The 53806-nt window shown below is 38.9% G+C and carries 49 protein-coding genes, 2 tRNA genes and 1 pseudogene; 21 read left to right on the forward strand and 31 right to left on the reverse strand.

Going from position 1 to position 53806, the window contains the following annotated elements; translation table 11 throughout:
• Nucleotides 1-98 precede the first annotated feature (98 nt).
• Nucleotides 99-827 (forward strand): LPS export ABC transporter ATP-binding protein, encoded by a 729-nt coding sequence (gene lptB, locus AC00Y6_RS07285; RefSeq protein WP_474489957.1) that lies wholly within the window; start codon nt 99-101, stop codon nt 825-827.
• Nucleotides 828-910: 83 nt separating this feature from the next.
• On the opposite strand, the gene AC00Y6_RS07290 is transcribed toward lptB, so the two are convergent.
• Entirely contained in the window at nt 911-2638 is a 1728-nt protein-coding gene (locus AC00Y6_RS07290; RefSeq protein ID WP_474490009.1) for an ABC transporter ATP-binding protein, read from the reverse strand.
• A 305-nt stretch (nt 2639-2943) separates the two neighbouring features.
• Between AC00Y6_RS07290 and AC00Y6_RS07295 the strand changes: the two genes are divergently transcribed.
• The 3 genes from AC00Y6_RS07295 to AC00Y6_RS07305 all read left to right on the forward strand — a co-directional run bounded on the left by AC00Y6_RS07295 (nt 2944) and on the right by AC00Y6_RS07305 (nt 5649).
• A complete protein-coding gene (locus tag AC00Y6_RS07295; protein ID WP_474489958.1) occupies nt 2944-3516 on the forward strand; it encodes a cob(I)yrinic acid a,c-diamide adenosyltransferase in 573 nt (190 codons plus the stop codon).
• A 17-nt stretch (nt 3517-3533) separates the two neighbouring features.
• Nucleotides 3534-4166 carry a thiamine diphosphokinase gene (locus AC00Y6_RS07300; protein WP_474489959.1) on the forward strand — a complete coding sequence of 211 codons (633 nt, stop codon included), beginning with the start codon at nt 3534-3536 and terminating at the stop codon, nt 4164-4166.
• 91 nt (nt 4167-4257) lie between these two features.
• Nucleotides 4258-5649, forward strand: a complete 1392-nt coding sequence (locus AC00Y6_RS07305) for a type III PLP-dependent enzyme domain-containing protein (protein WP_474489960.1) — start codon at nt 4258-4260, stop codon at nt 5647-5649.
• Between the two features lie 132 nt (nt 5650-5781).
• Here AC00Y6_RS07305 and AC00Y6_RS07310 read toward each other — a convergent pair whose 3' ends face one another.
• From AC00Y6_RS07310 to AC00Y6_RS07320, 3 genes are read right to left on the reverse strand one after another with little or no spacing between them, the layout of a single operon-like run.
• Nucleotides 5782-6534 carry a hypothetical protein gene (locus AC00Y6_RS07310; protein ID WP_474489961.1) on the reverse strand — a complete coding sequence of 251 codons (753 nt, stop codon included), beginning with the start codon at nt 6532-6534 and terminating at the stop codon, nt 5782-5784.
• Nucleotides 6535-6546: 12 nt separating this feature from the next.
• A complete protein-coding gene (locus AC00Y6_RS07315) occupies nt 6547-7629 on the reverse strand; it encodes a putative type IX sorting system protein PorV2 (protein ID WP_474489962.1) in 1083 nt (360 codons plus the stop codon).
• A 10-nt stretch (nt 7630-7639) separates the two neighbouring features.
• A complete protein-coding gene (locus AC00Y6_RS07320; RefSeq protein ID WP_474489963.1) occupies nt 7640-8539 on the reverse strand; it encodes a DMT family transporter in 900 nt (299 codons plus the stop codon).
• Between the two features lie 204 nt (nt 8540-8743).
• On the opposite strand from AC00Y6_RS07320, the gene AC00Y6_RS07325 reads away from it, so the two are divergent.
• Nucleotides 8744-10372 carry an acyl-CoA carboxylase subunit beta gene (locus AC00Y6_RS07325; protein ID WP_474489965.1) on the forward strand — a complete coding sequence of 543 codons (1629 nt, stop codon included), beginning with the start codon at nt 8744-8746 and terminating at the stop codon, nt 10370-10372.
• 54 nt (nt 10373-10426) lie between these two features.
• Here the strand turns inward: AC00Y6_RS07325 and AC00Y6_RS07330 are convergent, their stop codons facing one another.
• Entirely contained in the window at nt 10427-10963 is a 537-nt protein-coding gene (locus AC00Y6_RS07330; RefSeq protein WP_474489966.1) for a hypothetical protein, read from the reverse strand.
• Nucleotides 10964-11100: 137 nt separating this feature from the next.
• Here AC00Y6_RS07330 and AC00Y6_RS07335 point away from each other — a divergent pair, with 137 nt between their 5' ends.
• Complete coding sequence (locus tag AC00Y6_RS07335; protein ID WP_474489967.1) at nt 11101-11505, forward strand: PH domain-containing protein; 405 nt, start codon at nt 11101-11103, stop codon at nt 11503-11505.
• 42 nt (nt 11506-11547) lie between these two features.
• Here AC00Y6_RS07335 and AC00Y6_RS07340 read toward each other — a convergent pair whose 3' ends face one another.
• Nucleotides 11548-11880, reverse strand: coding sequence for a winged helix-turn-helix transcriptional regulator (locus AC00Y6_RS07340; RefSeq protein ID WP_474489968.1), 333 nt, complete (start codon nt 11878-11880; stop codon nt 11548-11550).
• A gap of 117 nt (nt 11881-11997) precedes the next feature.
• Between AC00Y6_RS07340 and AC00Y6_RS07345 the strand changes: the two genes are divergently transcribed.
• Nucleotides 11998-12630, forward strand: a complete 633-nt coding sequence (locus AC00Y6_RS07345; RefSeq protein ID WP_474489969.1) for an NAD(P)H-dependent oxidoreductase — start codon at nt 11998-12000, stop codon at nt 12628-12630.
• Between the two features lie 52 nt (nt 12631-12682).
• Here AC00Y6_RS07345 and AC00Y6_RS07350 read toward each other — a convergent pair whose 3' ends face one another.
• The 5 genes from AC00Y6_RS07350 to AC00Y6_RS07370 form a co-directional block, all read right to left on the reverse strand.
• Nucleotides 12683-13090: a type II 3-dehydroquinate dehydratase gene (locus AC00Y6_RS07350; RefSeq protein WP_474489970.1), complete on the reverse strand. Its 408-nt coding sequence runs from the start codon at nt 13088-13090 to the stop codon at nt 12683-12685.
• 65 nt (nt 13091-13155) lie between these two features.
• Nucleotides 13156-13227: transfer RNA gene (locus AC00Y6_RS07355), tRNA-Glu, on the reverse strand.
• A 10-nt stretch (nt 13228-13237) separates the two neighbouring features.
• Nucleotides 13238-13492 carry a 30S ribosomal protein S20 gene (gene rpsT / locus AC00Y6_RS07360; protein WP_474489971.1) on the reverse strand — a complete coding sequence of 85 codons (255 nt, stop codon included), beginning with the start codon at nt 13490-13492 and terminating at the stop codon, nt 13238-13240.
• An 83-nt stretch (nt 13493-13575) separates the two neighbouring features.
• Nucleotides 13576-13647: transfer RNA gene (locus tag AC00Y6_RS07365), tRNA-Glu, on the reverse strand.
• Between the two features lie 60 nt (nt 13648-13707).
• On the reverse strand, nt 13708-14997 hold the full coding sequence (locus AC00Y6_RS07370) for an N-acetylmuramoyl-L-alanine amidase family protein (protein WP_474490010.1): 1290 nt from the start codon (nt 14995-14997) through the stop codon (nt 13708-13710).
• 45 nt (nt 14998-15042) lie between these two features.
• Here AC00Y6_RS07370 and AC00Y6_RS07375 point away from each other — a divergent pair, with 45 nt between their 5' ends.
• Genes AC00Y6_RS07375 through AC00Y6_RS07385 form a run of 3 tightly spaced genes read left to right on the forward strand, consistent with a single transcriptional unit; the run spans nt 15043 to nt 18538 of the window.
• Nucleotides 15043-17655: a putative LPS assembly protein LptD gene (locus AC00Y6_RS07375; RefSeq protein ID WP_474489972.1), complete on the forward strand. Its 2613-nt coding sequence runs from the start codon at nt 15043-15045 to the stop codon at nt 17653-17655.
• 46 nt (nt 17656-17701) lie between these two features.
• Entirely contained in the window at nt 17702-18082 is a 381-nt protein-coding gene (locus AC00Y6_RS07380) for a RidA family protein (RefSeq protein WP_474489973.1), read from the forward strand.
• The gene (locus tag AC00Y6_RS07385; protein ID WP_474489974.1) at nt 18083-18538 is read left to right on the forward strand and encodes a hypothetical protein; all 456 of its coding nucleotides are present in this window, start codon (nt 18083-18085) and stop codon (nt 18536-18538) included.
• 53 nt (nt 18539-18591) lie between these two features.
• On the opposite strand, the gene asnB is transcribed toward AC00Y6_RS07385, so the two are convergent.
• On the reverse strand, nt 18592-20253 hold the full coding sequence (gene asnB, locus AC00Y6_RS07390; RefSeq protein WP_474489975.1) for an asparagine synthase B: 1662 nt from the start codon (nt 20251-20253) through the stop codon (nt 18592-18594).
• A gap of 493 nt (nt 20254-20746) precedes the next feature.
• Between asnB and AC00Y6_RS07395 the strand changes: the two genes are divergently transcribed.
• Nucleotides 20747-22033 carry an adenylosuccinate synthase gene (locus AC00Y6_RS07395; protein ID WP_474489976.1) on the forward strand — a complete coding sequence of 429 codons (1287 nt, stop codon included), beginning with the start codon at nt 20747-20749 and terminating at the stop codon, nt 22031-22033.
• Between the two features lie 69 nt (nt 22034-22102).
• On the opposite strand, the gene AC00Y6_RS07400 is transcribed toward AC00Y6_RS07395, so the two are convergent.
• A complete protein-coding gene (locus AC00Y6_RS07400) occupies nt 22103-22291 on the reverse strand; it encodes a hypothetical protein (RefSeq protein ID WP_474489977.1) in 189 nt (62 codons plus the stop codon).
• A 162-nt stretch (nt 22292-22453) separates the two neighbouring features.
• On the opposite strand from AC00Y6_RS07400, the gene AC00Y6_RS07405 reads away from it, so the two are divergent.
• Both AC00Y6_RS07405 and AC00Y6_RS07410 read left to right on the forward strand, forming a co-directional pair.
• Nucleotides 22454-23797, forward strand: a complete 1344-nt coding sequence (locus AC00Y6_RS07405) for an ammonium transporter (RefSeq protein WP_474489979.1) — start codon at nt 22454-22456, stop codon at nt 23795-23797.
• A gap of 155 nt (nt 23798-23952) precedes the next feature.
• Complete coding sequence (locus tag AC00Y6_RS07410; RefSeq protein ID WP_474489980.1) at nt 23953-25284, forward strand: hydroxymethylglutaryl-CoA synthase family protein; 1332 nt, start codon at nt 23953-23955, stop codon at nt 25282-25284.
• Between the two features lie 87 nt (nt 25285-25371).
• Here the strand turns inward: AC00Y6_RS07410 and AC00Y6_RS07415 are convergent, their stop codons facing one another.
• On the reverse strand, nt 25372-26295 hold the full coding sequence (locus AC00Y6_RS07415) for an AraC family transcriptional regulator (protein ID WP_474489981.1): 924 nt from the start codon (nt 26293-26295) through the stop codon (nt 25372-25374).
• A gap of 210 nt (nt 26296-26505) precedes the next feature.
• Between AC00Y6_RS07415 and AC00Y6_RS07420 the strand changes: the two genes are divergently transcribed.
• On the forward strand, nt 26506-28035 hold the full coding sequence (locus tag AC00Y6_RS07420) for an aldehyde dehydrogenase family protein (RefSeq protein ID WP_474489982.1): 1530 nt from the start codon (nt 26506-26508) through the stop codon (nt 28033-28035).
• On the opposite strand, the gene AC00Y6_RS07425 is transcribed toward AC00Y6_RS07420, so the two are convergent.
• The gene (locus AC00Y6_RS07425) at nt 28032-28271 is read right to left on the reverse strand and encodes a hypothetical protein (protein WP_474489983.1); all 240 of its coding nucleotides are present in this window, start codon (nt 28269-28271) and stop codon (nt 28032-28034) included. The two genes, AC00Y6_RS07420 and AC00Y6_RS07425, sit on opposite strands and share 4 nt — an antisense overlap.
• 71 nt (nt 28272-28342) lie before the next feature.
• Between AC00Y6_RS07425 and adhP the strand changes: the two genes are divergently transcribed.
• Nucleotides 28343-29377, forward strand: a complete 1035-nt coding sequence (gene adhP / locus AC00Y6_RS07430) for an alcohol dehydrogenase AdhP (protein WP_474489984.1) — start codon at nt 28343-28345, stop codon at nt 29375-29377.
• Between the two features lie 235 nt (nt 29378-29612).
• On the forward strand, nt 29613-30002 hold the full coding sequence (locus tag AC00Y6_RS07435; protein WP_474489985.1) for a DUF779 domain-containing protein: 390 nt from the start codon (nt 29613-29615) through the stop codon (nt 30000-30002).
• Nucleotides 30003-30181: 179 nt separating this feature from the next.
• Here AC00Y6_RS07435 and AC00Y6_RS07440 read toward each other — a convergent pair whose 3' ends face one another.
• Nucleotides 30182-31396 carry a dicarboxylate/amino acid:cation symporter gene (locus AC00Y6_RS07440; protein WP_474489986.1) on the reverse strand — a complete coding sequence of 405 codons (1215 nt, stop codon included), beginning with the start codon at nt 31394-31396 and terminating at the stop codon, nt 30182-30184.
• 341 nt (nt 31397-31737) lie between these two features.
• Here AC00Y6_RS07440 and AC00Y6_RS07445 point away from each other — a divergent pair, with 341 nt between their 5' ends.
• Complete coding sequence (locus AC00Y6_RS07445; protein ID WP_474489987.1) at nt 31738-32988, forward strand: CinA family nicotinamide mononucleotide deamidase-related protein; 1251 nt, start codon at nt 31738-31740, stop codon at nt 32986-32988.
• Nucleotides 32989-33029: 41 nt separating this feature from the next.
• Here the strand turns inward: AC00Y6_RS07445 and AC00Y6_RS07450 are convergent, their stop codons facing one another.
• From AC00Y6_RS07450 to AC00Y6_RS07510, 13 genes are all read right to left on the reverse strand, one after another.
• Complete coding sequence (locus AC00Y6_RS07450) at nt 33030-33926, reverse strand: alpha/beta hydrolase family protein (protein WP_476589236.1); 897 nt, start codon at nt 33924-33926, stop codon at nt 33030-33032.
• A 64-nt stretch (nt 33927-33990) separates the two neighbouring features.
• Nucleotides 33991-34698, reverse strand: a complete 708-nt coding sequence (locus AC00Y6_RS07455; RefSeq protein WP_474489990.1) for a LytR/AlgR family response regulator transcription factor — start codon at nt 34696-34698, stop codon at nt 33991-33993.
• Nucleotides 34699-34701: 3 nt separating this feature from the next.
• Nucleotides 34702-35784 (reverse strand): sensor histidine kinase, encoded by a 1083-nt coding sequence (locus AC00Y6_RS07460; protein WP_474489991.1) that lies wholly within the window; start codon nt 35782-35784, stop codon nt 34702-34704.
• A gap of 139 nt (nt 35785-35923) precedes the next feature.
• Nucleotides 35924-36655 (reverse strand): CPBP family glutamic-type intramembrane protease, encoded by a 732-nt coding sequence (locus AC00Y6_RS07465; protein ID WP_474489992.1) that lies wholly within the window; start codon nt 36653-36655, stop codon nt 35924-35926.
• Nucleotides 36656-36793: 138 nt separating this feature from the next.
• Entirely contained in the window at nt 36794-37537 is a 744-nt protein-coding gene (locus AC00Y6_RS07470; protein WP_474489994.1) for a dienelactone hydrolase family protein, read from the reverse strand.
• A gap of 156 nt (nt 37538-37693) precedes the next feature.
• Nucleotides 37694-38215, reverse strand: a complete 522-nt coding sequence (locus AC00Y6_RS07475) for a DUF1440 domain-containing protein (protein WP_474489995.1) — start codon at nt 38213-38215, stop codon at nt 37694-37696.
• Between the two features lie 56 nt (nt 38216-38271).
• Nucleotides 38272-40011 carry a thiamine pyrophosphate-dependent enzyme gene (locus tag AC00Y6_RS07480; protein ID WP_474489996.1) on the reverse strand — a complete coding sequence of 580 codons (1740 nt, stop codon included), beginning with the start codon at nt 40009-40011 and terminating at the stop codon, nt 38272-38274.
• Between the two features lie 248 nt (nt 40012-40259).
• On the reverse strand, nt 40260-41330 hold the full coding sequence (locus tag AC00Y6_RS07485; protein WP_474489997.1) for a serine hydrolase domain-containing protein: 1071 nt from the start codon (nt 41328-41330) through the stop codon (nt 40260-40262).
• A gap of 108 nt (nt 41331-41438) precedes the next feature.
• A complete protein-coding gene (locus AC00Y6_RS07490; RefSeq protein ID WP_474489998.1) occupies nt 41439-42746 on the reverse strand; it encodes a HAMP domain-containing sensor histidine kinase in 1308 nt (435 codons plus the stop codon).
• Nucleotide 42747: 1 nt separating this feature from the next.
• On the reverse strand, nt 42748-43425 hold the full coding sequence (locus AC00Y6_RS07495; protein ID WP_474489999.1) for a response regulator transcription factor: 678 nt from the start codon (nt 43423-43425) through the stop codon (nt 42748-42750).
• Nucleotides 43426-43427: 2 nt separating this feature from the next.
• Nucleotides 43428-44036 carry a hypothetical protein gene (locus AC00Y6_RS07500; protein WP_474490000.1) on the reverse strand — a complete coding sequence of 203 codons (609 nt, stop codon included), beginning with the start codon at nt 44034-44036 and terminating at the stop codon, nt 43428-43430.
• A gap of 122 nt (nt 44037-44158) precedes the next feature.
• Nucleotides 44159-44851 carry a hypothetical protein gene (locus tag AC00Y6_RS07505; RefSeq protein ID WP_474490001.1) on the reverse strand — a complete coding sequence of 231 codons (693 nt, stop codon included), beginning with the start codon at nt 44849-44851 and terminating at the stop codon, nt 44159-44161.
• Nucleotides 44852-45279: 428 nt separating this feature from the next.
• On the reverse strand, nt 45280-46890 hold the full coding sequence (locus tag AC00Y6_RS07510) for a Na+/H+ antiporter (protein WP_474490002.1): 1611 nt from the start codon (nt 46888-46890) through the stop codon (nt 45280-45282).
• A 191-nt stretch (nt 46891-47081) separates the two neighbouring features.
• Between AC00Y6_RS07510 and AC00Y6_RS07515 the strand changes: the two genes are divergently transcribed.
• Nucleotides 47082-49106, forward strand: coding sequence for a M13 family metallopeptidase (locus tag AC00Y6_RS07515; protein WP_474490003.1), 2025 nt, complete (start codon nt 47082-47084; stop codon nt 49104-49106).
• A 272-nt stretch (nt 49107-49378) separates the two neighbouring features.
• Here the strand turns inward: AC00Y6_RS07515 and AC00Y6_RS07520 are convergent, their stop codons facing one another.
• A complete protein-coding gene (locus AC00Y6_RS07520; protein ID WP_474490004.1) occupies nt 49379-49684 on the reverse strand; it encodes a DUF493 family protein in 306 nt (101 codons plus the stop codon).
• Nucleotides 49685-49747: 63 nt separating this feature from the next.
• Complete coding sequence (locus AC00Y6_RS07525) at nt 49748-50302, reverse strand: ferritin (protein WP_474490005.1); 555 nt, start codon at nt 50300-50302, stop codon at nt 49748-49750.
• A gap of 99 nt (nt 50303-50401) precedes the next feature.
• On the opposite strand from AC00Y6_RS07525, the pseudogene AC00Y6_RS07530 reads away from it, so the two are divergent.
• The 3 genes and pseudogenes from AC00Y6_RS07530 to bglX all read left to right on the forward strand — a co-directional run.
• Nucleotides 50402-50611: pseudogene (locus AC00Y6_RS07530) on the forward strand (glucoamylase family protein); the annotation flags it as partial.
• 91 nt (nt 50612-50702) lie between these two features.
• Nucleotides 50703-51419 (forward strand): carboxylesterase family protein, encoded by a 717-nt coding sequence (locus AC00Y6_RS07535; RefSeq protein ID WP_474490006.1) that lies wholly within the window; start codon nt 50703-50705, stop codon nt 51417-51419.
• Complete coding sequence (gene bglX / locus AC00Y6_RS07540) at nt 51419-53746, forward strand: beta-glucosidase BglX (RefSeq protein WP_474490007.1); 2328 nt, start codon at nt 51419-51421, stop codon at nt 53744-53746. The genes AC00Y6_RS07535 and bglX overlap by 1 nt, the downstream gene beginning before the upstream one ends.
• Nucleotides 53747-53806 lie beyond the last annotated feature (60 nt).

Consider the following 53806-nt stretch of genomic DNA (forward strand, 5'->3'; position numbering starts at 1 on the left):
TGCAACGTAAAGCCCGACCCGGGCAATGGCCTGAGCTATGGCGAGGGACACGCCCAAATAATTGCAATAAGACGTTGAAAATTATATATCTTTGTTTTATGATTTTACGTGGAGAAAATTTAATCAAGGAATACGGACCAAAAAAGGTGGTGAAAGGCGTATCTCTGGAAGTTCAGCAGGGTGAAATAGTCGGGCTTTTGGGACCAAATGGAGCTGGGAAAACGACTTCTTTTTATATGATTGTGGGTTTGGTAAAGCCAACTTCGGGCAATGTTTTTCTGGATAATCATAATATTACGCAGGATGCGATGTATAAAAGGGCGCAGAAGGGGATTGGGTATCTGGCGCAGGAAGCGTCAGTTTTCAGGAAACTTTCTGTTGAAGATAATATTTTAGGCGTTTTACAATTGACAAAGCTTTCCAAAAAAGAACAGCAAAAAAAATGTGATGAACTGATTGAGGAATTTCATCTGGAACACGTGCGCAAAAACCGCGGCGATTTGCTTTCCGGAGGGGAAAGGCGTAGAACGGAAATTGCGCGTTGTTTGGCAACGAGTCCTAATTTTATCCTTTTGGATGAGCCTTTTGCCGGTGTAGACCCGATTGCTGTGGAAGATATCCAGAAAATTGTAAGGTCTCTGGTGGAGAAAAATATCGGAATCCTAATTACCGACCACAACGTTCAACAGACCTTGGCGATTACCAACAAAACCTATATTATGTTTGAAGGGAAAATCCTGAAAGAAGGTCTGCCAGAAGATTTGGCCAACGACCCAGAAGTAAGACAGGCTTATCTTGGAGAGAACTTTAGGTTTGAGAAGATATAAATATTTAGCCTAAATCCTAGGAACGTCTAAAGTAACAAAGCTATCTGGGTTCAAAAACCTGACCACGTTCTAAAAAATTGTTTTTATTCATCTTTATAAGTTTTCACCAATCTATCCAAATTCAAACTTCTTGCTGAAGCATCGAAGATTTCTCGATAAGTGCCGTCTTCTTCGTACAATTCTTCGTGCGTTCCGTTTTCTACCACTTCGCCTTTTTTCATCACATAAATCATATCCGAATCCAAAATCTGTGACAACGAATGCGAAATAATAATCACAGTTCGTCCGGCTTTTATGGCGTCCAAAGAATTTTTGATTTGTTCTGTGGCAATGGCGTCCAGACTTGCAGTGGGCTCATCCAGGAAAATAATTGGCGGGTTTTTCAAAAATAACCTTGCAATGGCAATCCGCTGCTGCTGCCCTCCGGAAAGTTGTGTGGCATCGTGATTATAAGCATCCGGCAAATCTAAAATCTGCTCGTGGAGATAAGCTTTTTTAGCGGCGGTCTTGATGTCTTCAAAACTCGCCTCCAGGTTTCCGTAACGGATATTGTCTTCGATACTGCCTTTGAAAATATGGTTTTTCTGAAGAACCAGCCCGAGGTCATCCCGAAGATATTCATTATCAAAATCATTCAGGTTGTTCCCATCCAAGAGGATTTCGCCGGAGTCGGGTTCGTAAAATTTACAGAGCAGGTTGATAACGGTCGATTTTCCTGCGCCACTTAAGCCTACCAAAGCCGTTGTTTTGCCATTCTCAATAGTGAGGGAAACGTTTTTTAGCGCTTTCATCCCATTTGGATAGGTAAAATCGACATTTCGGAGTTCAAATTTGCCTTTGATAGGAATGTTGTCAATGGTGCCGTTAGGTTCTTTTTCATCATCGTCATTCAGGATTTCAAAATAGCCTTCGGCATAAATAAAGGCGTCATTCATATCATCATAAATCCTGTGAAGCTGGCGTATAGGCGCAGAAACGTTGTTGAACAGCATAATGTGCAACATAATGGCACCCACCGTCATCTGCTGGTCCAGTACAAGATAAACAGTAAGCAGGATGATGAGGACGATTACAAACTGCTCTATAAAACTCTTGAGCCCGTCATAGATAAAGCTGGTTCGCCGCGTGTAGAGTTGGCTTTCCATCAGTTGCATCTGGAGATTGTACTGTTTTTTACCTTCAAATTTTTCCCGAACAAAACTTTTGATCACCATTATCGAGTTTATGAGATTCAAAAGGCCGGATGTTTTTTGCTCGCGCTGATTCCTTAGTTTCCGCCGCACGCCACCGAGTTTTTTGGCCTGCCTGGCGGTTACGTAAAAATAAACCGGGATGACAAAAGTGGAAACTAAACCAACATAAAAATTCTGCATATACATCACTATCAATGCGATTATGGCGGTGGAAAATAATGGTAAAATATCGATGAAAAAATTCTGGACGAGTTTTGTTAGGCTTTCAATCCCTCTGTCTATGCGGATCTGTAACTTCCCGGATTCGTGCCGATCGTCATTAAAGTAAGCAATTCTGTAAGTCAGGATTTTGTCAATGGCTGCCTGCGCCAATTCTGAACTGACGTTGATCCTGATTTTTTCGCCATAGAATTTTTGCCCAAACTGAATAAAAATGTTGGCTAGTTCTTTCCCCAAAAGTATAATCGAAATCAATATGAGAACGTGGATTCCTTCTGACATCGGATGAGGCAGTTGGGTTAGTTTCGTCACCTCGTCCACCGTATATTTTAAAACAATCGGGTTGACCTGGGCGAATAGGGCACCAATGAATGTCAAAGTTAAAGTTCCAAAAACCATCCATTTGTAAGGCTTGATGAAGCTTTTTAACTGGCTGAAAATATGGATAAGATTAGTGGTTTTCTGAAAAGGTTTTTTCATAATAGCAAGTTAACGATAATATTGAAAAAATATGTCTTGGAAAGTTTAACACAAAGGCACGAAGTTCTTTCTACCATTAATGCGTTTTTAAGGCACAAAGTAAATCGAAGATTTTTTTATTTTTCACGAACCCAAAACTTTGTGCCTTAATTTTAAATGAATGAATTAATAATTTGTGCCTTTGTGTTTAACTTATTAATTTTAAACTTTCATAAAAAGAAAAGATGAAAATATACACAAAAACGGGAGACAAAGGCGAAACTGGGCTTTATGGCGGAACGCGGATTTCAAAAGCCAGCGCGCGGGTAGAATCTTACGGAAACATTGATGAGCTCAATGCGGCCATTGGCGTAGCCAAATCCCATATCGAGGATCAGGAGGTGATTAATCAACTCAAAAAAATCCAGTTTGATTTGTTTACCGTTGGTTCAGAAGCTTCGACTCCGATTGATAAATTGTTTTTGGCGAATGGGAAAGCCAGGTTGCCATTGGTAATTTCTGATAATGAGATCGAAGAATTGGAAAACTGGATGGACGACATGGAAACCAAAGTGGAACCTTTGCAATATTTTATTTTGCCCGGTGGTGGCAAGGCGGCGACGTTTCTTCACGTGGCCAGGACTGTTTGCAGGCGTGCGGAAAGAAGTTTGGTTTTTCTCAATCAATCCGAAGATGTTCGCCCGGAAATGATAAAATACCTGAATCGTTTGTCTGATTATTTGTTTGTCTTGGCCAGATATATTTCAAAATTAAATAATGAGCCGGAAGAATATTGGATCCCAAGCGATAGAAGTTAGATATTAGATTTGATTCAATGAAAAAAGCCCTTTTATTCATTAATGGAGAACCACCAAAAGAGTTTCCCAATTTTTCAGATTATAATCTGATAGCCTGCACTGATGGTGCATTTCACTATCTTAAAAAAATGAAATTTCCTTTGGATCAATTGGATTTTATTTCCGGCGATTTTGATTCTCACAAAATCGAAGAAGAAATTATTCATCAATCTGGGATTTATAATTTTAAAATCATAGAAACGCCGGATCAGAACAAAACGGATTTTCATAAAGCCTTGGAAATTATTATCGAAAAAGGGTTTGAAAATGTGGATGTTTTTGGTGCAAGTGGAGGAGAGCAGGATCATTTTCTAGGGAACCTGAGTGTTGCTTTTTTCTTTAAAGATAAAATCAACCTCAAATTTTTTGATGAATATTCATCTTACTTTTTTATCCCGAAAGAATTTTCAATATCCGGTGTTAAGGGGAAAATGATCTCGCTAATGCCTTTTCCTATTGCCAAAAATATCATAACAAAAGGGTTGAAGTGGCCTTTGCATAAGGAAGATCTGATTCTTGGGGAAAGAATTGGGACGAGGAATGTGGCGGAAAATCAGCACATTTCCATTCAGTATTCGGAAGGAGATATGCTTGTTTTTGTCGGAAAATAACAGGGTAATTTTTATCAAATTATTAACGCAGAAATTCAGTTTTTTTAATCATTTTTGCATCGTAAAAACAATTAATCTTTTTTAGCCGGAAATGAAAATAAAATATTCTGAACTAATTGACCAAACGCTTTATTTTCCTACAGAAGAATTCAATGTAGAGGAGAATAATCTGAAGTTCCACGACATCAACCTGATGGAAGTTGTGGAAAAATTCGGGACACCTTTGAAGTTCAATTATTTACCCAAGATTTCTCAGAATATAGAACGGGCCAAATTCTGGTTCAAGGAGGCTTTCGAAAAGAACGATTATCAAAAAAGTTACCGCTATTGCTATTGTACCAAGTCCAGCCACTTCGCTTTTGTGGTAGAGGAGGTACTTAAAAATGACATCAGTTTGGAGACATCTTCGGCTTATGATATGGACATTGTAAAGTCGCTTTATGATAAAGGCAAGGTGGAAAAAGACATCGAAGTAATCTGTAATGGCTTCAAAACCGATGATTATCTGGTGAAGATTTCGGATCTGATTAATAACGGATTTGAAAATATTACGCCGATTCTTGATAATTACCGCGAGCTGGATAAGCTGACGGAAAGCATAGACAGAACCTTTAATATCGGGATCAGAATTGCTTCTGAAGAAGAGCCCAAGTTCGAATTTTATACCTCAAGACTCGGCATTGGATACAAGGATATTATTCCTTATTACAGCCAGAAAATTGCGGAACATCCCAATGCAAGGCTTAAGATGCTTCACTTTTTTATCAATACGGGAATTAAGGATACATCCTACTATTGGAATGAGTTGTACAAATGTCTCCGTGTGTATGCAAGGTTGAAAAAGATTGCTCCGGAAGTGGATTCGCTTAATATTGGTGGTGGATTCCCGATCAAAACGTCTTTGAATTTTGATTACGACTATGAGTACATGGTGAACGAAATTGTTTCCCAAATCAAAAAATTCTGTGAAGAAGAAGGAGTTGAAGAACCTAATATCTATACCGAATTTGGAAGCTTTACCGTTGGGGAAAGTGGAGGACACCTGTTTAAAATTATTTCCCAAAAACGTCAAAACGACCGGGAAAAATGGAATATGATAGATTCATCTTTCATGACGACTTTGCCGGATACATGGGCTATATCGCGCCATTTTATCATGTTGCCGCTTAACCGATGGGATGATTCTTATGAGCGTGTTTTTCTGGGAGGACTGACTTGTGATTCTGACGATTACTATAACTCCGAGCAGCATACCAATGCTATTTACCTACCGGTTTATAATGATACGAAACCGCTCTATATTGGGTTTTTCCATACAGGGGCTTACCAGGAAACGATTGGTGGTTACGGAGGTGTTCACCACTGCCTGATGCCGCAGCCTAAGCATATCCTCATCAATAAAGACGAAGATGGCAACTTTACCTACGAATTGTTCCGTGAGGAGCAAAGGCCTGAGGATGTCTTGAAATTGTTGGGATATTAAAATAAAACAAAACCTTGTTTGGATATGCCGGAAGTTCATCTTTCGGCTTTTTTGTGGTGTCAACTGAACGTCAAAAAACGAAAAACGACCGTGCAAAACGGTCGTTTTTAGATTTTATCTCGAAGTTGTATTTTACTTGGCAGAGAATACATCTTTGGCGTAATCGCCATTATTATTAGGTGTTTCAATCACGATGTTTCCGTTTTCGAAGTACCCAATTGTAGAGGCGCCAGAACTCAATTTAACCCGGAAAACATCTTGTTTTGTGGTTGTTTTAAAGGTCGCAAAAGGAACAGAACTTCCGGCATCTGCCAGGATAAACTGATTAGCGTCAATCTGTATTTTTTGCAATGTAAGAGATCCGTTAGAATATCTCTGTGCCGCATTTTGATGATTAGAATCATTCGCTACAACGGTTTTCTGTTCTTTAAGGGCAGGAGGTGTTTCGGTTTTTGCAATAATTTTAACCTGAGGATTGGAAATCGGAACTTTAACTAAAGTTTGTTTGAGCGCATCCTGAAATCCTGGTTCAAATTCTTTGATCATGCTGTTTCCTTTCTCTGTGAAAACAGCTTGGCCTTTACAATCTTTGAACTGCAAAATCAATTTGTTTCGGAAAAGACTCTTGTCATCTACAATGTCCGCAGAAATAATATCACATGGATCAGAAAGTGAATTAGCAGGCCACTGGCTTTTATCATCTCCAAGAATGGTGTATTTCTTACTTTTTAGCGTTTTTTCCAGCAATGGTTTTAGTCCATAGGCTTTTTGAGCTTTAAAATCTTCAAATTCAGCTGGGATCAAAACATATTGATAATTAGAAATTTGTTGAGCCTTTGAGAAGCCAACAAAGAAAAGTAAAAGAATGAATGGTATTTTTTTCATAATAGTAAATATTTAATTTCTAAAACCCTGCATATCCAGTTTCAAAGAAAAGAAATTGGAGTAAAAATTAGACCCTCCAATTCCGGAGTTGGTAATGGCATAATCCAGAGTAAGGCCTTTGTAACGGATGCCAATACCGGCACTTGGTTGGAAAGAAACTTTTCTCTTGAGGTTTTCTATGTCAGAAACCGTTTGGAAACGGTTGACGCCAAGTCTTACAAAAATCATATCCTGAAAAATGAGTTCGCCCCCGGCATACGGTGTGATACTGGCAAAATCAGTTGAAACCAGTGCAGCCGTTTTGGCAAAATCAATGTTAACGCCTGCTTCGGGTAATAATTTTAAATCCCTGTTAAATTCAAAAGTTTTGCTGATACCCAGGTTCAGTTTCGGCATCGTAATTTCCATTTTATCTTTCGGTGCAGGATTGAATTCTTCACCATTTACAACAGCGGATAATTCTTTTTGGTTAATTGTCCAAAAGTTAACCGTTGTCGTAGCATCCCGCAGCATGGCTCCCAGATTCCAGTCTGTATCCGTATGATAAATGGCTCCCAAATCAAATCCGAAACCGTAACCGCTCGCAAACTTGCCCACATTTCTATAAACTAGCTTTGCGGTGGCACCCACATCCAACTTGTGGTTTCCATTGGGATGAAAGGCATATGAGAACAGCGCCGCATAATCCGAAGTAGAAAAAGAACTTATTTTATCATAATCAATATTCCCTTCGGAATCAATCAGCTGTGTGGTGTTCAATATATTATCAACACCCAGCCGAACGAGCGAAACGGCAAAAACGCCGTTGCCATAATCCAGAGGTTTGGCGTAGGCTATGTAATCGTATTTGGCAATGGATTCAAAATATTCTGCGTGCATGGCCGATACCTGCCAGTCCCTGTCGATTTTCATCAGTCCTGCCGGATTCCACATGGGAGAATACACGTCGTCCTGATTAGAAACTACCGCGCCACCCATGGCAAGGCCTCTAGCTCCGGCTCCAATGTTCAGAAACTCATTAGAGTATTTTCTGATGATTTGGGCATCCAGCAATTGGGTGATGGTAATCAGTAAAAAAAATAAAATTCTTTTCATCAAAATTAGTTTACAGAAGCTCTGTATCTGTCATTTTAATTTGTTTTTTCCGCCTTGATTTTATCACGCCATTGACTACAATGGCTATAATCATAACCAGCGAAGCTATATAAAAAATAGGACTCATGTGTTCTGATGCTCCAAAGATAAAAAAAGCAAGTATAATCCCATAAACCGGCTCCAGATTGACCGTGAGGATCAAAGTGAAGGGCGAAATGAACTTCATCAGATTAACACTTTCAAACATCGGGTAGGCGGTAAAAACTGAAGCTAATAAAACTATTAACGCCAAATCACGGTAACTTATTTCACTCACCTGAGAAATTTGGCCTGTAAAAATGAAATAAAGACTAATGACCAAGAAGCCACCCGCAATCTCATAAAAAATAATATTACCGGAACTTGTTTTCCCAAACAGACGGCCGTTGAAAACAGAAAATATGGTTCCGAAAAGCGCGCAGAAAATGCCATAAATGATACCTTCTTTATACTTAAGTTCTGCATTAAAGATCAACGAAATACAGATAACAATGATAACTCCGATAATCACCTCTGTCCAATCCGGTTTTCTGCGGAAGACCAAAGGTTCTATTAATGATGCAAATAGGGTGGACAGGGAAAGGCAGGATAAGGCAATAGAAACATTGGAAACCTTAATCGAATGGAAGAAAAACAGCCAGTGCATTGCCATTACGCTTCCTATTAAAACCAGGCGCAAAAGCAGTGGTTTTGTCACGCGTATACTTTGCTTTTTGAACAGCCTGAGGTATAAAAAAAGGAAAATAGATGCAAACAGCATCCTGTAAAATACCAGAGCCTGCGCATCAGCCACAATCAGTTTTCCCAATATCGCTGTAAAGCCCCATAAAAAAACGATAAAATGCAATCTTAGCAAGTAAGAATTCTTCATTGGAAAGCCCTGAAATTTTAGTTGTAAAAATAGAATAAAAATATGGTTTTTGATGCGCTTTAACCATGATAACATCAATAATACAGTCGATTATTTAAGATATTGTCCAATTTCTGAATGGTCAAAATAAATACGTTCTAAGCTTTACCGAAAAACTAACCCGAAATACATAAAAAATTTTATCTTTAAGCCAAAAGAAAGTTCATGGATCTGGAATTCAATAAAAGGGAAGATGTCAATAAGCTCAAGTATTCTGAAATTAAAAAGATACTGGCAAAAATAAAACTAGGCGGTGGCGAAAAGGCTTTGGCGAAACAGCATGACCAAGGCAAAATGACCGCCAGGGAACGTGTGGATTATCTTTTCGATAAAAACTCAGATTCTATAGAGATCGGTGCATTGGCCGGCTACGAGATGTACGAAAAAGAAGGGGGTTGCCCAGCAGGCGGTGTTGTTGTAAAAATAGGCTATGTTTCTGGAAAACAATGTATTGTAGTTGCTAATGATGCCACCGTAAAAGCAGGTGCTTGGTTCCCAATAACAGGGAAGAAAAACCTGCGTGCCCAAGAGCTAGCCATGGAAAATCGATTGCCCATTATTTACTTGGTAGATTCCGCCGGGGTTTATCTGCCAATGCAGGATGAGATTTTCCCCGATAAAGAAATGTTTGGCCGTATCTTCCGGAACAATGCTAAAATGAGTGCATCCGGGATCATTCAAATTTCAGCTATTATGGGAAGCTGTGTTGCAGGCGGTGCTTATCTGCCGATTATGAGCGACGAGGCAATGATTGTAGATAAAACGGGAAGTATTTTCCTGGCAGGAAGTTACCTTGTAAAAGCCGCCATAGGGGAAAATATTGATAACGAAACATTGGGCGGTGCCAAAACGCATTGTGAGATTTCTGGTGTTACAGATTACAAAGCCAAAGATGACAAAGATGCCCTAGACCGAATCAAAAATATAATGAAATCCATCGGAGATTTTGAGAAGGCCGGTTTTGCCCGAACAGAAAGTTTCCCTCCAAAAGAAAATCCTGAAAATATATTTGGCATAATGCCGGCAGCAAGATCTGAGCAATACGACACATTCGACATTATAAAATGCCTGACCGATAATTCTGAATACGAAGAATACAAACCAGACTACGGAAAAAGCATCATCTGCTGCACCGCAAGGATTGACGGCTGGAGCGTAGGTATTGTGGCCAATCAAAGAAAGCTGGTAAAAAGCGGCAAAGGCGAGATGCAGTTTGGAGGTGTCATCTATTCTGATTCTGCGGACAAAGCGACAAGATTCATTGCTAATTGTAATCAGAGAAAAATTCCGTTGGTCTTTCTGCAAGATGTGACGGGTTTTATGGTGGGTTCGAAATCCGAACATGGCGGGATCATAAAAGATGGCGCAAAAATGGTGAATGCCGTTGCCAATTCGGTAGTTCCAAAATTCACGGTTATTACCGGGAATTCTTATGGAGCGGGTAATTATGCAATGTGTGGCAAAGCTTATGATCCAAGATTGATTGTTGCCTGGCCTTGGGCAGAACTGGCGGTGATGGGTGGTTCACAAGCCGGGAAGGTTCTACTTCAGATCCAGGAATCTGCCCTTAAAAAACAAGGAAAACAAATTTCTGAAGAAGAAAGAAAGGAAATTCTCGACAAAATTCTCCAAGATTATAACAGGCAAACCCAGCCTACTTATGCAGCGGCAAGGCTTTGGACCGATGCTATTATCAGCCCCGTTGATACGCGGAAGTGGATCAGTATGGGAATAGAAGCGGCCAATCATTCGCCCATTACAGAAAAATTTAACCTGGGTGTGATTCAGGTATAAAAAAGGACGCCATTCGGGAAAGAATGGCGTTTGTTTTTTATTAGAGCATCGATACTATCTTGTTTTTTCAAGAACACAGATACTCTTAATTTTATTACCGTTTTCCTGCGCAAAATAGCCTTCCAGCACCAGCTGATCGCCTGTTACATTGATAATGATAAAGTAGCCTGGTCCGTAAGTAATCATATTTTCTTTGGATTTGGTTTCATCATTTTTCTCAAAAGAATATTTGATTTTGAACTTTTGCCCGTCAGAACTGCCACAGTCGTAGTGCCACATTTTCTCTCTATTCATTTTAAATTCGTAGATCTCATCGCCCGAAGTGCAGGAGAACAGATTTTCAGGATTTTGATTGGCGGCAAATTCATCAAAATTACCTTTATAAAAACCTACAACTTTCCATTTTCCATTTAATCGGTCTTCATTAATTTTTCCATTGGCTTTCTGGATGACCCAGCCTGTACCTTTCGCAACAGTTTTAACCGTTCCAATAGCCACTTTTCCGGCAGTTTTTACAACTTTTGCTGCGGTGCTTACGATGCAGGATGACAGGATACTGCACAACAGAACAGACATAATCAATTTTTTCATAGCCAATGATTTTTTTCAAAAATACGTAAAAAACTGAGCTTTTGAAGAAGTTGTGAACCATTATTATTAAATCTTATAAAAAGGTTAGTTATTTTTCTTATTTTTATAGATCAACATAATTTAATTTTACTCGCTGCATGAAGACAATTCCTGTTAAAATCGGATGGGATCTTGTAATTCCCATTATTTTGATTGTATCGTTACCCAATCTGTTGATGATTGGCAGTCTTAGTGGGGGAGATTTTATAATGCCTGTAGCAGTTTTAGGCTTTACGCTGACACTTATCTTTGGGATTCGTTACCAAATAGATTCTGAGAATCTTTACATCAAAAATTCGGTTTTTGGGACCACAACAATTCCAATTAAAGAAATCAAGCGTGTAGAAAAAACACGGAGTATTTTGGCTTCGCCTGCTCCAAGTATATCAGGAAGGATTCAGGTTTTCTATAACAATGATAGCATAATTATTTCGCCTAAAAATATTCAACAATTTAATAACGAATTACTTAGGATTAACCCTGATGTTGTTATAAAAGAATGATTCTTTTATATTGATTGAAGATTAAAATCCTAATAACACGATTTAAGCTAAAATTTTCTTACGATGCGCAATACCCCATTCTGCAAGATGCTCGATGATTTTTTTGAGAGTTAGTCCGTATTCGGTTAGTTCATATTCAACACTTATTGGTTGTGTACTGAGAACGGTTCTTGTTACCAGTTGATTGATTTCAAGGTCTTTTAATTCACTACTCAGCATTTTTGCCGATATACCTTCAATTTCCTTCTGAAGATCGGAAAAACGCATTTTATTATAGCACAGTGCCGCAATGATCTGAACTTTCCACCTGCCTTTCAATATGTCCATCGTGTCTTGCACTGCGATGAGATTGGTTTTGCAACATTTTATTTTCATAACTGGTTGATTTTATTGTTGGTTACTTTTTTGTAATGGTAACTTTTTGTAACTAGATTACAAAAATAAACTTTTAATATCTAAATTTGTTCTTTTAAAACTAAAAATTACCATAATATGAGTTTGTTAGAAGACCTTAACTGGCGTTATGCCACAAAAAAAATGAATGGCAACACCGTTCCTCAGGATAAAGTAGATTATATTGTAGAAGCTGCCCGACTGGCACCATCATCATCCGGTTTGCAGCCGTATAGATTATTTGTCATTACCAATAAAGAATTACTGGAAAAAATTAAACCGATTGCTTTTGACCAAGCTCAGATTACTGACGGCTCCCACCTTTTGGTTTGGGCAGCCTGGGATGGTTATTCCAACAACAGCATTTCTGAAGTTTTCGAAAAAACAACAACGGAAAGAGGAATTCCAAAAGAGACAATGGACGATTATAAAACCAGACTTTGGGGTATATATGAGCCGCTGGGAAAAGAGTGGCACGCGATTCATGCAGCCAAGCAAGCTTACATTTCGTTTGGTTTAGCAATTGCAGCAGCTGCGGAACAGAAAGTGGATGCCACGCCAATGGAAGGATTTGATAATGTTGCTCTCGACGAATTGCTTCACCTAAGCGAAAAAGGCTTAAAAAGCGTAGTAATTCTGCCTTTGGGTTACCGGGAAGAAACTGGTGACTGGTTGGTTAACCTCAAAAAATACAGAACACCAAAAGACGAATTTGTAACTGAGATTAAATAATGAGAAAAGCGGAAAATTAATTCCGCTTTTTTGTTTTTATAAAGAGCTGAGATTATTTCAAACTTAAGATAGCCAATCTGTAACCTTTCATCCCAAATCCAGAGACCACGGCATCGCAACTCTCGGCTGTTACAGATTTTTTTCGGAACTCTTCACGCTTATAGATGTTACTGATGTGGACTTCGGTTTTTGGTTTGTTGATATTCTTTAAGCAGTCTGATATGGCGTAGGAATAGTGGGTGAAAGCCCCTGGATTGATAATGATAGCATCATAATCCTCGTCCTGTAACCGGTTGATTATTTCCCCTTCTATATTGGATTGGTAGTAGAGTATTTCATCTGTAGAAAATTCGGTTTTCAAATCGTTAAGATAGGTCTCCATAGATATAGTTCCGTATATCTCGGGTTCCCGGGTACCTAGAAGATTAAGATTGGGGCCGTTAAGTATTAATATTTTCACAATAATTAGTATAGGAACAAAGATAATTAAAAAACAAAAACCTTCGGATATTTTCCGAAGGTTTGTAGCCCGTAGGGGAATCGAACCCCTCTTACCAGAATGAAAATCTGAGGTCCTAACCGATAGACGAACGGGCCAGGATTTATATTAAGCTAAGCGGTTAACGTGCTTAGTTAATTTGCTTTTTAGATTAGCTGCTTTGTTTTTGTGGATAATGTTTTTCTTAGCCAATTTGTCCAACAAAGAAATTACTTTTGGTAATTGTTCAGCTGCAGCTGTTTTGTCCTCTTCATTTCTTAATACTTTCAAAGCTGTTCTTGCAGTTTTGTGGTAGTATCTGTTACGAAGTCTTCTTACTTCGTTTTGTCTGATTCTCTTAAGTGCTGATTTATGATTTGCCATATCGTTCAAATGTGGGTGCAAAGATAAAAATTAATTTTTAGTTTGCAAATATTTTTTAATAATTTTTTAAAATTTATTTTCTGTAGCCTATAGGGGAATCGAACCCCTGTTGCAAGGATGAAAACCTTGAGTCCTGACCACTAGACGAATAGGCCGTTTCGTGATTTCGGAGTGCAAAAATAGGGGCTTTTTTTTATACTTGCAACTTTTTTTTATTATTTTAATTTTTTCTCGATAATCGTATTTGTAATGCCTTTATTTTCAAGCTCTTTTTGTGCTTTGATGGCGTCTTCCAACGTTCTGAACTGTCCAAATGTATAGTAGAAAATACCATTTTCTTTATCTCTATTCATATTAGGCAATTGTTTCATAACATTAGATTTGGAGTCCAATTTTTCTTTTCCGGTGTATATTTCCAGTGTATAGTAGCCAATTCCAAGTGCCTGATTAGGCATAAAACTAATGGCCATAGCGTTACGGAAACCTGCATCTTTGGCGGTTTTAAGGTTGGTATCTCGTATAGATGCAAAGTTCGTTGTGCCATAATAGTACTTGTAAAAACCATTCTCTTTGATAGGAAGAATGTATTTTAATCCTTTTAGCACGGGATCATTTTCATTATACTTGATAGGGGTGCTCATCAATAGTATTCTGAAATCGTTTTTAAGCGGCTGTTCCACAGGTTTTTCAGGTTCAGGTTCTTTGACGTTCCTGTCTACCATCTTTTTATAACTCATGACCGCATTGAAGATGCTTTCTGCGATAGCTTGTTGTCCTTCTTCGGTTGAGATGTAGTGTGCATCATCATAGTTGTTGACAAAACCGGTTTCTATAAGTATAGAAGGCATGGCATTCATCCTGAGCACGTGCAAGTTCTCTTGTTTTACACCTCTGGAAAGGCGTTTGTCTTTTTTTATGAAGTTATCTTCTACCAATCCACCAATGATCAAGCTGGCTTCCAAATATTTGCTCTGCTGTATTTTGAGTGCAATCAAGGATTCTGGTGAGCTAGGGTTGTAGGAGGCAAAGTTTTCCTTATCTTTTTCATCTAGGAAGATTACATCATTTTCAGCTTTGGCTACATCCAAGTTGGTTTTGTTTTGGTTGGGTCCTTGTACAAATGTTTCTGTACCTTGTGCGGTAGCGCTTCTGCTGGGCGACGAGTTGACGTGTACCGATATAAAGAGGTCTGCTTTGCTTCTGTTAGCAAGATCGGTTCTGTAAGTTAAAGAAGGGTATTCATCTATTTTTCTGGTATAGATGACTTTGTAATCTTTATTTTTCTCCAGCATTCTGCCCAATTTTAGGACAATCCCAAGGGTTACGTTTTTCTCCATAACCGTTCCGATGTCACTGTAATAGCGGTTAGCACCAATGTCACTACCGCCGTGACCGGCATCCAGAACAATGGTGAATTTTTTTTGTGAAAAGAAGCTGTTACAACCAACAATAAATGTTAAAAGAAGAAAAATTTTCTTATAAAATAGAGGGCTAGTCATTTTAATCTTTAAAATTTAATTAATTTTGAACCCAATTTCAGAATAACTGCATTGGCTCGAAGTATTTTCAAAAGTATATTACTAATTTTAAATATCCTAATTTTTAACACTATTTTAGCACAAACCGTGCCTCAAAATAATGGTGAAAAACGTGGTGTTCAGGATACTTTAAAGGTATCTGGCGATACATTGTCTTTAAAAAAGGACAGTACACGTCCCAAGGAACAACTGGATGATGTGGTGAAAACCAAAGCCGAATACAAAAGTAGCTCATCCATCTCAAACAAACAGACATTTCTAAGTAAAAAAGCCCAAATCATCTATCAGGATATGCAGATAGATGCAGACTACATTAGGATAGACTGGGAAACCGGGAAAATCTATGCGCGTGGCGAACAGGATAAAAATGGGAAGATTACTACACCGGCTGTAGCAACACAAGGTGGCAAAAAGTATGAGTACAACGAGGTGATCTACAACTACAAAACGAGACAGGCCATCGCCTTCAATGCAAGAACAGAGGAGAATGAAGGTGTAGTGGTCGCAGAAAAAACCAAAAAGTACAACGATTCGGTTTTCTTTATGCGGAAAGCTATTTTCACCACAGATGAGTATTTTCTTAAAAAGAAAGATTCACTACCGGATTACCATATGTCTGCCCCCAACATCAAATTGATCAAAGGAAAAAATAATTCTCAGTTGATAACGGGACCAATTCAAATGTATATAGAGCAGGTGCCAACGCCACTTATAATGCCATTTGCGATACTTCCTTTTTCTGACAAAAGATCTGCAGGTATATTAATTCCAAGTTTTGGGGAGCGCCAAGATGTAGGTTTTTTCCTTAATGGCCTGGGTTATTATCAGCCCATAGGAGATCACTTTGATCTTCGGGTTTTGTCTGATCTCTATACAAAAGGGAGCTGGAACCTGAAACCCGAGCTTAATTATCTTAAAAAATATAGGTATTCGGGGAATTTTGCTGCAGATTATGGATACACCGTTCGTGGGATAAAAGGTTTGGATGACTATTCCAAAACGAAAACATTTCGGATTGCTTGGCGACACTCTCAGGATTCTAAGGCCAATCCTTACTTTACATTTAATGCTAGTGTGGACATCGTTAGCAGCAAGTTTTACAATAACACGGTTAATAATAATTATATCTTTAATGGCAATGTTCTCAATACCACGCAAACGTCTAGGATTAATGTTACCAAGCGTTTTCTGAATCTGCCTATTACCATTAGTGCCAGTGCGGGATACAACCAGAATTTTAAAACCGGGCTTACGGATATCAGGTTGCCCGATATGACAATAGCGGTTAATCAGTTTTATCTTTTTAAACCTAAAACAGGTGTTAGAACAGGTCTGCTGGAAAATATTAATGTGAATACGGGTTTTGCGCTGAGTAATTATGTAACCACCACCGATGATCAGGTTTTTAAACAGCAGATGTGGAAAGATATGAAAACCGGTGCCAAGAACAATATTTCTATCACTACCAATACGACCTTGGCTAAATATTTTACGTTTTCTTTGAGTGCTAATGCAGATAACGTATTGACCACCAAAATTTTAGATAGATCATATAATCCAATCACCAACTTGGTAGAGGATAATTATACAAATAAGGTTTCTGCCTACTCCACGTTTTCTACCAGTGCCAGCTTGCAGACCGTTTTGTATGGGCAAAAGAATTTTAGCAAAAATTCTCCTATTGTGGCCATTCGACATATGGTAACGCCAAGTGTAAGTTTCAATTATTCACCAGATTTTGGAGCTTCTTCTTGGGGCTATTACCGCAATTATTCCAATGCACGGGGCGAGATGACGGCCTACAGTATTTTTGATAATGGTATCTACGGTTCACCTACCAGAGGGCTGGTGCAAAGTATAGGCTTCAATATCATTAATAATCTGGAGATGAAGGTGCGCTCCAAGTCTGATTCTACAGGTATAAAAAAGGTCAAAATATTCGAATCTCTTAATTTTTCTGGAGGCTACAATTTTGCTGCAGAAAAATATAAATGGTCAGTTTTTAGTGTCAATGCCCAGTCATCTTTTTTTAACAATAAGCTGAATGTCAACTCTAGTATGACAATAGAACCTTACCAGATTGTATTTGATGATAACAGTACAACAGGCATAAGAACAGAGAATTTTGGCCACTTTAGTTTGCAGGGCTTCAATGTTCAGTTGTCTTATCCAATGAGTGAAGCTATTTTTGGTAAGAAAGAGGATTTGGCAAAAATGTATAAAAAGAAGGGTGAAATTAGGAATGAGAATTATTACTTTGATGATGATAATTATTCCCATTACGTGCCAACTTGGACGCTGAATGTGAATGCCAACTATGCTTACACCAAAGGTTTGGCAAAAATCGGCACCAAAGTAGCTACTGTTGGACTGGATGGCAGCATCAAACTAACGCCATTTTGGAACATCAACGGAAGTACCAATTATGATGTGGTGAACAAGACACTGGCCTATACAAGATTGGGTTTTGCGAGGGATCAACGTAGTTTTACGATTACCTTTAACTGGGTTCCTTTTGGCCAATATAAAGTGTATGACTTTTTTATAGGAATCAAAGCCAACATCCTGAAAGATGCGGTAAAATATAAAGAAAGAAGTTTTACCCAACCTAACAGCAGTTTTTAGGATTTAATGAAAATTTGTATAGTTTTGTAAAAATTACTTCTAAATAATGAAAAACATCATCCATACAGAGGAAGCACCGGCTGCTATCGGGCCTTATTCGCAGGCTTGCCTGGTAAACGAAACATTATATATATCCGGTCAAATCCCTGTAGATCCAGCAACAGGTAACCTTGTAGAAGGGATTGATCAGGAAACACATCAGGTTATGAAAAATCTGGCAGCCATCCTGCGCAAAGCCGAAATGGGCTTTTCCAATGCTGTGAAAACTACAATATTTCTTAAAAATATGGATGACTTCTCGGTTGTTAATGAGATTTATGCATCCTATTTTGATGACGACCAGTATCCTGCAAGAGAAACTGTGCAGGTGTCTTGTCTTCCCAAAAATGTAGATGTGGAAATATCAATGATTGCTTTCAAAGACTAGATGAATTTTCTTAGGAATACTTTAGGCGTTTTAGCAGGCTTGACGGTTGCTGCACTCATTATCACATTCGGGGTCAAGATCGACTCGGACTGGGTAACTTATAAAGAGTTTGCGCCATTTGAGCACTGGGGGCTTTTGCTGCAATCTGTTCAGGGGAAAGATTCGTTCTTTATTGCCTTGCTTTTTTTTGGCGGTTTGGGTGTAACTTTTGGTGGCGTGGTAACGGCGATGATTGTAAAATATGCTAAAGTAGCTTATGCTATTTTGATAGGATTTATCATGTTGTTCATCGCCATGCTGGATATTATTATTTATCCTTATCATCCAGTTTTTTACAAAATATCCATCTTTTTGATCTTTTTCCCATTTTCTTGGATAGGTGGTAAAATTACCGAGATTATCTACGAGCGTCGGAAGAAACGGCTTCGTCAGGAACAGCAGAATCATCACAAATAATAGAAAAGCACAACCCGGGAGTTGTGCTTTTCAGTTAGTATAGTTAGAGATTGTTAGTAAGCAGTTTCATGGACTTTTACGGCGCGTCCGCTTGGGTCGTTCATCTTTTTGAAGGCTTCGTCCCATTCCAGCGCAACTGGTGTAGAGCAGGCTACAGAAGGGACTGAAGGTACGCAGCTTGCGGCGGAGTCGCTCGGGAAAAATTCCTCAAATATGCTGCGGTAGCGGTATTCTTCTTTGCTCATTGGTGTATTGATGGGGAAGCGGTATTTGGCATTGGCCATCATTTCGTCAGACACTTCATCTTCGGCAACTTGTTTCAATGTATCAATCCAGCTATAACCTACGCCATCAGAGAATTGTTCTTTTTGTCTCCATGCGATACTTTCTGGCAAGATGTCTTCAAAAGCTTTTCTGAGAACCCATTTTTCCATCCTTTCGGGAGTAATCATTTTATCTTTAGGGTTAATAGTCATCGCAATATCCATAAATTCTTTGTCAAGGAAAGGCACCCTACCTTCTATTCCCCATGCCATGAGGGATTTGTTGGCTCTCAGGCAATCGTAAAGGTGTAATTTCCCTAGCTTTCTAACTGTTTCTTCGTGAAAAGCTTGTGCGGATGGTGCTTTGTGAAAGTAAAGGTAGCCACCAAACAGCTCGTCTGAACCTTCTCCGGAAAGTACCATTTTAATACCCATGGATTTGATGACTCTTGCCAAAAGATACATTGGTGTAGAGGCGCGGACGGTTGTGACATCATAAGTTTCCAAGTGGTAGATGACATCTTTGATCGCATCCAGACCTTCTTGAACGGTATATTTGATCTCATGGTGAACAGATCCTATATAATCTGCGGCTTTTTGTGCTGCGGCCAAATCAGGTGAGCCTTCCAGGCCAACGGCAAAACTGTGCAGCCTTGGGTACCAGGCTTCTTGCGTGTCGCCACTTTCTATCCTTTGACGGGCAAATTTAGCAGTAATGGCCGCAATAATGCTGGAGTCCAAACCTCCAGAAAGAAGGACGCCATAAGGTACATCACTCATCAGTTGCCTGTGTACAGCTTCTTCCAGCCCTTTTCTAATAGCAGAGATATCTGTATTATTGTCTTTTACATTATCAAATTCTTCCCAGTCACGCTTATACCATCTTTGGAGTTGCTGCCCATCTTTGCTGTAAAGAAAATGGCCGGGTAAAAATTCTTCGATCTTGTTGCAGACACCTTCTAGTGCTTTGAGTTCCGAAGCGACATAGAAACTGCCGTTTTTGTCCCAACCCATATAAAGTGGAATAATTCCCATATGATCTCGGCCAATAAGGTAAGCGTCATTTTCCTCATCGTATAGGGCAAAAGCAAAGATGCCGTTAAGTTTTTCTAAGAAGTTTTTCCCATCGCGTCTGTAAAGCGCAAGGATCACTTCGCAGTCAGATTGGGTAAGGAATTCATAATCCGGGAATTCTTTTCTCAAGTCCTGATGGTTATAAATTTCGCCATTTACGGCCAATGCTACTTTTTTATCTTTGGTAAAAAGGGGTTGTTTCCCTGATGTTGGGTCAACAATGGCCAAACGCTCATGGGAAAAGATGACATTGTCATTTTGATAGATACCCGACCAATCTGGCCCGCGATGTCTAATTTTTTTTGACATTTCTAATATCTGAGGTCTGATGCTGTCAGTTTTTTGTTTCGTGTCAAATACACATACAATTCCGCACATGGTAAATCTTTATTTTTTATTATTTGATTAAAATTATAATGCAAATTTATATTGATTGATTTAAAAATGAAACTAAAAGTATTATTAAGTTAAAAAAAAATCAATAAAATTAATTATTGGTTTAAAATATTCTCAATTTGATGTTATTGTTGGTTGTTAAATTGATTTTTTCATTTTGAAGGCGTTATTATAAATGCTATTGAAAATAATTTTATTTTAACAGTATAGCCGTATGTTTTCAGTTAAGCCTTAGTTTATTATTAAAATAATTCATAGATGTTAATATTATTTATTTTTTTGATTGATAATTCTAAAAATTGTACGATTTTTGCACCGAAAATTGTGTTATAAGTGCGCAGCATTTATAATTTTTTTTCATCATTTGTGTTTTTGCCCTCTTATTTCAAAAGTAAGAGGGTTTTTATTTTGTTCTATTTTGCTAAGCCGCATTTATAATATAACTTTGTACATAATCTAAAAAAAAGTAAAAAATATGTCAACTTATGTAGTTGTTGGTCTCCAATACGGCGACGAAGGAAAGGGTAAAATTACTGATGTTTTATCGGCCAAATCAGACTATGTGGTACGTTTCCAAGGCGGCGATAATGCCGGTCACACGGTATATGTGGGAGAGGAGAAGTTTGTGCTTCACCTGCTGCCATCCGGTGTTTTGCAATGCAAAGGCAAATGTATTATTGCTAATGGTGTGGTTGTAAACCCCAAATCATTTATCAGGGAAATAGAGCAGATTGAGAGCAAAGGTCTCAAAACAGATCATGTCTTTATCAGCAGAAGAGCCCATGTCATTATGCCTTATCACATTTTGCTAGATACTTACAGGGAAGAAGAATTTGGTGGGACACAAATTGGAACTACTAAAAAAGGAATTGGGCCATGTTATGAGGACAAAATTGCAAGAGTTGGCATAAGGATGATTGATCTTTTAAATCCTGAAGTGCTGAAAGAAAAAATAGAAAAGAACCTAAAAGTAAAAAATTCACTTTTTGAGAAATATTTTGAAAAGTCGGGTCTGGATGTAGAAGAGATATATCAGGAGTTTTTGGCATTAGGCGAAAAGCTAAAAGATCGTATTGTAGATACAGAACTGGAAATAAACGAAGCTATCCATGAAGGTAAAAATATTCTTTTTGAAGGGGCTCAGGCGCTGATGCTGGATATAGATTTTGGGACTTACCCATATGTGACATCTTCATCGCCATCTACTGGTGGTGTTTGTACAGGTGCCGGCGTTCCGCCAACGGCTTTGCAGAATCTGATTGGCGTTGCAAAAGCTTATACGACTAGAGTAGGTAATGGGCCTTTTCCTACGGAATTGGATGATGAATTAGGGGAAAATATAAGACAGGTTGGTTTTGAGTTCGGTGCTACGACTGGTAGGCCGAGAAGAACGGGCTGGCTTGATTTGGTTTCTCTTAAACACGCTTGTATGATTAACGGAATCAACAATCTTGTAATTACAAAACTCGATGTTCTTACCGGTATTCATCCTTTGAAAATAGCAACCAAATATAAAACCGAAGACGGGAAGATTATCGATTATTTTACATCGTCTACTACCAAGCTTTACAACTACGAACCTATTTATGAAGAATTGGAAGGCTGGGACGAAGATATTACCAATGCCCGTTCTTATGATGAATTACCTCAAAATGCTAAAAAGTATATAGAGTTTATAGAGCATCATTTAGGGATTAATGTATATCTGGTTTCTGTGGGGCCGGAGCGTTCACAAAATATTATCAGAAAAGAACTTTTCTAAATTGTTAAGTTCTCAACCTTATAAAGCCGGATTTTTCCGGCTTTTTTTATGTAATTGAATGTTGTAAATCTATATCGAATCTTTTGGGCTTTGCTCTACAGGTTTTACATGCTCTGTCTGATTCATTTGTTCAACCTGTTTTGGGATAAACATCATGTAGGCAAAATAACCCAACAAAAATAGTACAACGATAATGATGATCGCAATCATTGGTGTTTTGTTGGTTTCGCTGTCTGGTTTTGGAATATCGGATCTCATAATTTTTTTCTTTAGCATGCATCAAAACTGATGCCTTATTGTAAGCGGAATGATGGATGTGGTTTTGTTGTTTTTGATGTTAAAAAATTAAGGGTTGTTTTATTATTTTTATTATTAATTAAAAAATTGCCCCTATATTTGTGGGGTTAATTATTGTAAATAATGAAAATTGAAAAACGCTGGATCGTTTCGTTTATCGTAATCAGTCTTGTTTCTTTAATCGCGCTTTTCTGGCCAGAGCAGATTTCGGTTCCAATTCCAGGAACTTTTTTAAGTGAAGATCATATCGTAGGCGCAGACGTAGCATGGATTCTCTCTTCATCAGGTTTAGTATTATTGATGACGCCTGGTCTTTCGTTTTTTTATGGAGGGATGGTTGGTAAAACCAATGTGATTTCTACCATGCTCCAGAGTTTTATTGCATTGGGTGTAATCAGTATTTTGTGGGTTGTCGTAGGATTTAGTCTGTCTTTTGGAGATTCTTTGGGAATCACGATCAATGGACATCATTATGGCATCATAGGAAACCCGTTTACATATATGTTTTTTAATAATGTAGGTGTTTTCCCGCACAGTCAGTTGGCCTCTACCATACCATTTGTCCTTTTTGCACTGTTCCAGATGAAGTTTGCTGTTATTACCCCGGCGCTGATTACCGGGTCATTTGCAGAGCGTGTGCGGTTTATTTCCTATTTACTTTTTATGGTGCTATTTAGTCTGTTGATATATACACCGCTGTGTCACATGGTATGGCATCCGGATGGTTTGTTGAGTAAATATTTTGGGGTGAAAGACTTTGCCGGAGGTACTGTGGTTCACATGAGTGCGGGCTTTGCAGCGCTAGCCGGTGCTATGATGATTGGAAAGAGGAAAAAAGCTCTGCATGAGCCTGCCAATATTCCATTCGTGATTTTAGGTACTGGGATGCTATGGTTTGGTTGGTTTGGATTTAATGCAGGTTCAGCCTTGGCAGCTAATGCTACGGCGGCTATGGCGTTTGGGACAACTACGGTAGCTTCTGGCACCGCCATGCTTACCTGGATCTTTTTTGACCGCGTAAACGGGCGTAAAGTTTCAGCTATGGGGGCTTGTATTGGGGCGGTAGTTGGCTTGGTAGCCATCACGCCGGCCGCCGGATTTGTGACCGTCCCTCATTCCATTTTTATAGGATTTATTTCATCGATTGTGTCTAACCTAATGTGTCATTGGAAAAGGCTCAAAAAAGTAGATGATACGCTGGATGTGTTTGCATGCCATGGCGTTGGCGGTATCATGGGTATGATTCTGACTGCCATCTTAGCCCAGGGAGAGAATGCCAGTCTGTTGCACGGCGGTTTTGGAGTTTTTGCACACCACATGATGGCATTGGTTCTGGTATCGGCCTTTACATTTTTGGGAAGTATTTTATTGTACAAAGTAACGGATATGATTATTCCACTGCGTGTGGCAGAAGAGTCTGAGAATATAGGGCTGGATCTTTCTCAGCATGATGAAAGCTGCCTTTGATTAAGAATTTGATTTTGTTTTGATATGAAGAAACCTCACTCGCCAATGGCAGTGGGGTTTTTCGTTTTTGGGAGTTATAATGAACCATAATTTTATGCTGTAAATACAATCGTAATCCATCAAAAATTTCTAAATTCGTGTCTTAAAATTTTAAAATGACGAAATTCGGAATTGATGCGGCAAGTTTTTACGTGCCTTCTTTATATTTGGAAATTAAGGATCTTGCAGAAAAAAGAGGGATAGAACCCGCAAAACTGGAGAAAGGTTTAGGGTTGCACAAGATGGCTTTGCCTGATGTGCACGAGGATGCAGCTACCTTTGCAGCAGAAGCTTTACTGAAATTAATAAGGGATTACAGCATCAATCCAAAAGATATTTCAAGGGTTTATCTGGGCACCGAAAGTGCTTTGGACGCGGCAAAACCTACCGCAACCTATGCTGTTCAGATGGTGGAAGAATTGCTAAGTGACGAATTTGGAGAAAGAGGCTTCAAAAACTGCGATGTGGTAGATATGACGTTTGCCTGCGTAGGTGCCGTAGACGCGCTTCATAATTCTTTGGATTTTGTGAGAGCGAATCCAACTAAAAAAGCCATCGTTATTGCCAGTGATTATGCCAAGTATGAGCTAGCTTCTTCTGGGGAATATACCCAAGGCGGGGGCGCTGTGGCATTATTAGTATCGGCCAATCCAAAACTGATTGAGATCGATAACAACTGGGGCGTGGCAACGGAAAGTGTTTTCGATTTTTTCAAGCCGAGAAGAGCATTTCACAAGTCAGATTTAACCTCTGCACCGGAAAATTTCCCGGATAAGATTGAAGTCTTCACAGATGAGCCTGTTTTCGATGGGCAATATTCTAACCAGTGTTATCAGGACAGGATCCGCGAGGCTTATGAGCATTATAAAGAACAGACATTTACTGTTCGGCCCTACGAAAATTGGCGGTATCTTATATTCCATTTGCCTTATGCCTTCCATGGTAAAAGGGTTTTTACCGAAATCTACAGCATAGAGAATTGTCTTGATTTTTCTGATGCCGAGAAACAAAAAGCAGTTGCCAAATCAGAGGGTTACATCAGTTTTATTAATGAAAAAATTGAAAAATCTCAAAGGGCTTCCTCCGAAATTGGGAATATGTACACAGCTTCTATTTTCATGGCCTTGTTATCGGCATTGCAGACATCTTTTGATGAGAACGAAGATCTGTCAGGAAAAGAGATTGGATTTTTAGCCTACGGAAGTGGGTCCAAATCCAAAGTATTTGTAGGCAAAATCTCACCGGAATGGAAATCTGTTGTAGAAAAATGGAATCTCTTCAACAACCTGAAAGATCGATTGTCCATCAACTTTGAAACATATGAGAAACTCCATCGCAAACAATTAGAAAGCTCGGTTAATCCTTCTTATAAAGGGTTTGGATTGACGAGGGTAGAAAAAGAAAGCCCTGTTCTTAAGGGTGCAAGGTATTATTCTTATCAAAAATAATAGATTTTTAGAACTTTAAAAATAAAAAGAAAACGAGCAGAATAATCTGCTCGTTTTCCGTTTGAAAAATCTATAACTAACTAATTCTTAATTGATAAACAATTTTTTGCTCTGGAAGATTTTTGGAGTTACGCCTTCCATCTGCTTAAAAACCCGTATAAAGTAATTGGTATCGGAAAATCCTGTGCTGTAAGCAGCTTCGCTTACCGAGTTTTGTTGGATAAGCAACTCTTTAGCTTTTTTGATTCGTTCCTGAATAATATATTCGTTAGGTGACAAACCAAGTTCCTGTTTGAACATTTTAAAGAAATTGGATTTGCTTACATAAGCCATTTTCGCAATAGCATCTATGGATAATTTCTGATGCAGGTTTTTCTTGATATAATCTGCGACAAAACCAATTCGGGATTTATTTTTGAGCGTGTTTTTCTCTACCAGGTTTCTTGCCTGCGTTTGCATTAGCCTTATCAAAAGCTCTTTAAGAGCAAAATCCGCAATCACATCCTTGAAGGAATGGCTGTCCATAGCCACGCGCATGATGTTGTTGGTGGCAGAAGCCAGCTCCCGGTTGTTCAGTAAGTAAAATTCATTCATAGAGATATTCCAGCTGGAATCATCATCCACTTTGGCATTGTGGTAATTAAGATGATCCAGGGATTCCTGTACAAACTCCGGGCTTAAAGTGAGAGATACACATTGTGTCGCATCCCTGTCAGCATCGGGGAAATCAATAGCCATGGTTTCTCCAGGGGCTACCAACACGCTTTCACCGGGCAGATACTCAAAAAAATCAGTTTTACCTTCCAGCTTCATCCATTTTCTGCCACGCAGCATCCCTGTAAAACCTAGATATTCAAAATGCAATTTCACATTATAAGCACTCTGGTGGGTTTCATAGATGCTGAACTCACAATTATTCAGAGAAAATTTGGTCTGATTTTCAACCAAGCTTTCCAGCTGATGTGCCCTTGTTAGCTGAGGTTTATCAAGTTGAATGGAATTGGCTTTCATGTGCCGTGATTTTATTAATCGTCTTTTCCAAATATAATTAAATTTTTATTAATTATAAATAAAAAGAAATCTTAAGAAAATGATAAAAAATCTTAAAAATAGCATTGTACTATTTTTTTAGACAATTTTGCTACTTCCGCTTTTTGTTTTGGATATATCTTAGCCATATTCAAATGTTAACTAAATATTAATAAAAAAACATACACTATTATGAGCACAACAACAGAACAACAAAATTCGACCACGCTGGCATGGCCACAATTCAAACCAAAATACGACAACTATATTGGGGGCAAATTTGTACCGTCTGCAGGAGGGCAATATTTCGATGTTATTTCACCGGTAAATGGTGAAGTATTCACACAGGCTGCACATTCCAACAAAGAAGATTTGGAAAACGCAGTGAATGCCGCGACAGAAGCTTTCAAAACCTGGAAAGATACCTCACCAACAGAGCGCAGCATTATCTTAAACAAAATTGCTGATAGGATAGAGCAGAACCTGGAATACATCGCTACTGTGGAAACGATTGATAACGGTAAAGCGGTGAGAGAAACTTTGGCTGCAGACATCCCTTTAGCTGTGGATCATTTCAGATATTTTGCATCTGTTATCAGGGCAGAAGAAGGGTCCCACAATGAGCTGGATAAAGATACGGTGTCTTTGATCGTTCACGAGCCACTTGGTGTTATCGCACAAATTATCCCATGGAATTTCCCGATCCTAATGGCCGTTTGGAAACTGGCACCGGCATTGGCAGCAGGGAACTGTGTGGTTCTAAAACCGGCAGAAAGCACACCAATTTCTATTATGGTACTGATGGAACTGATAGGTGATCTTCTTCCTGCAGGTGTTGTCAACATCGTTAATGGTTTTGGGGCAGAATTAGGAAGAGCATTGGTAACCAATCCTAAGGTTAACAAAGCCGCTTTTACAGGTTCTACAGCTACAGGCCGTCTTGTAATGCAGTACGCTACAGAAAATATCATCCCGGTAACATTAGAATTGGGAGGTAAATCGCCTAACGTATTCTTCAATTCTGTGATGGATGCAGATGATGAGTTCCTTGATAAAGCGGTAGAAGGTGCTGTACTTTTCTGCCTTAACCAGGGTGAGATCTGTACTTGTCCTTCCAGGCTATTGGTTCAGGAGGATATTGCAGACCAATTCATTGCCAAAGTGGTAGAAAGAGTGAAGGCTATCAAAACGGGTAACCCATTGGATAAAACTGTGATGATGGGAGCGCAGGCTTCTAAAATCCAAAAAGATAAAATATTGTCTTATATTAAATTAGGTAAAGAAGAAGGTGCCGAAGTTCTTGTAGGTGGTGATGCCAACAACGTTGGCGAAGGTCTTGAGAACGGCTACTACATCCAGCCAACGATCTTCAAAGGGAATAACAAGATGAGAATCTTCCAGGAAGAGATTTTCGGGCCGGTATTGGCATTCACAACTTTCAAAGACGAAGCCGAAGCTTTGGAAATTGCTAACGATACCATCTACGGCCTAGGTGCCGGCGTATGGACAAGGGATGCACACCAGTTGTACCAGATTCCTCGCCATATCGAAGCGGGTAGAGTATGGGTAAACCAATATCACGCTTACCCTGCAGGTGCACCGTTCGGAGGTTACAAACAGTCCGGTATCGGTAGAGAAAACCACAAAATGATGTTGGACCACTACCGTCAGACAAAAAACATGTTGATCTCTTACAACAAAAACAAATTAGGATTTTTCTAAATAGTAGTTGTGTTTTTTTGGGCGTGCCCGTCTGCCCTGGCTTTGGCCGGGGCTACGGTCGGGCTTTTCAGGGCTGCACTTCGTTCCGGTGCTCCATTGCATTGCGCACTTGCTCGTTCCTCGCAACCCTTACAATCCCTCACGCAAAGGTGGTTGGCGTACATTAGGAGAACTTTCCCATAGCTTTGGAATTTATCTGATGCATTGTTTGTTGGATTTTTTGGATGTGGTCGCATGATGATACTTTCATACTCACCTTGGTTAAGGTCAATCAGTTAATAATTTTAAACATCAAATCCAAAATATTATGATTCCAAAAACAATGAAAGCAGCCGTCGTACAAGGTTACGGGCAGCCGCTTAAGATTCAGGAAGTTCCTGTAAAAGTACCAGGAAGGTACGAGGTATTGGTAAAAGTTATCGCATGTGGTGTTTGCCATACAGATCTGCATGCAGTAGATGGCGACTGGCCGGCAAAACCCAAAATGCCACTTATCCCAGGACACGAGGGTGTGGGCATTGTGGTAGCCTGCGGTCCCGAGGCTCAGGTAAAAGAAGGTGATGCAGTGGGCGTTCCTTGGCTTTACTCGGCATGCGGCTGCTGCGATTATTGTATCACAGGCTGGGAAACACTTTGCGAAGCTCAGAAAAACGGTGGCTATAGTGTTGATGGTGGTTTTGCAGAATATGTGATTGCAGATTCCCGGTATGTGGGACATCTTAAATCGGATACCAACTTTCTGGAGATTGCACCTATACTTTGCGCGGGTGTTACTGTGTACAAAGGCCTCAAAGAAACCGAAACCAAACCTGGGGAATGGGTAGCCATTTCCGGAATAGGAGGTTTAGGGCACGTTGCGGTTCAGTACGCCAAAGCGATGGGGATGCACGTTGCAGCGATAGATGTTGCCGATGACAAGTTAGCGCTTGCCAAAAAACTGGGTGCAGACCTGGTGGTCAACGCCAAAGAAACAGACCCTGGGCAATACCTGCACAAGGAAGTAGGTGGTATGCATGGTGCTTTGATAACCGCCGTTTCCCCAATAGCATTTAAGCAGGGGATTGAAGTACTGAGAAGAAAAGGCACCATTGCCCTCAACGGTTTGCCGCCTGGCTCGTTTGAACTGCCTATTTTTGAAACCGTGCTCAAAAGAATTACCGTAAGAGGTTCTATTGTTGGTACACGAAAAGATTTGCAGGAAGCCCTGGATTTTGCGAACGAAGGTTTGGTAAAAGCAACGGTAACTTCAGCAAAATTGGAAGATATCAATGATGTCTTTGACAAAATGAAGAAAGGGCAGATTGACGGCCGCATTGTACTGGACATTGCCGGACAGAATTAATCATCCTTAATTTTAGTATAAACAAAACCCGGCAAAAATTAATTTGCCGGGTTTTTGTTAACTTTAAAAATGAATATTTTTTGATTGCATAAAAGGTTACTTATTGATATTTTAAGTCGCAAAGTATTTGTATGGAATAATAAAGCTTGAATATTTTACGACTTGGAACAGTTTAAGAGAAAAATTGAAGTTACGCTTTTGCGTATAAAATGATAATAATATAAAAGAAAAATAGATGGAAACCAACAATAAAATTTCGCGCCTCTCTGTGACAGAAAAAGCTTTGGAAGTCATCTGGGAGCTTGAAAAGCAACACGGAGACCTGATGTTTTATCAGGCGGGTGGCTGCTGCGAAGGGACACAACCCCAATGTTTTGAAAAAGGTGGATACTTCCCCAGGATGGGAGATGCCATGATTGGCACCATCAACGGGCATGAGTTCTGGATAGACCGCGACCTGTTCGAATACTGGCAATATTCGCATTTCCAATTGGATGTTTTGGATGGCTGGGGACCTGGCGGTTTTTCTCTGGAAACGCCTTTGGGCAAAACCTTCAAGGTTCATTACAGGTTATTTACCCCGGAAGAACTGCAAAATCTGGAACCTGTAAAACGCAGCGAGTAACGAAGGCTAAGCCCATAGCCCCGATGGAAACGGCATCCTTTTTTTTTGCTGCTGGGAGGATCGGCCTCAGGTTTGGAAATGCGGCTGCAAAAAAGATACAGTGGACAGCGGGATTAGCTCCTAAAAAACAAAAGTGCTTTGTCATTGATTCAATTTTGATGCGGCCGAATCTACTATTTTCAGATGATGTCGGTTTTAACGAATTTTGAGACCATCATAGAGGCAAGAATGTTCCCGACAGAGTTGAGGACTGTGGCCAAGGGATCTACCAATGTACCGATAATGATGACCGCCGGCACTACATCTGGCGGGATTTTGTAAACGGAAATCATCAGCATTTCGCCGATATAACCGCCATTGGGGATGCCGCCGGCAACTGCGCTTACAAACACGGTGATGCCCAGTGCCATGATGAGGTTGACAGGCTCGAAGAAGTTCCAGCCCAGCAGTTGGAACGCTACGTAGATCTTGATGATGGATGAGATAGACGACCCGTTTTTGTGGATGGTAGTGCCTATAGGGATAACCACATTGGCAATAGCGGCCGGCACGCCCATTTTTTTGGCAGATTCTATCGCTACGGGCATGGTTGCCAAACTGCTGCAGGTGCTGATGGCTGTTGCCGTGGGAAGAAGGCTGTCCTTCCAAAACGCCTTGACGCCATTCCCACCTTTCCATACGAAGGCATATAAACTGAAAAACAGGATAAAATAAATGCTTCCGGTAATGTAGTACAGACCCAGAGGCTTGGCATAAAAACCGAAGAGCTGTGGCCCGATGGTTCCCACCTGATAGGCGAAATAGGCACCGAGGCCAACAGGAGCTGCCTTCATGATAAGGATGAGAAGTTGTTTCATCACTTCGTTCCCGGAGAGGATAAAGTTTTTGAACAATGTTCCAGTTTCTCCAGATTTCCTAATGGCGATTCCCACGAGAAATGAAAAAACCAATAGTGCCAACATATTTTGCCGTGAGAAAAGGTTGTAAAACTCGCTCACGGTAAAAAATCCTACAATCTGCTCATTGATAGAGGTATTGCCCTGCAAGTTTTTTGAAAGGGTTTGAGTAATGTTTTTGGGTGTTTCTGTTGGGAATAGGTACACCATGATGATACAGAATGTGGCTGAAATCAGGATGAATGACAGGAATGTCAAGACCATTGTTCCAATGATTTTGCCCAGCTGGCTATGCTGCCCAATGCCCGAAATGGCAGAAACAATTGCAAAAAACACAAGTGGAATGACCGTCACAAACAGCAAATTGAGGAAAATGTCACCAACAGGTTTGAGATAATCCACAAAATTCGGCGCAAAAATCCCAACCAGGCTCCCCATGAAAATCCCAATAAGAAGCAGGATAATGTTGCTGTAGTTGTTCCAGAAAGTCGGTTTCATTCTTAAGTTTTGATCAAAGGTAATTAATTCTTAATCACAAAAAAGGGAGGTCAACATAATTGGAGCTTGTTATAAGAATAAAAGTTAGGGCTTTTAATTTCATTTCTTCGGTTGATTCAAAAAATTATTTTACAACTTCTGTCATTAAAATGGAGGTGCAGATTAATTAATTCTTAGATTTAATAAAAAAAACAGCAATGCCAAATTCTCTCTACTTCATATTTTTAATTATCATTATTGCAGGTGGGTATACGCAATATCAGAAAAGCAAGAAGAAATAATTAGGAAAATCGTAAATATCTTTCGTCCCAAATGTTGGATATAATTACGAAATTTGTCTGATGAAAACAGCCGTCCTCATTACCATCGGTGACGAAATCCTCTCGGGGAATACCGTGGATACCAATTCCAATTTTATTGCCACTCAACTCAAAGAAATTGGTATAAAAGTGCTCCGTATCTTTACGATTCCTGACGAAGAACTGGCGATTGCCAAAACTTTGGATAAGGCATTTGCCATGGCAGATGTTGTTTTCACTACCGGCGGATTGGGGCCAACAAAGGATGATATTACCAAAAAAGCTTATGCGGATTTCTTTGATGACCAGTTGGTTTTTTCAGATCAGGTTTATGGGCATTTAAGAACTTATCTCGAAAAAAGAAACCGGCTTTGGATTTTGGAGCATAATAAGGATCAGGCAATGGTATTGTCAAAAGCAACTATTTTCCTCAACTATTTCGGGACAGCGCCTTGTATGATTTTGGAAAAAAATGGAACTTACTGTTTTAGTTTGCCAGGTGTTCCTTATGAGGTCAAACCTTTGGTAAAGGATCAGATTATCCCATTCTTGAAGGAGAAACTGGCATTGGATTCTATTGTCACGAGAATTGTTTCTGTAGTAGATATCCCGGAAAGTATTTTGTCAGAAACCATCGAAGATTGGGAGCTGGCATTGCCTGACCATATTAGTCTCTCTTACCTGCCGATAGGCACTAGGGTCAAGCTGAGACTGACAGCAACGGGCAAATCAAAAGAACTACTGGAAAACGAACTGGAAACCGAGATCACAAAACTGTTTCCATTAATAGGAGATCATATCATTGCTACGCATGAGGATAAAATAGAAAAAATCCTTGGCGAGTTGCTTACCGAAAAAAGTTTAACACTCTCTGTGGCGGAGAGCTGTACCGGTGGCGAGCTCGCTCACCTGATTACTTCTGTGGCCGGGAGTTCTGTTTATTTCCTGGGTAGTGTTGTTACTTATGCCACGCAGAAAAAAATCGAGCTTCTGAATATCAGCCCAAAAACCGTAGAAGAATTCACGGTAGTGAGCGCTGAAGTAGCGCAGGAAATGGCCGCAGGTTGTCAACACTTATTTGGTACTGATATTGCCGTTTCCACAACCGGTGTGGCCGGTCCTGGCAAAGGCGAGGATGGGAAAGACATCGGAACCGTTTTTTATACCATTCGCATTGGTGTGGAGAATGTAACGTCCAAACTATTTTTGCCACATTTGGAACGCCTAGATTTCATGAATTTTGTTTCGCAGAAGATTTTGCAGGATATTGTGTCTTTGCTGGTAAAGAGGTGATTTTTGTCAAAATTGCATAACATTTCACTAAAGTCGCTCATTCATCCAGCTGGTAATGCTTTGCAAAAGTTCATTGGTATGGGCATTAATCCATGATTGTCATTCTCGAAAATCTGCAATCGGGCGGCAATATTGTTTTGGCTTAACGCGTCATACATTTGAAAGGCATTATGAAAATCTACGCGTTCGTCTTTCTGACCATGAATGATGTAGTGTGAACTGCCCTTGTTCTTCATTTGCCCAATCGCCATCACTGGAGATCTTTTGTCCATCTCAAGTTGAGGGTTTTTATCGAAATCGGGAATGAGTTCCTTGTACAATAATTGCATTTCTGGTCGATTCTTTTGGTCTAGATCGGCAATTCCCGAGATGGAAATACAGGTTTTGATAACATCGGTCTGTTTCATCACCACAAAATTGGTCATCACGCCTCTGCTGATTCCCATCATTCCGATTCTTGATGCGTCTGCATTGGGAAGTGTTTTTAAAATATCCAGCAAGCTCAAAACATCATTGACATCTTTCCCGCCAAACTCATCCTTGCCTTGGCTCAGAGAACTTCCCCCGAGTTGCGAACCGATAATGATATAACCTTTTTCAGCAATTTTACCCAAAAAATCGGTCATCATTTGTATGGAAACTGTTCCCATGTCCTGATTTCCACCGCGGTTAAAAATAATTACCGGATATTTACCAGGCATTTTGGGCTGAATCATAAATCCCCGGATTTTCAGCTGATCAAAGGAAGTGTAATTAAAACCAAAAAATTGTAATCCAGCCAAGTAAGCATATTCTTTTTTGATGCTCTTTTCATGGGGATTTCTGTACACTTCATAATCCAAAGGGTTTCTTTCCTCCAGTTGTATCTTGATATTGTTTTGGGCAAAAGTATATTGACATATCAGAAGTATTAATAAGAAGGGAAATTTCATTTTCATGGGTCTAAGCTTTTTTGATAGATTTTTAGCGGATTATGGTTTTGTAATAAAAAATAATAATGTTTTATTTTGCACCCAATAATCTTAAGAATTCTTCTTTTTTGTTTGGTGCCATTGTAATTTGAATACCTGTTGTAAGCTCAACAATATTACCATGAATGCTTCTCACGGCTTCAAGGTTAATGATAAAAGATCGCTGTAATCTGTAAAAAGACTTGGAAACTAAAATTTCTTCCAAAGATTTCAGCGTTACTTGAGTAGAGTATATTTGATCTTTTAATACAAATTTTAGATAGTCGCCCTGTCCTTCAATATAAATAATTTCGTTCAGTAATATTTTGACCAGTTTTCCTTCTGTCTTAATGAAAATACGGTCGTCATTAAGTTGGTGGATTTCCGACTCGGTTTTTAAATTAATAAATACATGGGCTTTATTAACTGCTTTTAAGAATCGATCTAAACGGACAGGTTTTACCAAATAATCAAATACACCAACCTCAAAACTGTCAATAGCAAAATCCCTGAAAGCCGTAATAATAATGAAAAGTGGCGGTTTGTCTAAATTTTTGATAACTTGAATTCCGTTAATTTCGGGCATTTCTATATCGCAAAAAACCAAATCCACCATATTATTTTGTAGAAACAGAATTGCATCCACCGGATGTTGGAAAGTTCCTATGATTTCCAAAAATGGAATTTGTGAAGCAAAATTTTCAGTAATTTCTATTGCTAAAGGTTCATCATCAATAATGATACTTTTTATCTTATTCATATACTAAAGTTCGATGTCAAGCTGTATGGAGAAAGTGTTTTGAGAATCATTTATAACCAAATTATACTTCTCAGGATAAATGAGTTGTAGCCTTTTTTTTAGATTTTCCAAGCCAATGCCTCCAACGGTTTTGGTTTCAATTTTGGGTAAATAATCATTTTCTATTTGAAATGAAAAGCGTTGGTTTTTCAATTCAACCTTAAGATTCAGAAATGCATTTTGTCTATTTTTTAAACCATATTTAAAAGCGTTTTCTATCAGTGAGAATGTTAGCAACGGAGCAATTGCTTTTCCTTCACATTCCTTTTCAGAAGGTAACAGAATCGTAATGTTTTTTTGACGGATGTGCCGCATTTTTTCAAGTTCCACATAGTTGTTAATAAACTCGATTTCCTTTGTTAATGGTACTCGCTCTGCATTCGATTCATAAAGCGTATAACTTATTGTATCAGACAAATTAAGAATAACTGCAGGCATTCCATCGTCTTTTTTCAGACTCAGACTGTATAAATTATTCAACGTGTTGAAGAGAAAATGTGGATTAAGCTGAGATTTCAGGAAATCCTTTTCTATATTGATGTTCTGAATCTGCAATTGGGAATTATGCTCTGCAATTTTTAATGATTTTGAGTATAATTTTGAAATTTCAAATAGTATTTTTACAAAAAAGAATGGTGATAAAAGCGAAATGATAATGATGGTCTGGGAAATCATTCTCGATGGCGAAATAGCTCCCCAAAATGTTTGTTGAGCACTTGCTGTAATCGCTCCTTTTAATTCGCCGGAGTCAATTTCATATCCCAAACTGTGGTACAAAAGTGAAAAACTATATATTGTCCATAGCCAAATCGCCAATAATAAAGGAAAAACAAACAGAAGCCCAATTATTACTGTTTTTATTTTTTGGTTAAAAAGCTTTGGCGCAATAAAATAAAAAAAGAGGTAAAATATGAGCATATTACTTACTGCCATACGGATGGTAAGAATAACGCTGTTGAATGCCTTTAAGCCGTATGCAATTCTGTAACTCAGAAACAGCATCAGAGCAAACCCAATCCACATAAGAAAATGCAGTAGGATTCGCATTTTCCATGTGATTGATTTTTCGAAATCTAAATGAGCTATTTTTGCGGATAATCTATCGGACAAAAAAGGTAAGTTTAACATAATCAAAAATTAAAAAACCTTGCTATAATGATTATGTATCAAAGTTTTGGTAAAAGTATTATAAAATTCTAATAATAATGTTCATCAGATTGATACAATTATGTCCGATAATTGGATAAATAATATTTCCACTAAACTTTCTTAGTACACCGACACTAAAGGAAGATATCACGATCAAATAGGCAATTGTAATGAGATCGAACTTTACTTCATAATCTCGCGTAATGATTGCACCATGAACAACACCAAATAAAACGGTAATGATAATAAATCCCCATCCAAATTTGATTCCTTTCCAGTTCCATTTTGGTGGGAATGCTTTGTCCAGTAGCCAAAATCCGATTCCTCGAAAAGCAATCTCTTCAGTAATACCGGGCATTGTGGCTTGAAATAGGAAGGTTTCCCAATCAAAACTTTTTCCTTTTGGAAAAACAATCATTTTGAAAATGAAATCAAAGAGAAGAAAACAAAGAAAAATAGACATTCCATATATCAATTGTTTTCTAGAATTGGTTTTAAGGGTAAAACCTAGATCTTCGCGATTTTTTTTATTTAATGAAAAAACAATTCCTATCGAAAGAATCAAACTTAGTATTTTCCCAATCCACGCAAAACTAAACGATTGAATTGTAATATAATCTTTGGCTAAACCTTGTAAAGTACAGTCCAATACAAAGTAAAGCAAGAAGTAGAACAAGTACTTTATATTTCGTTTGTAATTGTTAATAATTGCAACGAAGAAGAATGGAAGGATAATGACAATCCATAGAAAAGGTGTTAGTAATGACATAGTATTTATTTTTTGTCAAAACTAAAATCATTACAAAGCAGTTGAAAATTTTACCGATAAGAACCTGCTTTCTACCGATAAGAAAGTAATCGATCGAACGATTAGGTTTTGAAGCAGCCTATGCTCTAAAAACAATCCCTATTTCAAAACCTCATCCAAAAACATGACGGTATGTTGCCAGGCGCGTTTGGCCATTACGTCATTGTAATCCGGTGATTCTGGGCTTGTGAAGGTGTGTTTAGAATTGGCATAGGTAATAATTTGCCAGTCGGTTTTCCCGGTTTTGAGTTCGGTGATGAGGTTGCTAAGGTCTTCCGGTTTTACACTCTCGTCATCCGCAGGGTTTTCTACAAGGACCTTTGTTTGTATGGCGACATTGGGCCTATCTGCCGCTTTGGCCAGTCCGCCGTGGATAGAGACAACTGCGGCAACAGGCAATCCTGCTCTAGCAGCTTCCAGCGCGCCAGTACCTCCAAAACAATAACCAATGATTGCTATTTTATTAGGGTTGGCTCCTTGTTTCTTTAGTTCCTGAAGAGCTAAAGAAATTCTTTGCTGATAGGCTTTATAATCCTGCTTGTAATGGCCGGCAATTTTGGCGGCTTCTGCATTGTCCTTAGGAATGTTGCCTTCCCCATAGATGTCGGCAACAAAGGTGATGTACCCTTGTTTTCCGAGTTCCACTGCGGCGTGTTTAGCTTCGTTGTCAATGCCTTTCCATGCAGGGAGGATAAGGATGCCCGGAAGTCTGTTGCCGGCGTTGTTGGTAACCAAACCATTGAGTTTTTGTTGACCGTCTTTATACGGGACAGGTTTTAGGTTTTGAGCCGTCAGGGTTTGGCTTCCCAAAAAGCATGATAGTATAAAGGTTGATAATTTCATAACAATTTGATTAGACATTGATTTAAGTAAATGTATGGCTATTTTGGTACAAAATCTCAAAAAAGTGCAACAGCATAAAATCAATTGCAATAAAAATAGCTTAATCTGATCCTAGTATTGGTACTAAAACCAAAAGAGTCAATTGAATATTGTTACTTAAAAAAAATGATTAAGCAATCGGCGGCTTTGTTCCATGGTAATACCGAAAATAATATGGGATCCAAACTCCCAAACCCACCAAGATTTTGGCATCTCCGAAACCTTACCTTGCAGACCAAGGGCTGGCACTGTTGAACCGTGGGTAAGCGCCCAGACGGTAGCGCCTGCCGTGGCGCCTTCTTCTATTTTTAGGTTTTTATGTTGGTTGACCAAGGTCACATACACAGCACCAATGATGCTACCCAAGCCATAATGGATCCATCTCATACTCTTAAGGGCCAAATCATTTGTCAGTTCTTTGCCGGTCGTTTGAAAATATACTTCTTTTGCAAGCTCTGCTGGTGGCATGTTCTGAGGATGATGGCTGACATCGGCACCTTTGATCTCCAACTCCTCGGGGCGGGGCGGGAATTCTTTTTCTCCGAGTTTTTGTAATGGTGGTTCTGCCAGGGACTTGATCCATGATGCGAATAAACCTACAGCCAAACCTTTAATTAAGTCTTTTGTTAATATATTCATTGTGGATTTGATTTAAAATTAAAAAGGACAGAAAACTCTGTCCTTTCAGTTGTAATTTATAATACTTCGTCAATATGACCCATGCCAGTTTTTATAGAATTTTTGACATCTTCAAATTTTCCTAATCCTACTTTTTTAATAAGTGATGTGGCAAAGCCTTTCATCTGCTCAAAGGTGATATGCGGTGGCATAGCCAGTGTGTCAGGATTGGTGTAGATGTTCACAAGCACAGGACCTTGATGATCAAAAGCTTGTTGGATTACAGCTTCTGCCTGCTCGGGGTCTTTAAGTTCAAGACCTTTAATATTCATCAGCTCTGCAATTTTTTCAAATGGCGGGTTAATCATATCGGTTTGCCAGTCAACATAACCTTGCACTTCCATTTCCAGCTTTACCATACCCAAAGAACTGTTATTGAAAACAAAAATCTTTACCGGATATTGGTATTGCATGATGACGGCAAGGTCGCCTAAAAGCATAGACAGGCCGCCATCGCCACACATTGCCACAATTTGCCTGCCAGATTTGGCAGCAGCTGCACCAATAGCCATTGGCAAAGCATTAGCCATAGAACCGTGGTTGAAAGATCCTGTTAGGTACCGCGTTCCTTTGGCCCGGATAAAGCGCGCGGCCCATACGGCAGTCATTCCTGTATCTACAGTATACACTGCATTATCGGAGGAGTGGTGGTCGATAAGGGTGGCGATATATTCTGGTTCTATTTTACCTACTTTTCCTTTTTTATTAAAGAACTCTGTAAAATGTTTTTCGTCTTTTCTATAAAGGTCTTTCAATTTTTTAAGGAAGGAAGCATCTGATTTATTTTCGATTTTTGGGAGTAGAGTCGCAGCGGTGTCTTTGATATCCCCGGCATAGCCATAATCCACATGAGCTCTACGACCAATTCTTTCAGGCTTTTCGTCAATCTGAATAATGGTTTTTTTATGTGGGAGAAACTCAGAGTAAGGGAAATCGGTACCCCAAAGGACAAGGACATCGGCATCATTACACGCATCATATCCAGATTTATTACCCAATAGGCCGTTCATTCCCACAGAAAAAGGGCTATCTGCGCGGTCAAAGAATATTTTCCCGCGGAAAGAGTAGGCAATTGGCGCATGTACTTTTTCAGCCAGTGCTTCGATTTCGCTAACGGCATTTTTACAGCCGTGACCGCAATAGAAGGCGATGTTTTTATGGCTGTTGAGGACGCTGGCAAACTCCGCCAGTTCATTTTCGGACGGTCTGTAAATGGGATTGGTATTGAAAGATTTTGAACCGGACAGTACATCTTCGTAATCGGCAGAAGCCACGTCGCCGGGCAATGCCAGCACGGCAACACCTTTTTCATTAACCGCAGTTTGGATGGTACGTTGCACCATAGTGCCAAACATCTTAGGAGTGGTAGCCATAAAAACGGCCTTACTACAGTCTGCAAAAAGCCTTTCTGGATTGGTTTCCTGAAAAAATTCTGTACCAAATTTATCTGTAGCACAGGTGCTGGCTACTGCTATGACGGGATTTCCGGATCGGTTGGCATCATATAAACCGTTGACGAGGTGTACGTGCCCGGGGCCAGAACTTCCCATACAACAGCCAATGCCGTTAAGCTCTGCATCCATAGATGCAGCATAGGCTGCGGTTTCCTCATGCCGAACATGAATCCATTCTATAGTGCCGTCCCTGCGGATGGCATCATTGACAGGGTTAAGGCTGTCGCCGGTAATTGCATAAACTCTTTTTACTCCTGCTTGTTTCAGCATGTCGACCAAATGATCAGATACATTTTTTGCCATTATTTTGTTTTTGGATTAATATTTACTGTTATAAATATACCAAAACAAATTTTATTCCCTGTTAACGATTCTTTACAAATACTTTTAAAAAAATATTTACTATAAATCGAGTCAGAATCCAAAATTGAAAATGATGTTAATTACAAGATTTTAATGCCCTACTTTATTGAGGAAAGCGCAGGTTTATGCGAAATTTTGGCGCTTAAGTATGCTCTTGATTTGAGATGTAGTTCCCGCTAATATTTGGCTTATTTAGTTATTTGATCAATAAAGCCATGCAGTTTTTTCAGTTCTGTCCTCCCTCTGTTTTTTTTATTAAGAAAGCAAGTTGCAACAATTACCATTCTTAAATCAGGGATTATGCAGATCATTTGTCCGCCATATCCAATGGCTGCAAAAACCTGATGCCCGTTTGTTGTTCTTCGCCACCAATAATATCCATATCCATTGGCATTGGGCAAAACATCCCACGAATCGAGTTTTACTTGTTCCGCAGTAGATTCTTCGATCCATTTTTCTGAAACGATTTTCTTATTACCATACTTTCCTTTGTTAAGAACTAATTTTCCGATTTTCAACATATCATTCGGTTTGAGTAACAATTCAGAACCGGCCAAATTTCGATTCAAGGTATCGGCAAACCAATTTTCAATGCTGATGTTAAGAGGTTGAAAAAGATTCTTAGCCGCAAATTCTTGCAAACTTGCATTAACCATTTTAGAAAGGGCAGCGCCAAAAACTTGAGTTTCACCGGTGCTATAATTAAATTGGTCACCGGGATATTCCTCAAACGGTAAATCCAAAACAAATCTTACAGGATCTGAGGAATAAAATTGTGCGGAGGCAATTTCCCCACCATTTTCTTTCCATTTAAAACCACCACGCATGGTGAACAGATGTCTAAGCGTTACTTTTTTTCGAATAGAATCAAGTTGTCTTTTACCCTCGATATCATATGTGTTTTTGAACTGAGTTCTTGAAACATCATATTCGGGTAAAATTTGCAAAACAGGCGTATCCAGATCAGAAAGTAACCCCTTGTCTTTAGCTATTCCCGCTAAAAGTGAGGTAATGCTTTTTGTAACAGATTTTATATCAAATGTAGAATCTTTAGTAGCACCGTGAAAATATTGTTCATACACAGTTTTATCATTTTGTGAAACTATAAATGACCCAATAGAGGGAATAGAATCATTCAATTTTTTGGTGAGCTGTTCAGAAAATGCTGTAGAAAATTTTTGGCTTTGTGATTTAATATTTACAGACAAAAAAATGATTAGGAATAATGATATAGTAGGGGTTCTTAATTTGGAATTCATAGGTTGTATTTATATGTTACTGGCTTGCAGATAACACCCAAATATAAATAATAATAAACTAAATGCCATCCCTTTTAATGTGTTATAGCATATCATCTTTACCCTAACTTATATTATTATCCTTTCGAATTCTAGTTTTGCGGAGAATATCTGATGTTTTGCACTGATTTTCAGTTGTATATCATTTTTTTTGCTCAGTTGGTCGGAGATCCAAAGTCCCAGTCCAAAACCTTCTTTGTGATAGGAGTTCCGATGAAACTGACCTTTTAGGTTTTCTGGGTTTTCTATGGTTTGGTTAGTCAAATTAGAAACTTCGAGCCCGATTTTTTCTCGCTGAAAAATATGGATGTTGATCACAGAATCATCATTGCCATACTTTATAGCATTGGAAATTAGATTATTAATAATCACCTCTAGCTGGTTACGGTCTGCGACAATCTTTAACTGTTCGTCTACTGGCTGCAAATGAATTTTGAATTTCTGATTTTTAAGAAGCAGTGGATTAGCAAAACCTTCCGTCAATTGCAAAACCAAATCGGGGAGGTCTATTGGGGATTTATTGATATATAAATTTCCCGATTCTATTTTGCTCATCCACAGAAAATTATTAACTAAATCTTTCATACGGTTAACTTCCTGTTCCTGATGATAGAGTAGTTGCTTGGTATTTGCATCCAGAGAATTATACTTGAAGATCTGTAATTCTGTAAGCATATTGCTAATGGGTGTCCGTAGTTCGTGCGACGCCATTGTAAAAAAGGCCGTCTGTTGTTTTGCCTGATCATCGATCCGCATCAACATTCTGTTTAGCGCATCTGTAAGCTGATAGAACTCATCTTTGGATGGAGGTTTAGAAAGTAATGTAATATGTTCTAAATCAACACTGTTGGCGTTATTGATGATTCGTAGTAGTGGTTTCAGGAAAAAGCCTGAGAGTAAATAACCTCCTGCAAATGACACTAGAAAAGCAATAGGAAGGTAGATGTAAAGAAGACTTTTCAACTGCTGAATTGCAGAATAATAATGCTCTGCAGATAGTGCAAAATCTAAAGAAATAGTTCCACCATTTTCTGGGTTCTTTTTCACAGATAGCAATTGCCATTTTTGTCGATCTGAAACATCTCTTGGAAGATTATCAAACAGTTGGGTTTTGTTGGCATCATTGTCATAAATAATTCTGAAATATTCTCCGGTTTTAGGTAAAGGAATAGTTATGGGATCTATATCGGTTTTTTGAAGAATGTTGTTGGCAGATGATTTCAACTGAAGCGAAAAACTTCTATCAAGCTCTGCTTTTGCGTTTTTGTAAAGCGAATACGCAATAAAACTGACACAGATGAAAAGTAACGAGTTGAACAATAGTCCGAAACGAAACTTGAGGCTTTGATAAAACGGGGATGTCAACTTACCTTCCATTCTATTGCTTATCACCTTTTAACATATAACCGGCACCAATAACCGTTTTGATCATCTGATGGTCAAATCCTTTATCAATTTTCTTTCTCAGCTGATGCATATAGACTTCTACAATGTTGCTTTCTGGATCAAAGCTCATATTCCAGGCATTTTCCAGTAGCTGGTTTTTGGTAAGCACAAGATTTGCATTTCTGGCCAGATATTCCAGTAGTATGAATTCTTTGGAGGTAAGTTCAATATTCTTATCATCCCTTTTCACTTTCCTCGCAGGAATATCGATTTCCAAATCTTCAATTTTGATTTTTTGTTGACCGGATTGGTTAGATAATCGGCTTACAGTTCTAATTCTTGCCAACAGTTCGTCCCATTCAAATGGTTTTCTAATATAGTCTACAGCCCCTAAATCTAGTCCCTGTACCACTTGTTTGGAATCTGCAATGGCACTAATAATAATGACAGGCGTTTCGGAACCAAAGGTTCTAAGGTTTTTAAGAAAATCAAAACCATTGATTCCTGGCAGCATCAAGTCGAGTAGGATCAGGTCAAAATCATGTTTTATCGCCATTTCCAAAGCCTCGGAACCATCATTGCACACCTCTGCAATGTAACCCGACTGCGAAAGCCCCTGCTGAATAAACCCTGCAAGTTTTTTCTCGTCTTCCACTATTAATATTTTCATAATCAGCGAATTTTATATACAGTACTGTCTATTTTGATGTCAGTCATCCGGACTGTCGGAAACTGCAAGGTGTTAACAATTCCCTCTTTGGTATTCCGTTCCAAAACTTTGACTTCCACCCAATGTGCCTTCATCAATAATGGGGTTAGGCTAATGCGTTCTTCTGGGCCAAGCATCACTGTTTTTTGTCCAATTATAAAGCCCGTGATTAGATTATCTTTATTTTTTATAAAACCAGAAAGCTGACCTTTGATGATGGTTTCTCGCCCAGGACTGGGGTTTGGGGGCATTATTTTTCTGGCATCAAAAGAACTTTTGTCATCTTTTGATGAGATAGAAATCAATTCATAATGATCAGGGTGTATGGCAGCTTTCACATTAATCACTTCATTTTTTTTCGCGATATCCAGGATGTATTTTGCGAGATGGGGTGGAAAATGAATGGCCACCTCTCTGTTGTTGTAATTCAAAACAATTTTATCAATATCGCCGTCGGGATTGCTTTCGTAGGCTTTTACCTCGCCCCTAAGCAAGGTTGATTTTTCTTTTTCAGGATGCAGATGAGGTGGAGCAGGTGGTTGCTTTTCACATCCAAAAAGGATGAAAGTCACAAAAAAAATAGAAATTATTTTCAATAAGTTATATGTCCTAAGTTTGAAAACCATTGCTTTATATCAAAAAACCTGAGCAAATTACTAAAATCTGCCCAAGTTTCTTTTAATTCAATCAATTTTTAAAGTGAATAATCTTTGCCATTTACGCTAATCGTTCTGGCGTGCACAATATTGTATTTTTTCTCGGCTACTTCACCGGCATTTTCTACCTTTTTGAAACCTGTGAAAGATATTTTTGTGCCATTTACTAATGATGATCCCAACTGTTGGTAGATATGGGGTGGCATTTTTAGTATGGTATTACCCACAAACAGGCCTACTACAGCATCGCCTTCTTTGTTTCTCTGAAGGTTGGTAATGGTTCCGCTATCACTTACCGATATTTCCTGTGATGGCGTAGGTAAGATCGTTGTTGGCAAATCTTCAATGGTTTTTCCGTTAGCCGTAATACTGTTTAGTCGGAATAATTTTTCGCCGTTTGGTGCAACATCGGCAACACCTTTTACACTGACGTTGTTACCTTGTTTAGCTAATGTTGTAATTTGGTTTCCCAAATGAGGAGGGAATTTTATCAATATAGATTCTCCCTTCGTGGCAAGATAGAAACCATCATATACAAAATCGTCATTCACCGCCATTTTGGAAACAGTTCCTGATACGGTAGTGATTTCTTTCAAAATGTCAGGTCTGGGTCTTTCTATTACGTGACGGTGATCTAACTGATGCACTGGGGGTTGGGCATTGGTGAATTCGGTTGCCATTAAAAATCCCACAATAACTATTTTACCTGAGTTTAAAATCTTGTTTTTCATTTCTTTAAAATTTAGATGATACATTTTGTTTATTTTTATGATACAAATGTATGTGACCTCTATTAGGATGAAATGAGGATGAAATTAATTTTTTTTAATGTCAGTAATTTTGAAAAGTGAGATAGTTGTTAGCGTATTTTTTATTCAGGTATTTTATTCGGATCATGGAGAAGCGGAAATTAAAGAAGGCATTCGAAAGGGCTTTATTCCATGAAAAATCAAGGATAAGAGTAGCATTTGCCAAAAATGATGTGTTCTTGAATGAAAATTAATTTCTCCTCTTAAAATTTGATTGGGCAAAAAAAACATAGGAACTGAGCTCGGCAACGTCTAAGCCATGATCAACAAATGGTCTTATTTTATAACACCAGCTTAAACTAAGTTTCCACCGAAAGAAAGCGAATTTTGATTAATTTTGGATTTAATGCTCAAGACATAAAATCTGGATTTAATTTCAGGTCATTCAAATCCAGTTGCAGTTCTGCCTTGCGGATCTCTTCGTCATCATAATATTTCTCCTTTCTCATTTGGAAAATATCAATACGCTGCTTTTCAAACACTTCCTTTAAAATTTTTTCGTAGCTGTCAATTTCATGCGTTGTACAGTCCTTACATTCTAGAAAATCAAGCTGGTTTTCTGTATTTTCGAGTTCGGTTCCAATCTGGCTATAATAGTTTTTCAGCAGGTTACTTTTTGCAAGTTCATCTTTATACTTGGTAGAAATTAGATGAATAGCCAGCCTGTTAAGCCGTATCTGGATCTGAGCTTCCTGTTGTTCCAATGGCAAAACCTGATCCATAGATGGCATATCCAGTCTCTTCACCAAAAATGGAAGACTGAGCCCTTGAACTACCAATGTTATAAAAATAACGACAAAGGTAATTAACAAAATAAGATTCCTGTGCGGAAATGGTGAACCGTCCGGCAAAAGATATGGTATAGACAAGGCTGTAGCAAGAGAGACCACACCGCGCATCCCTGCCCAGCCAATAATTAGCGGACCCTTCCAACCTGGTGACTGTTCTTTTCTAACCGAGCGAAAAAGCCATCTTGGGATAAAAGCCGCGGGGTAAACCCACAAAAACCGAATAAGTATTACCGCAATGCTGATAATGACACCGTATTTGATGCCTTGTATTAGTGATGATTCTTCTAATTTGTGAATGATTGAGGGTAAGGATAGGCCAATTAGAATAAAAACCATCGCATTCATTACAAATATAACCGTGGTCCACACCCCGAGCATATTAAGGCGCGTGTTGCCATTTCTGAAAACTTCGTGAGAGCGGTATGATATAAAGAGCCCACCACTTACCACAGCCATAACGCCAGAAAAATGAAACTGCTCTGCTCCCAAGTACAAAATATAAGGTGTCATAATTGTGAGTGCCGCATCTATTGCAGATGTAGTTGGTAAATAGCGGTGTATAAGGTAAATGAGACCTGCACCAATTAATCCAACAACCACCCCCATACCAGCGACCAGAAAAAACTGACCAACGGCTTGATTAAGAGAAAATCCACCGGTGATAATAGCTGCAAGCGCAAAACGGAATACAATTAATGAAGATGCATCATTAACAAGGCTCTCCCCTTCCAGAATGCTCAAGATACGTTTTGGAATTGGTAGACCTTTCAAAACCGAAGTGGCTGCAACCGCGTCTGGCGGAGAAATAATCCCACCCAGCAAAAAGCCAAGTGCTAAAGTAAAACCGGGGATCAAAGCCTGTGTGAGATAGGCGACAATTAGAGAAGTAGCGAAAACCAACCCAAAAGCCAGCAAAGCAATGGGGCGTTTCCATTTCCAGAAGTCATTCCATGATGTGTACCATGCAGCTTCGTAGAGTAATGGCGGTAAAAATATCAAAAAGACCAGTTCCGGATCCAGTTCAATTTCGGGTATGCCCGGCAGCAAGCTGATAAGAAGCCCTGCAACAACCAAAAAAATGGGATAAGCAACTTTAATTTTGTTCGCCAGCATTACCATTATAAAAACAGAAAACAGTAGTGCAAGGATTAGTAGTAAATTATGGTGCATCGCTATTGAATCATTAAAATTAACATTGTAAAAATATCATTATGAAAATAAAAATCCTAGTAATATAATACTTTAATAAAAATTAAAAAATAGCATATGTCTTATAAACTGATAATAATGTAAAATACAACGACTATTTTGTAACAAAAAGAAAAATTAAAAGACGTATAGACTATTATATTCAATCTAAAATGAAAAAGATTTCTCTCAGTGCGTTGGTACTTACTTCGGTATTTAACATAGCATTCGCACAGACAAAACAAGCCGCTCTGGAACTTAATTATATGGATACATCCGTACGCCCACAAGACGATTTTTACAATTACGTCAACGGAACATGGATGAAAACTGCAAAAATCCCTGCTGACAAACCCAGTTGGGGATCCTTCACTCAATTAAGAGAAACTACGGACAACAATTCTCTAAAACTTCTGGACAACATCCTGAAAGAAAAATTTGCTACCGGTTCCGAAGGGCAAAAAATACAGGCGCTCTATGAGACTTACATGGATATGAGCAAACGTAACGCAGATGGTCTAAGTCCTATAAAAGCTGATCTTGCCAAGATTGATGCCATCAAAAATACCAAAGACTTGCAAAAGTATCTTACCGAAGCAACCAAAAGAGGAGAAAATGCTTTCTATGGTTGGGGTGTAGATGGAGATCTCAAGAACTCTAAGATGAATGCCGTTTACCTAGGTGACGCTACATTTGGTTTAGGAAGAGATTATTACCAAAAAGAATCAGCGAAAAATACAGAAACCATTGCTGAATATAAAAAGTATGTTGCACAAATTCTAAAAGAAATTGGCTATAGCAATGCAGACGCTGCTGCGGCTAAAATAGTAGATTTTGAAAAGGCTATGGCTAAGACATTGCTTACCAATGAGCAAATACGTGATGCCAACCTGCAGTACAATCCCAAAACATTGCCCGAGCTTAAAACTCTTGTAAAAAGTGTAGATCTTCCCAAATATCTCGCAGAAGCAGGTGTAAAAACAGATAAAGTAATTATTGGGGAACTTAATTATTACAAACATCTGGATACTTTTCTTAAAGAGAATAACATCCCAGTTATCAAGGATTATCTTAAATTCCATTTGACATCCGGCAGCGCAGGTTATCTCAACCAAAAACTAGATGACCTCAAATTTGATTTTTACAGCAAATATTTGCAGGGGCAACAAGAGCAGCGCGCACTCAACAAAAGAGCTTTGTCATTAATCAATGGTGTATTGGGAGAAGCCTTTGGGAAAGTCTATGTAGAAAAATATTTTACACCCGAAGCTAAGGCTCAAATGCTAACTTATATCGATTATCTTAAGAAAAGTTTTGCCGTACACATAAACAACTTGGGCTGGATGTCTGATACCACCAAGGAAAAGGCGCTGGAAAAGCTACATAAATTCACAGTAAAAATTGCTTATCCAGACAAATGGAAAGATTACTCTAAGCTAACACTTAAGTCTGATAATGACGGTGGAACACTATACTCGAACCTTCAGAATGTAGAAAGCTGGCAATACAGCAAAGAACTGGAAAAAGTAGGTAAGCCTGTAGACAAAACAGAATGGGGTATGTCACCACAAACTGTGAATGCTTATTATAATCCTGTAAACAACGAGATTGTTTTCCCGGCTGCCATCCTGCAACCGCCATTCTTCAATCCAGATGCAGATGCTGCAGTTAATTTTGGGGGCATTGGGGCGGTAATAGGTCATGAGATGACTCATGGTTTTGATGACAGTGGTGCTCAGTTTGACGGAGATGGCAACCTTAAAGACTGGTGGACAGCAGATGATAAGGCTAATTTTGAGAAAGCAACAAAAAGTTTGGCTTCGCAATATGACAAGTACGAACCAGCAAAAGATGTACATGTGAACGGCACCTTTACCAATGGTGAAAATATTGCCGATCTTGGTGGTGTTAACATCGCTTATGATGCGTTGCAAATGTATCTTAAGGATAAGGGTAATCCTGGAAAAATTGACGGTTATTCACCGGATCAGCGTTTCTTCCTTAGCTGGGCAACAGTTTGGAGAACTTTATCCACAGAAAAATATCTTACCAACCAGGTTAAAACAGACCCACACTCACCAGGCTTTTTCAGAAGCTTTGGCCCTCTTGTAAACACCGATGCTTTCTACAAGGCGTTTGATGTAAAAGAAGGTGATAAACTCTATAAAAAACCAGAAGAAAGAGTAAAAATCTGGTAACATTTAACAAAACGAAAAAAGCTCAGTTTTTACTGGGCTTTTTTTTGTGCTCTGTATATCAAATTATTAATCAAGAGAATTGATCAAAACGATATAACGATAGGCAAAAATTGCCTTTTGCAATTTCGTTAATTTAGTAAAATCTTTTTTGCTGTATTTAGGAAGAACAGCTTTGTTAACTTTATTGAGTAGTCTGAAAAAAGCCTTTTTCATATTGATTTTTTGATCGAAAAATTACAATTATCAAGCCGTTTTATGATTTGAAATCCCCTTTACAGCATCATAACACCTTCTATCTTACCCACTTTTTGGTAGATATCCACAACCTGATCCGCATCCAATACAAAACAGTTGATAGAAACCGATGTATATTTCCCATTAGAACTTTCACGGTTGGATAGGGTATATTTGAATCCATCAAAAACTTTGAGGATTTCTGTAATTTTCCCCGAATCGCTTGTGATAATAAACTTAAATAAATACTCTTCTGGGAAGTTGTGCTGTTGTTCCAGTTTTTCTTTTAGAGATATGTAGAATTCTTCTGGATTTGCATGATTGCTTTCAATGATATTTGCCATAATGGGTAGTATAAAAAAAATCTCCGCAAAAGTACGGAGATCAAATATAATAATATTTTTTCTTTAAGAAGGATTTTCTGCTGTAGCGGTCTGCGGCAATGGCACATCATCCGGCGCAGCTTCTAGTGCTTTATCTAATGAAAATAGAGATTCATCTGTAGCTCTGTCTCCACCGGCAATTTTCAGTTTATCAATCAGTTCAAGAGCCAATTTCTCTTCCTCAATCTGTTCTTTGACAAACCATTGCATAAAATTCCAAGTAGCCCAGTCTTTTTCCTGCAAAGCTAAATCTACCAAGTTGTAAATTGACGTGGTGTTATCTACCTCGTGTTGAAAAACCTTATTAAAACAATCTGTTAGATTTTTTGGATCTTCTGGTGGTGCAGGGATAGCTTCAACTTTGGCCTCGCCTCCTCGGTCAAGGATGTATCTCATGAATTTGATCATGTGATTTCGTTCTTCTTGCGAGTGTCTATACAAAAAATTGGCAATACCGCCATAGCCTTTTACATCTGCCCAACATCCGTAAGAAAGGAAAATCTGAGATGCGTGGCCTTCTTTAGTCATTTGTTTAATCAATGCAGTTTGAATTGCAGGTGAAAGTCTGTTTGTGTTCATAATATAGATGATTATTTAATTCTTACTAATCATAGTTAATACCTCAATATGAGTAATTGACTATTTAAATTACTTAAATGACAAATATTGAGCCATATCAAATTTTGGTATTCATGGCTAAAATCTTTCTCAATCAACTTTAATGATTGGTATACGCCGCGGTATTTGGCGATAGATCAAGGCACTATTGCCCCAATGATTGAGAATTACCGTACAGGTTTGCTTTGGAATCTTTTTATGAATGCACCGGAAATCAAGAATGGTCTTAGCAAGATTGGATTCCATTCCCAAAAACATCACATAGATTAGCAAAAAGTATTATCTTAGGCTCAGAAAATTATTGTCTCATTTTGATGTAATAATGTCTGATTTTTTATTCACTTTTAATAATAAGATTAAAATGACTTTTAAATTAAAATATTTCCCGCTATTTTTTGTTGGTTTATCAGGATTGATCAATGCGCAAGAGATCAAATCTGAATTCCGTAAGGAAATCAAAATTCAGAAAAATATCAAGTATATTCTCGATTTGCCACAAAACCATAAAGACAAAATCCCGTTGATCGTTTTTTTGCATGGTTCTGGTGAGCGAGGCAATAATTTGGAAATCGTTAAGGCACACAGCCCGTTTACCTACAAAAACCTAATGCAAGAACACGTTGCCATACTGGCTCCACAATGCCCCGAAAATACATGGTGGGATACCGATGCCATTTATTTCTTGATTAAGGATATTTCGGAAAAATATAAAATTGATAAAGATCGAATCTATCTTACAGGACTCTCAATGGGTGGCTGGGGAGCCCTGAAGCTTGCCGGTGAACATCCCGAGATGTTTGCGGCTGTTGCGGCAGTTTGCGCACCTACAGATCGGGTAATGCTAGCTAATATTGATCAATACAAGAATTTAAATATCAAGTTGTTCCAAGGTGGTATGGATGATATTGTGCTGCCGGAAAACGCTTTTAATTTTTATCAAAAACTACATCCCATCAATCCGAAAGCAGAGCTGGTTATTTTCCCCAATGATAATCATAATTCGTGGGACTCTACCTACTCCGATCCTAAGCTATGGAGCTGGATGTTTTCTCAACAATTAAATAAAAAAATTAAATAATGAAGAAGTTTGTAATATTGGCTGCTTTGGCTTTGTCGCCTTATTTTTTAGCGCAGCAGATTGTCACCCAGCCGGTTCAGTCTTTCCAGTCAGAAGCCTATCAGTCGAAGAAAAAAGCCTTTGTAGATAACCTTATCTCAAAAATGACGCTGGACGAGAAAATTGGTCAGCTTAACCTCCCATCTTCGGGAGATTTTACCACCGGACAGGCACAGAGTTCAGATATTGGGAAAAAGATAGAGCAAGGGCTTGTAGGAGGCTTATTTAACATCAAAGGTGTCAACAAGATCCGCGATGTACAAAAGGTGGCAGTAGAAAAGAGCCGCTTGAAGATCCCAATGATTTTTGGGATGGATGTCATCCATGGTTATGAGACTACATTTCCTATTCCACTAGGATTGGCTTCCTCATGGGATATGGATATGATCCAGAGGTCAGCACAAATTGCAGCACAGGAATCTACTGCAGATGGTATCAATTGGACTTTTTCCCCAATGGTGGATATTTCCAGGGAGCCAAGATGGGGAAGGGTCTCCGAAGGTTCGGGTGAAGATCCTTACTTTGGAAGTAGGATTGCCAAAGCGATGGTTTATGGATATCAGGGCAATGACCTTTCCAAAAACAATACAATGCTGGCTTGCGTGAAGCATTTTGCACTCTATGGTGCGCCAGAAGGTGGTCGCGATTATAATACTGTGGATATGAGTAGAGTACAGATGTATAACACTTATTTTCCACCTTACAAAGCAGCAGTAGATGCTGGTGCAGGCTCGTTAATGGCTTCTTTTAATGAGGTAGATGGTATCCCGGCAACCGGCAACCGTTGGCTGATGACCGACGTACTGAGAAATCAATGGAAATTTAATGGTTTTGTGGTAACGGATTATACGGGCATCAACGAAATGATTGACCACGGAATGGGCGATCTTCAGCAGGTTTCTGCGTTGGCAATGAATGCCGGAATCGATATGGATATGGTAGGGGAAGGCTTCCTGAAAACACTCAAAAAATCAATCTCCGAAGGAAAAGTAAAGGAGCAAACAGTAACTGATGCTGCCAGAAGAATACTGGAAGCCAAGTATGACTTGGGGCTTTTTGATGATCCTTATAAATATACAGATTCCAAAAGATCACAGAAAGAGGTATTCAGTCCAAAACACCTGGAAGCTGCCAGAACTATTGCTTCCAATTCTATGGTTCTGATGAAAAATGATAAGCAAATCCTGCCACTAAAAAAATCAGGAACCGTAGCCGTCATCGGGCCATTAGCAGACAACGCTATGAACATGACCGGTACTTGGAGTGTTGCGGCGAAACACGCCAATTCCATTTCATTATTGCGAGGCCTGAAGGAAACGCTTGGCAAAGATGTTAATTTTGTGTTTGCAAAAGGAAGCAATATTTATGAATCGGAAAAAATGGAAGAGCGTGCATCAATGTTTGGGAAGATCTCAGGCAGAGATAGCAGACCAGCAGAGCAGATCAGAAAAGAAGCTGTTGATATGGCCGCCAAAGCCGATGTGATTGTTTTGGCCATCGGTGAAAGTGCCGAGATGAGTGGCGAATCCAGTTCAAGAACAGATATTACAATTCCGGAAACGCAAAAACAATTATTAAGGGAACTTAAAAAGACGGGAAAACCAATTGTTCTCGTTCTGTTCACGGGGCGACCATTGGTTTTGGCAGAAGAATCCCAGTTGGCAGATGCCATCCTGAATGTTTGGTTCCCGGGCAGTATGGCCGGGTATGCCATTTCAGACGTACTGTATGGCAAAGTCAATCCTTCTGCCAAATTGCCTATGACCTTCCCGAAAAGTGTAGGGCAGATTCCGATTTATTACAATGCTAAAAATACAGGAAGACCGCTTAGTAATGAAAGTACCGAGAAATGCCAATTTGATAAATTTAGATCCAATTATTTGGATGAATGCAATACGCCACTTTATCCTTTTGGATTTGGATTGAGTTATAGTAATTTTGGATACTCCGATGTTTCTGTTTCCAATGCAAAACCAGCCGGAAATACAACCGTGGAAGCTTCCGTAACTTTATCGAATAACAGCCAATATGACGGTGCCGAGGTGGTTCAGTTGTATATCAGAGATTTGGTAGGAAGCATTACCAGACCGGTAAAGGAGCTGAAGGGTTTCCAGAAAGTGTATCTCAAAGCTGGTGAAAGTAAAAAAGTAACATTCAACATCACGCCGGAAGATCTTAAATTCTTTAATAATGATTTAAAATACGATTGGGAAGCCGGTGATTTTGATATTATGATTGGAACCAATTCCCATGATGTCAAAACAACAAGGATAACCTGGAGCAAATAACCATGTTTATCTATCAAAAAAGCCTTTCAGGATTATCTGAAAGGCTTTTGTTGCTTTTAA

Source organism: Epilithonimonas sp. (genome assembly GCF_056329745.1).

Coding starts and splice junctions, on each gene's coding strand:
- lptB (WP_474489957.1), top strand. CDS start 99: ATGATTTTACGTGGAGAAAATTTAATCAAGGAATACGGACCAAAAAAG.
- AC00Y6_RS07290 (WP_474490009.1), bottom strand. CDS start 2,638: ATGGTTTTTGGAACTTTAACTTTGACATTCATTGGTGCCCTATTCGCC.
- AC00Y6_RS07295 (WP_474489958.1), top strand. CDS start 2,944: ATGAAAATATACACAAAAACGGGAGACAAAGGCGAAACTGGGCTTTAT.
- AC00Y6_RS07300 (WP_474489959.1), top strand. CDS start 3,534: ATGAAAAAAGCCCTTTTATTCATTAATGGAGAACCACCAAAAGAGTTT.
- AC00Y6_RS07305 (WP_474489960.1), top strand. CDS start 4,258: ATGAAAATAAAATATTCTGAACTAATTGACCAAACGCTTTATTTTCCT.
- AC00Y6_RS07310 (WP_474489961.1), bottom strand. CDS start 6,534: ATGAAAAAAATACCATTCATTCTTTTACTTTTCTTTGTTGGCTTCTCA.
- AC00Y6_RS07315 (WP_474489962.1), bottom strand. CDS start 7,629: ATGAAAAGAATTTTATTTTTTTTACTGATTACCATCACCCAATTGCTG.
- AC00Y6_RS07320 (WP_474489963.1), bottom strand. CDS start 8,539: ATGAAGAATTCTTACTTGCTAAGATTGCATTTTATCGTTTTTTTATGG.
- AC00Y6_RS07325 (WP_474489965.1), top strand. CDS start 8,744: ATGGATCTGGAATTCAATAAAAGGGAAGATGTCAATAAGCTCAAGTAT.
- AC00Y6_RS07330 (WP_474489966.1), bottom strand. CDS start 10,963: ATGAAAAAATTGATTATGTCTGTTCTGTTGTGCAGTATCCTGTCATCC.
- AC00Y6_RS07335 (WP_474489967.1), top strand. CDS start 11,101: ATGAAGACAATTCCTGTTAAAATCGGATGGGATCTTGTAATTCCCATT.
- AC00Y6_RS07340 (WP_474489968.1), bottom strand. CDS start 11,880: ATGAAAATAAAATGTTGCAAAACCAATCTCATCGCAGTGCAAGACACG.
- AC00Y6_RS07345 (WP_474489969.1), top strand. CDS start 11,998: ATGAGTTTGTTAGAAGACCTTAACTGGCGTTATGCCACAAAAAAAATG.
- rpsT (WP_474489971.1), bottom strand. CDS start 13,492: ATGGCAAATCATAAATCAGCACTTAAGAGAATCAGACAAAACGAAGTA.
- AC00Y6_RS07380 (WP_474489973.1), top strand. CDS start 17,702: ATGAAAAACATCATCCATACAGAGGAAGCACCGGCTGCTATCGGGCCT.
- AC00Y6_RS07385 (WP_474489974.1), top strand. CDS start 18,083: ATGAATTTTCTTAGGAATACTTTAGGCGTTTTAGCAGGCTTGACGGTT.
- asnB (WP_474489975.1), bottom strand. CDS start 20,253: ATGTGCGGAATTGTATGTGTATTTGACACGAAACAAAAAACTGACAGC.
- AC00Y6_RS07395 (WP_474489976.1), top strand. CDS start 20,747: ATGTCAACTTATGTAGTTGTTGGTCTCCAATACGGCGACGAAGGAAAG.
- AC00Y6_RS07400 (WP_474489977.1), bottom strand. CDS start 22,291: ATGAGATCCGATATTCCAAAACCAGACAGCGAAACCAACAAAACACCA.
- AC00Y6_RS07405 (WP_474489979.1), top strand. CDS start 22,454: ATGAAAATTGAAAAACGCTGGATCGTTTCGTTTATCGTAATCAGTCTT.
- AC00Y6_RS07410 (WP_474489980.1), top strand. CDS start 23,953: ATGACGAAATTCGGAATTGATGCGGCAAGTTTTTACGTGCCTTCTTTA.
- AC00Y6_RS07415 (WP_474489981.1), bottom strand. CDS start 26,295: ATGAAAGCCAATTCCATTCAACTTGATAAACCTCAGCTAACAAGGGCA.
- AC00Y6_RS07420 (WP_474489982.1), top strand. CDS start 26,506: ATGAGCACAACAACAGAACAACAAAATTCGACCACGCTGGCATGGCCA.
- AC00Y6_RS07425 (WP_474489983.1), bottom strand. CDS start 28,271: ATGCGACCACATCCAAAAAATCCAACAAACAATGCATCAGATAAATTC.
- adhP (WP_474489984.1), top strand. CDS start 28,343: ATGATTCCAAAAACAATGAAAGCAGCCGTCGTACAAGGTTACGGGCAG.
- AC00Y6_RS07435 (WP_474489985.1), top strand. CDS start 29,613: ATGGAAACCAACAATAAAATTTCGCGCCTCTCTGTGACAGAAAAAGCT.
- AC00Y6_RS07440 (WP_474489986.1), bottom strand. CDS start 31,396: ATGAAACCGACTTTCTGGAACAACTACAGCAACATTATCCTGCTTCTT.
- AC00Y6_RS07445 (WP_474489987.1), top strand. CDS start 31,738: ATGAAAACAGCCGTCCTCATTACCATCGGTGACGAAATCCTCTCGGGG.
- AC00Y6_RS07450 (WP_476589236.1), bottom strand. CDS start 33,926: ATGAAAATGAAATTTCCCTTCTTATTAATACTTCTGATATGTCAATAT.
- AC00Y6_RS07455 (WP_474489990.1), bottom strand. CDS start 34,698: ATGAATAAGATAAAAAGTATCATTATTGATGATGAACCTTTAGCAATA.
- AC00Y6_RS07460 (WP_474489991.1), bottom strand. CDS start 35,784: ATGCGAATCCTACTGCATTTTCTTATGTGGATTGGGTTTGCTCTGATG.
- AC00Y6_RS07465 (WP_474489992.1), bottom strand. CDS start 36,655: ATGTCATTACTAACACCTTTTCTATGGATTGTCATTATCCTTCCATTC.
- AC00Y6_RS07470 (WP_474489994.1), bottom strand. CDS start 37,537: ATGAAATTATCAACCTTTATACTATCATGCTTTTTGGGAAGCCAAACC.
- AC00Y6_RS07475 (WP_474489995.1), bottom strand. CDS start 38,215: ATGAATATATTAACAAAAGACTTAATTAAAGGTTTGGCTGTAGGTTTA.
- AC00Y6_RS07480 (WP_474489996.1), bottom strand. CDS start 40,011: ATGGCAAAAAATGTATCTGATCATTTGGTCGACATGCTGAAACAAGCA.
- AC00Y6_RS07485 (WP_474489997.1), bottom strand. CDS start 41,330: ATGAATTCCAAATTAAGAACCCCTACTATATCATTATTCCTAATCATT.
- AC00Y6_RS07490 (WP_474489998.1), bottom strand. CDS start 42,746: ATGGAAGGTAAGTTGACATCCCCGTTTTATCAAAGCCTCAAGTTTCGT.
- AC00Y6_RS07495 (WP_474489999.1), bottom strand. CDS start 43,425: ATGAAAATATTAATAGTGGAAGACGAGAAAAAACTTGCAGGGTTTATT.
- AC00Y6_RS07505 (WP_474490001.1), bottom strand. CDS start 44,851: ATGAAAAACAAGATTTTAAACTCAGGTAAAATAGTTATTGTGGGATTT.
- AC00Y6_RS07510 (WP_474490002.1), bottom strand. CDS start 46,890: ATGCACCATAATTTACTACTAATCCTTGCACTACTGTTTTCTGTTTTT.
- AC00Y6_RS07515 (WP_474490003.1), top strand. CDS start 47,082: ATGAAAAAGATTTCTCTCAGTGCGTTGGTACTTACTTCGGTATTTAAC.
- AC00Y6_RS07520 (WP_474490004.1), bottom strand. CDS start 49,684: ATGGCAAATATCATTGAAAGCAATCATGCAAATCCAGAAGAATTCTAC.
- AC00Y6_RS07525 (WP_474490005.1), bottom strand. CDS start 50,302: ATGAACACAAACAGACTTTCACCTGCAATTCAAACTGCATTGATTAAA.
- AC00Y6_RS07535 (WP_474490006.1), top strand. CDS start 50,703: ATGACTTTTAAATTAAAATATTTCCCGCTATTTTTTGTTGGTTTATCA.
- bglX (WP_474490007.1), top strand. CDS start 51,419: ATGAAGAAGTTTGTAATATTGGCTGCTTTGGCTTTGTCGCCTTATTTT.